Source organism: Nocardia sp. NPDC055029, assembly GCF_053608525.1.
On the sequence record NZ_JBSGVQ010000001.1, the window covers coordinates 230,046 to 287,716 of the forward strand.

Here is a 57,671-nt window from a genome sequence, read left to right on the forward strand (position 1 = left end):
CGGGTGTGCCTGGGCCGGGTCAGGTTCCGGGGTTGCCGGGTGTGCCTGGGCCGGGTCAGGTTCCGGGGTTGCCGGGTGTGCCTGGGCCGGGTCAGGTTCCGGGGTTGCCGGGTGTGCCTGGGCCGGGTCAGGGTCCGGGGTTGCCGGGTGTGCCTGGGCCGGGTCAGGTTCCGGGGTTGCCGGGTGTGCCTGGGCCGGGTCAGGTTCCGGGGCTGCCCGGTGCTCCTGGTCAGGTTCTGCCTCCGTATCAACCGGGTGGCAGCCAGGGAGAACTTCCGCAGCTGCCGCCGTGGCTGGCGCGACCGGAGGTGAACGGCGGATACCCGCCGTTCACCGGGAACGGCCCATGGCAGCAGCCCGGCGGTCCCGCGTTGCCGAATTGGCAGGGCGGCCCGCCCATCGCCGGACCGCCGGCGCCCGGCAACGGCCAATTCCCGCCTGCTTGGCACCAGCCGGGTAGTGCTGCGCCGCAACCATTCCCCAACGGGAACGCTCCGTCGTACCCGGACCAGTACGGTCCGTACGCCGGTCACCCGAGCCAGGAGTTCCAGGGCCGCCAACCGTCACCCGGTAACCAGCTCCCCCCGCACCCCGGCTGGCAGCACCAGGGACCCACGCCCCATCCATCTACTGGCTGGCAGCAACCCGACTACCCGACCCCATCGAACGGTGCGTCCCCCACACAGCCGGGTCTTGGCCCTACAGGCAACGGTGCAGGCGAGCCGCCGCAAGGGTGGCAGCAGCCCATGAACGGTGCGGTTCCCACGCAGCCGGGTCCGGTCGGTCCGATCGATGGGCAGCAGCCGGGACATGGTGTGGCGCAGTCGCCGCAGGGCTGGCAGCAGCCGGTGAACGGTTCGGCGCCGCCGTCCGGGTGGCAGCCGATGAACGGAGCCACTCAGCAGCCGTCGGACTGGCAGCAGCCCGGAAGCGGGGGGCAGGCGCCGATGGCTTGGCAGGAACCGGTGAACGGCATGACTCAGTCGTCACCGGGTTGGTCGTCGGTGAACGGTGCGCCGGAATCGGGGCCGGGCTGGCAGCAATCGGGTAACCCGATGCCGCAGCAGCATTTTGGTTCGCAGGAACCGGTAAACGGCGTAACTCAGTCGTCACCGGGTTGGTCGTCGGTGAACGGTGTGCCGGGGCCGGGGCCGGACTGGCAGCAATCGGCCAATCCGATGGCGCAGCAGTCTGCTGTCTGGCAGGCACCGCAGAACCCCGGGGCGCAACCGGGTACCGGCTGGCCCGAAAGCGCTGTCCCACAGCAGACGTGGCAGCAGGCGCCCGGTGGGCAGCCTGCGTGGCAACCGATGGGCGATGGCGCGCAGCAGGCGCCGGGCACGCAGCCCGGGTGGCAGCCGATGGCCGGCAGTGCGCAGCCTGGGTGGCAGCCATCCGGACCGGTGGCATCCGACTCTGCGTGGCACCAGCAATCGGGTAACCCGATGCCGCAGCAGTCTGGTGGCTGGCAGGCACCGCAGAACCCCGGGGCGCAACCGGGTACCGGCTGGCCCGAAGGCACTGTCCCGCAGCAGACGTGGCAGCAGGCGCCTGGCGGGCAGCCTGCGTGGCAACCGATGGGCGATGGCGCGCAGCAGGCGCCGGGTGCGCAGCCCGGGTGGCAGCCATCTGGGCCGATGGCATCCGACTCTGCGTGGCACCAGCAATCGGGTAACCCGATGCCGCAGCAGTCTGCTGGCTGGCAGGCGCCGCAGCACCCTGCAGCGCAACAGGGCACCGGCTGGCCCGAAGACGCTGTCCCGCAGCAGCTGTCGCAGCAGGCGCCGGGCCCGCAGCCCGGGTGGCAGCCGATCGCCGACAGTACGCAGCCTGGGTCGCAGCCACCTGGACCGGTAGCGCCCGGCTCCGCGTGGCACCAGCAATCAGGTGCCGCGCCGAACTCGGGGTGGCAGCAGTCGGGTGCTGCGCCGAACCCCGAGTGGCAATACACGAACGGTCCGGCGCCGGGGCAGTGGTCGCCCATGCCGGGTGGACCACAAATGCCTCCGCAACAAGACTTTTCGATGCCGGGGTCGCAGGGCGGGCCGTCCGCGGGTCAGCCGTACCCGGGGCAGGGCAGTCAGACCTATCCCGCCGGTGCATGGCAACCGATGGGACCCACGCAGCCGTCCACCGGCAGCGACCCGTATCTGGTCGGACCTGGACATTCCGGGGCACCGACCGGATCGACCGAGACCGACAGCCCCGGTTCGGATGCGGCGAACATGCGCAGCTCCGATGCCTACGGAACAGGGATTCGCGGCGGAAACAACCCTGTGGCGCAACCGGTTCAGCACCAGCCTGCACAGTGGAACAACGGACAGACATGGGCGCAGGGGCCGGGTGCCTACCCGGCGCCGCAGTGGCAGGCGAATCAGCCTGACGGCTGGAGCGGTCCCGACCCGAACGGCCCGTGGCGTCCGGCACCGACGTCGGTGGAGGCCCCATCCGCCGCGGTGACACACCCGGCCTCCGACCCCGGCGCCGCGATGAATGTCCGACCGGCCGCCGCGGACCCGAGCGTGCCGATCGACGACAACGCGCCCGCACCGGCCGCAGCTCAACAGCAGGCACAGCAGCAGCCCACCGCAGCGACCCCGCCGACACCACCATCGGCTCCGGACAGCGGCCGCAGGCCCGCCGAGCCGAGTCGTGGCCGTGACCTCATCGGCGGCGCCACGGAGAGCGGCGGTCCGGTCCTGGTACGGGCGTACGCGGGCTTCGGAACGACGGCCGAGTTCGACCCGGCGACCGGCACATTGCGGGCCGGAAACACCGTCGGCGCGGTCCCGGTGGGCGTCTATGGCCAGCTCGGCGACACGGTGGTGGTGTTCTACCGCAGCGGTACCCGGCTGGGATTGCGGATCGGCACCCAATCGATCGAACTCGACGGTCGGGTCGACATCGAGTGGCGGCAACCAGCCGAGCGGACGACCGGGCTCACCGTGCTGACGGACGGCGTGCAGACCTTCGCAGTGGAGTATCGCGCCCTGCCCGCCGACCTCGATCTGGGCAAACTGATCAGTGAGGTGTGGGCCGACCCGGACCGGCGCGCCCGCATCTTCACCCGATGATCGCTCCTCGGGCAGCGGTCCGCGCCGTGTGCCAGGATTGGCGGCATCGGTGTTCGAAGTGATGAGGAGAGCTGTGACCACACCGCGTGACGAGTCGGCGGACACCGGGAGTGGCGATCCGGCTGATCCTGTCGTGACACCGGACGGCGCGGACCCCGATGTCGGCTTCGCGACCGAATCGCCCGATCCGGTCGCGCGCGCCGAGGAATTGATCCGCGGCGTCGCCATCGGCCTGGCCGCTCTCGGCCCCGAGGGCTGGCACCAACTCGACGCGGCATTCGTGCTGGCCGGTCGGACACAGCTCGACTTCGTGGTGTTCCGTGACGACACGGGCCGCAGCAGGCAGATCCCGCCGACCGACGACGTCCGCGAGCTGGTGCGTCAACTGCGGGCAGTCTCGGCGGAACTCGGCGACGGCCCGTGGTGGCGGATGTTGCTGCGGCTCACCAGCCGCGGCGAGATGGAAGTCGACTACGACTACGGCGACGAGCCCTTCCCCCCGGAACACACCCTCGACGACGAGTCGTATCGCGTCGACCTCGAGCTGTTCCCCCGTTCGCGGGTACCGATCTGGCTGGCGGCCAAGCTCCGCGGTGGCGACGGCCAGCGGCGGCCTGCCGACCGCGCGGCGGGCCAGGCGCGCGATGACGTCGCCACCGGGCGGCGAGCCGACTTCTCCGACAACGACTTTCCCGCCCTGCCCGCGCTGTGGGCGCGCTGGGCGGTGCTCGCCGCGGCGTTCGTCGCGGTCGGATCGGCCTGGGGCCCGCGGATACTGCCCGCGCTCGGCTTCTTCGAGGGCAGCAGACACAGCGGATCGACGCTGTACCGGCTGCCGGGCGGCCGCGCCGTGCTCTCCGGCGGTGTCTGGAACGCACCGGAGCTGGACGCGGTCTACAACGAGGGCGCCCCGATGCCCGCGTACTACGCCGGCGCCCCCGCCTGGGTCGCCGACCAGGTACTCAACCCGCGCGCGGGCACCGGCTTGCTCACCTTCTGCTACTGGTGGGAGGGCGGCAGCTGGCATCGGGGCGTGTCGCCCCGCTCGGACGTGCTCGCCGAGGCGGTACCCGCGGTCTGGAACTCCGACACCGTCGTCGACGTGGTGGCCGGTCTGCTCGGTCCCGACACCAGCGAGCGCGCCAAGGCGAGGATCGCGACCCTGGTCTCGGCCGCCGAGATCGGGATCGTGACCAGGGAAACGCTGCTCGAGGTGTTCGGTGACGCCGATGCCTTCGATATCGACGGCGCCTTCCTGCAGCTCACCATGGCCGGGGTCGCGCTCACGCTGCCCGACCCACTGCCCGAGGCCGACGCCATCGCCGCGGTCCGCAGGCACGTCGAGGCGAGTGGCGCCGATACCACCGGGTACCCGCTCGACGAATTGCGCGCCGATCGGCTCAGCATCGGGTGGATGGTGTTCGTGCCGGTCGCCCCGGGGGAGATGGCGATCGGCCGGGCCATCTTCTACCTGGCCGACGACGGGGTACTGGAGCCGTCGACCTCCTCGGTCGCCCCGTCGGTCTACATTCCGGAATTCGAGCGGCGCTTCCATCGGCGTCACGGTGTGGAGGACTGAGGACATGGCGCGTGAGAGCCGGCCGACAGACGATGAGCTCCGGCTGAACTTCGAGGTCGAACTGGCGTCGGCGGTAGCCGGTGGCGGGCTTCGCACCGAAACCGGTCTGGACACCAGAACCGAGGACGCCCTGCTGAATATCGTGCAGGCGTTCCCGATCGTCTCGCAGCAGCTGATCGACGCCGCCCGCGCCGCTTTCGCCGGTCAGCTGGACGGATCGAACGCCGAGCAGTCGCGGGCGCTGCTGGCCAGGCTGATCGAGGAGCACAACCGCCGGGTCGCCGACGGCGGGGAATAGCGGGCGTGAGCTTTTGGTCACGCTGTGGCAGGTGATGATTCACGTTAAGGTGGTCGAATGTTCAGCAGACACATGGGAAGATCGTCTGCAGATCGGACTCGCCGATTCTGAGTCGTTGCTGCACTGGACTTCTCACTGGATCCGGTGTGGCGCTATGGGGATTACGCGAAGGCTCGATGTCGCGCGGTAGCGTGACCGGGCCGGGTAGGAGTTGACTGATGGCTGACGCGGACGCACCGTTCAAGCAGATGCTCGGTATGGCATCGGGCGGATCGACTCTCCAGATAGACAACGAGAAGATGGCGCGCCAGCTCACCGAAGCGGTCGGCAAGATGCTGTCGATGGTCGAACTGGTCGAGGCCAACACCTGGCAGGTCGCGGGCGAGGGGGCCGAGCACGCCGGTATGTTCGGCGGCCTGCTGTCGAGCCTGCAGTTGCAGGGCAAGGTCACCGGTACCGGCGATACCCTGCGCACACGGTTGTCCGAGCACAAGAAGATCCTGACCGCGATCGGTCACACCTTCGTCACCGCGGGCAAGCTGTACGAGGACAGCGACGAGTCGACCGAAGGCGCGTTCAACCGGATCAAGAAGTCGGTCTCGGGCAAGGCTCCCGACGGGTTCGAAGTGACGTCGGCGAAGCCGACGGTGGGTGCCACGTCGGCCCCGCTGTTCCTCAAGCCGGGCTTGACCAACACCCAGTCGGACAAGCTGGCGACGTACGACCCCGACAAGATGAACATCCCCGCGCCGATCCACCCGGGTGACGGCACGGAGGGCATGACGAAAATGCAGAAGAGCGACCAGCGCAACACCGCGCCCGTCGATCTCGAGGCGTCGAACAGTCTGGAATACGACGACTTCTACCGGATGAACAACAACCTCACCGCCTCCAAACAACGCGTGGTCGATATCGGGCGCGCGTGGACGTGGATGCACGGGCAGATGAACACGGACGCCACCGCCTTGCGCGATGCCGTCGACAAGGCGATCGCCGGTGGTATGTGGAGTTCGCCCGCCGCGCAGAAGGCACGCAACTCGATCGATGGCTATACCAATGATGTGGTCGGGCTGGCCGACAACACGAAGGTCATGGGCGGGGCCGTCGACTACACCGTCCGATGGCTGGACAATGTGCAGAGCTATCTGCCGACGAAGTCGTCAGCGGAGCTGACCGGTGACAAGGAAGACAAAGACGCCCAGATCAACAAGGCGACCGGGCTGGCCCGCGAGGCGTTCAGCAGGCTGTATTCGCCCGCGGTCGATACCGCGAGCAACTCGATCCCGCTGCTCTCGGAGGCGGTGAGCCCGGTGACCGGCGGACTGTCCGGTGAGGGCTCGGGCACCAACGGCTCCGGCGACGGTACCGGCACGAACGGTGGTTCCGGCACCGGTGGTTCCGGCTCGTCGGGCGGCTACGGCGGTGGTTTCGGCGGTGGGTCCGGTTCCGGCTTGCGTTCGGGCAGTGGTGGTTCCGGTACGGGATCGAACGGTTCCGGGCGGCAGGGGACCTCCGACGGTACGTCCGGGCTCGGCCGAAAAGACAACGGCGGCAGCACCGGCAGCAACGGCTCCGGCGGTGGTTCCGGCAGCGGCGGCAACGGGTCGGGGTCGGGATCGGGATCGTCGAGCGGTTCCGGGTCGGGCCTCGCCGAAGCGGCCAAGCAGATGGGCCTGGCGAGTTCGACCGGCGACAAGTCCACCGGCGCCGACAAATCCACCGCGGGTAAGGACGGTCTGTCCGCGCTGGAGAAGGCCAAGGAGGAAATGGCGAAGAACGCCGCGAAGGGCGGCGGCGGCGGTGGTGGTGTCGGCGGTGGCGGTGGCGGCCTCGGTGGGGCCGGACTGCCGAAGGACACCGCGGGTGCCGCCGCGTCCAAGCTGTTCCCCCGCGCCGCGGCGGCGGTGCCGACCGGCGCGCTGGGGCGGGCCGGACTCGCGGGTATGGCCTCGCCGGGTATGCCGGGTGGCATGGGTCCCGCTGGTGCGGGTGCCGGTGGTCAGCAGGGCGGCGGAAAGGAACACAAGCGGGCCGACTACCTCGATTCGGCCGACCATCTCGACGAGGCTCTCGGTGAGGCGCCCGTCGTCGCCAAGCCGGTGGTCGAAAGATGAACCGTCGCTGGAAATTCAGCGATCTCGAATTCGCGGCGATGTGGGCCGCGCTGGACGAGGAACACGTCCCGGCGCCGTTCATGTTCACCACCGACATCAAACTCGAGGTCGACTACCAGCGGGCCTGCAGGCTCGCGGTGGAGCGGCTGCGGATGGAACACGGCTTCGCCCTCGACACGATGTTCGCCGACATGCGTGACGCGGACATCCGGGTCGAGGTGAACGGATACGACGAGCGCGACGAGTTCGGCGCCGACGGAGTCGTCCGGGTGCTCGGTACCCGGCGTGGTGACACCGGTTACGTCGTCACCGCCGAGCCAGGGCGGTCCTACTTCACCAGCAGTTCGTTCATCGTCACCGAATGCGCGGCGCTCGAGCTGGCGACCGAGGTGGCCCGCGCCCTGCCCGACGTACCAGCGGGCAGCGGTGCCGATCTCGCGCTCGATACCGGTGACGAGCGCAGCGATCTGGACTACAGCTTCGGGCAGTCGGCAGTACACGACACGTTCGAGGAGACGGCCACGCAGCGCGCGGTCACCTTCCATGCCACGAAGGCCGCGTGCCGGGGCCGGATCGCGATCATCCAGGGGAAGTCCCGCTTCGGGCCGCGCGGTATCAGCCGCCATGTGCTGCGCTGGCGCGACTTCGCCGACGACGGACGGTACGTGATCGACGATCAGCATCCGCCGGTCGCGACCGGCGCCGACCGTAACCGGCTGGTCGGCATGATCAATGCCAGGATCGCCGAAGTGGTGCGGGCGATCAAGGACGAGCGAGCCTGAGAGGTGGCGACGATGGATACCGACGAACCGGCGAGCCCGTCCGAGTGGACCGCGACGACGCGGAACGGCGCGATTTCGGTGCGTACCACCGAACAGGGCCTGCCGCTGGGGATCTCGATCGACGCGGCTGAGCTGCGCCGTCCGCCGGACGAACTCGCGCAGGAGGTGTTGCGGCTGTGCCGCAGCGCGGCCAACCGTGCGGGCGTCGCGCGACGTGAGGCGCTGGCGGCCGCGGGCATGTCGCGGGAGTGGCTCGCGCTGACCGGACTGCCGACAACGGAAGAGGTTGCCGTGCAAGAGATCAGCGACGAGCAAGAGTACGATACCGAGCAGGAGAGCTGGCTCCGTCCGGTCTGATCGAGACGGAGGAACGGACAGATCATGTACGAGACCATGGACGAACTCGAGGCGAGTGTCCGGCGCAAGCTGTACCGGCTGCGCGACCTCGCCGACGACATGGCGGGCGTCAGCGCCACCGAGACCTCGCCGGACGGCGCGATCACGGCCACCGTGGACGGCAACGGCACCCTCGTGAATCTGGAGTTCACCCAGGAGATTTCGACGATGACACCGGCGGAGTTCGAGGCGGGACTCACCGAGACCGCGGCGATCGCGGTGCGGCGCGCCTTCGCACGACGCGCGGAGCTGGTGACGGCATTCAACGAAGAAGCCGTAGAATAGTTACCTTTTGTTCACGAGAAAAGTGCAAAGTTTCTGCAAGTAACCTACCTACCGACCCATCTCGGTAGGCAGAATTGTCTGCATCCAAACGCATGACAGGATCGGGGATTTCGATGAGCGACCTCGTAGCGACACCTGAAGTGGTCCGCCGATACGGCGACGCCGCGGTGGCCATGGCGACGAGCGTGGCCGCGGCGGGCGGGTTCGATCAAACGGCTACGGTGGCCGCCGCCGCACCGGTTTTCGGGCTGATCGGCCAGGACTTCCTGTTCTCCTTCGCCGGCGCGCAGTTCAACCACGCCTCCTCGGTGCTGGAGCTGGCCGGTGTGCACGCGGCGACCGCGATGACCGCTCATCAGGCCGCCGCCGCACTCGAAGCGACCGAAGCTGTTTCGGGTACCGCGCTGAGCACGGCGGTCAGCGGGCTCCGGTGAGTTCGCAGCCCGACCCGACGGTCCTCGAGCTGCTGCGCGGCAGCGCGCTGGCGCCGATGATCGATCAACCTGTTTCCACGATCCTGCAGGACATGGGCCTGCCCACGCTGCCACAGCTGCCCGCGCTGCCACCGCTGCCGGATATGCCTGCCATGCCCGTCATCGATCTGTCGGCGCTGCTCCGGCCGCTCACCGATCTGGCGAGCAGCTTCGGCACCGGCGCACTGGGCAACTCGGGCACCGGTGCCGACCCGACCGAGGTGCTTTCCGGCATCACCAGCGCCTTGCAGACCGCGATGCAGCTCGGTAGCACCGCGCTGCAGACCGCGACGTCGCTGTGGCAGGGCGCCGGTGCGACCGGTGCCGCGACGAAGGCCGGACAGGCGGCGACCAACGGCGCCGAACTGGCCACCCAGGGTGCGCAGGAGAAGGCGGTACTGGCCGGTGGCGCCACCTCGGTGGGCGTCGGGGCTGCCGAGATGAGCATTGTCATCTCGCGGTATCTGGCGATGGTCGCGGCCTCGGCGCCGTTCCTCGCCATGCCGGGCGGGCAGGTATTCCTGGCCTCGGCCACCGCGGAGTCCATCGCCGAGGGCCTGGCCGTGGTGGCCAAGACGCGGGCGGAACTGACCGTGCATACGGCTGAGATGACCGCGGCGGGCCGCAAGGTCGACGTGACCGACGCGCCGACCGGTGTCGACTCGATGCAGCAGGTGATGCAGATGCTGCAGCCGTTGCTGTCGCTGGCGACCACAGCGGTGCAGAGCGCGACCGATGTCGCCGAGCAGTTCACCTCGGCGACCGAGTCCGTCGAGCCGATCGCCGCCGTGGACGGCGATGTCGATCCGGTGGCGGCGACCGGTGCCGGCGGCGGGGCGGTCGGTGCGATCGGTGGCGTCGGCGGTGGGCTGGCCGCGGCCGCTGCCCCGCTGAGCCAATGGACCGGCACCAAGCTGACGGGCGGCACCTCGCTTCCAGGTGGTGCCGGAAATTCCTCGACCGCAACCGAATCCGATGCCACCGCCGTGCGCGCGACGTCGTCGCCGGGCGGAATGATGCCGATGGGCGGCATGGGCATGGCCGGTGCGCGGATGGCAGGCGACGCGGGCGACATGCCGACCTTCCTGGTCTCGGCCCAGCACGGCGACGAAGTCGTCGGTGAACTCGACGGAGCCTCGCTGCCGGTGGTCGGCGCGGCTGAACTCGTCTCGGAACCATCGCCCGACAAGCAACTGACTCTGTAGGAGATGGTGATGACCCGCAGTGGTGTGGACTTCGACGGTGTGCAGTTCGACGCGACAGCAGCGCGGTCGGCTGCGGCCCGGCTCGACGGGCTGGCCGACCGGCTCGAACAGGATCTGCTCGCCGGTGAGCGTCCGCTCGCGGTCGCGCCCGCCGGGATCGATGAGGTCTCGCTGCGTGCCGCGGAGACGATGACCGGTGCCGGTACCTCGTACCTGGACACCGGGCGCGCCGGCGTCTTCGAGCTGCGCAAGCTCGCCGCGCTGCTGCGCGACCAGGCGGCCGGCTTCGGCAAGTCCGAGACCCAAGGCGAGCAGGACTTCACCGCGCTCGTCGGTGGCGCTGCCTGATCCGGGCGGCACGGAGCAGCGACGATGATCGAACCGCCGAAACCCGGGTTCACCGGCGTGGTCTGGGAGGCGCGTGAGCCCGATCGGCTCGCCCGTGAGCTCGGTACCGGGCCCGGCGCGCTGCCGATGGCCGAGGCGGGGGTGGCCTGGGCTCGTCTGGCCACCGGCTTCGGCACCGCCGCGCTCGAATACGAGCAGATCCTCGGCGTGCTGCGGGGCGCGTGGCAGTCGACGAACAGCCAGGCGGTGCTGGATCGGATCACGGCGTTGCGCGACTGGTTGACCGAGGCGGCGACTGCCGCCGCGATCAACGCCTCGCGCGCGGAAACCCAGGCCGCCGCAGTCGAACTGGCGCGACTCGCGATGCCCGATGTCGCCGAGATCGCCGCCGTCACCCAGGCACAGCAGATGCTGGCCCAGGTCGGTGCCGCACTCGGTGCCCCGGTGGCCGCCATCGCGGCACACACCGACGGCGCGGCCGATGTCGCGAAAGCCGGTGCGTCGCGGGTGATGCGCGCGTACGAGGCGGCGACCGAGCCGCTGTCGACGCCGTGGCAGCACGAGGCGCCGCCGGTGCTCGCCACCGATGCCGCGCTGGCCGCCGAGCAATCGGGCGGTGCGGGGCCGGTGAGTGCGTCCGCGGCGGCTGCCGGACCGGTGCTGCCGGTCGGCTGGTCGGGTCCGCTCGGCGGGTTCGCGGCACTGCGGGAGAAGACCGCCTATCGCGCGCCTGTCCTGCTGCCATCCGACCCGGCCGAAGTCGTGGAAACGGTTGCTCCGCAGGTAGTTCCGCACGCCACCCCGGCGGGTTCGGTGCCGATGGTGCCGGGAGCCGTCGGATCGGCGTTCGCCGGCGAGGAGGAGCACGAGCCGGAGGAGTACCGGGCGGGGGACGCGGGCGCCGATGTGATCGGTGCCGACCTCGGCATCGTCTCCGCACCCGCGGTGCTCGGTGTGCCCGACCGCCCCGCCCCGGCCGCGCAGGCCACGACGGGAGGTGCCGCATGACCGTGATGACCAACGACGGCCTGCTGGTGGTGGCCGAGCGGCTGGGTGTCCAGACGCTGCCGCTCGTCCTCGCGGTCGGCCCGCAGCACGAGTCCTACTCCGAGTGGCAGGCCGCCCAGCAGCACGCCGCCGATAACCTCGTCGAGGCGGGCGTGCTCGACAGCTACGGAGACGTACTACCCGACCTGGCCGACGCCCTGTTCGTCCTGGCTCAGCCGGAGCGCGAACTCGTCGCACGTATCTACCACGAACAGCACGGACCGACCCGGATCTGCCTGGCCCGCCGAGGAGCTCAGCACGCGCTGGCTGTGCGCGCAGGCGACCGCTTCGAGATCACCACCGTGTGGGCCGACGAGCCGGGCGAGACGCTGCGCAGGCCGCTGTCCGCCGCGCTCGGTCCCTGCGAGCCTGCCGATGTCGCGCAGTTCAGCGCGCCGTCGGCCGAACTCGGTGACCGGCTGACCGCGGCCACGTCGTCGGCGGACTACGCCGACGCCGTGTACGCGCTCGGGGTCACCGGACGCGACGCCACCGAGTACGCGATGGCTTTCGAGTCCTGCCATGCCTACGCCGAGATCGTGGCCTGTGCCCACGTCGACGGCGTAACCACCCGGCCGCCCGGCGCGGTCGCGGTCTATGACACCGGGCGTGGGCGCATTGTCGCCGCGCCCGGCACCGCCCCGGATCAGCAGATCTGGTCCACCGTGACACCGGGTAGCGATCACCGGCTCGCGCAAGCGATCTCGGGCCTGATCGATATGTTGCCCGGGGGGAGGTGGCTACCCCGTTAGATCTCCGCAAGGGCGGTGACCCCGCCGGACTCGGAGACGGCATATCAGGTGCCGTCCACGAACATTCGCAACACATGAGAAGGGTTGGAAGATGAGCGTTTTCAATGACGGCGCAGCGGCAAGCGCGGCGCAGGGCGACATGGCCAATGCGGTCGAAGGCATGAAGTTCACGCTGAAGGCCATCACCGACGAGGTCACCGCGGCCAAGGGCTGGCAGGGTGCGGCCCGAGTGGCCTTCAACGATGCCGCCGACGCCTGGAACACCGAGGCGGTGAAGCTCAACGCGCTGCTCGACGCGATGGCCACGCACGTGGGTGAGGGCACCAAGGAATACACCCGGATGGACGGCGAGGGAGAAGACGCCTTCCGCTTCACCAGCCTCTGACCCCCCAATTCACGTCTTCTGACCGGAGGAAATCATGTCTGACATCATCCAATACGACTCGGGCGCAATGGTCACGCTTTTCAGCGACCTGGTGAACTTCCGCAAGGCGCTCACCGACTTCGCCGGCGACATGACCGACGCGGGCGGCAAGCTGGCCGTCGCATGGGAGGGCAACTCCGCCCATTCCGCCTTCGCCGACCTGCACAAGAAGTGGGACGGCGAGTTCGAGGACACCCTGCTCATCCTCGACCGGGTGGCCGCCGAGGTCGAGAACGCGCTGCACCGCGCCCTCGGCACCGACGGCAAGATCGGTGACGGTTTCGCCGACCTGGGCTGAACGAGCACCGCGAAAGCGCCGGCGGAGAATTCCGCCGGCCCTTTCGCTTGTCTGCCGATCAGCGTGCGGCGGCCAGGGATTCGCCGATGTAGCGCATCTCGTCCGGCGTGGTCACCATGTTGACGGTCCAGGTGTCGCTCGCGGTCCGGACCGTGATGAGGGTCGGCCGGTCCTGGTCCTGTATCAGCACCACATCCGCGGTGGGTGCGTCGCCCGGTTCGTGCGGTGACCGCACGTGCACGACCGTCGCGCCGCCGGTGAGTGCCGCGGGCGGCAGGCCGTCGAACACGACAACGGTGGTGGCCGGGAACAGGGCATCGGTCGGCGGTGCCGTCGGCGGTAGGTGCTGGGTGGCGCCCGCCGACCTCGGCGCGAGCGACAGCAGATGGGGCGCGTCGACATTGCCCACCATCGCCTGCCACGCATCCGGCCGTGTGGTGTGCACGACGGCCCGCGCGCCGAGGGCGAGTGCCCGCAGAATCACCTGCTGGGCCAAACCGAGACGCCCGATCACCTCCAGATGCCGGGTGCCGTCGCCGATCAGTGGAACGGCCAGGCCCTGGCCGTGATCGTCGGCGCCGATGAGCTGACCGCACCCGGCGGTCGGCACCACGATGCCGTCGAGTGCGCCGAGGGCACCGCGATAGTCGGAGGTGGTGTCCCTGCTGCTCGACGGGACCGGCAGCGTATCGAGCAGCGCCCGGAATTGCCTGCCAGGCATCGGCCGCAGCCCGGCAACAGGTGGTTCGGCCGGAGCGGACACGGTATCGAACCGGACCAGGGCGCCGACCGTGATCGATTCGGGGCCGACGCCCGCGGTGGCCGGGCGGTGCGCGCCGGGCCGCAGTCGCACGGTGACGGTCGTACTCATGCTCGGAGTCGCCCAGATATCGGCGAAGCCCTGGGTGCCGACCAGTTCGGGCCCGATCTCGTAGCTGGTCAGATGGATGCCATCGTGTGCAAGGCCCGTCGGCGTCTCGGTGAACTCGTCCAGCGCGATATTGCGGGTCAGCAGCCTGACCGCGGAGTTCATCTCCGTGGCGGTCAGCACGGATGCCGAGATATCGTGGGCGGCAAGCCGGTTGGCCACCCGCCTGGTGGCGATGATGGCGGTGCGCAGGGCGCCTTCCGCGCCGCCGCCGCGGTTGGCGACGGCGTCGGTGTTGGCCAGCGGATCCATGCGCAGCACCAGCCAGACCGTGCGATGCGCGATGGCGGGCAGCGGCCCGATGATCTGGTTGTAGAGCGCCGCCAAGGTGCCGGTGCCCGCGGTCCGCGCGCCGGTGCTGATGATGTCGATCGAGGACAACGCGATATCGAATTGATCGAGGCACTTGGCGATCTCGGCCAGCGGCAGGACCTGTTCGGTGCTCAGTGCCCCGCGGCGCAGCAGGGTCGCCGAGTCCGGTGGTGGATCGATGCGCAGCATCGTCACGAGCAGATCACCATCGGCGCGCACGCTGTAGCTGCCGCCCTCCGGCAGCGGGACGTCGAAGGGCTCGGCGCCGAGATGCCCCGGTCCCGGCCTGACCCGACGCCACCGGTAGGCCGCGACCCGCGCCAGCATGCCCGCCAGGTTGCGCGGGTAGCGACGGCGCACCGGGACGGCGCCGAGCGCGAATACGGCGGCGCCGATGGCAAGTACCGCCCACAGCCGCAGATCGGCGGCGAGCGCGATCCAGGCCGCGAGCGCGGCGCCGAGGCCGAGTGGGATCACCAGATGCAACGGCAGGTGCCGGAAAAGCCAGAATTCAGGATCGCGCAAAGTCTGGTTAACCGACCTGCCCGTTCGTGTTTCGTTTACGGCCTGATTCACCACAATCCCTGATTCACTTCGACCGGTTCGGACGAGATTCCGTCCTGGTTCGCCGCGCTCACAGTACCCGGCGGCGGCGTAGCGGGCCGCCTCGCGATTGACACGGAAGATTCTGTGGATACGGTAATTTCGTCGTCAAACGTTCTATGGAGATCATGTGCCGGCTCAGCTGACCACCCGGGCCCAGGTCAACGGGTATCGATTCCTGCTGCGCAGGCTCGATCACGCCCTGGTGCGCCGGGACGTGCGCATGTTGCACGACCCCATGCGCTCGCAGGCGCGCTCGCTGATGGTCGGCGCCGTCCTCGGCCTGCTCGGTGTCGCGGGTGCGGCGATCATGGCGTTCCTCAAGCCACAGGGTGCGATCGGCGACGCGCAGATCGTGATGGGCAAGGACAGCGGGGCGCTCTTCGTGGTGATCGCCGAGGAGAGCGGCGCCCAGCGGCTGCACCCGGTCCTGAACCTGGCCTCGGCCCGATTGATCAGCGGCAGTGCGGAATCACCCACCTCGGTGAAGGACGGCAAGCTGTCCTCGATGCCGCGCGGGCCGCTGCTCGGCATTCCCGGAGCGCCCGCCTCGCTGCCGGGTTCGGCCGTGGGGGACCGGTCGGACTGGTCGGTGTGTGAGACGGTGCAGCTGTCGAGTTCGGGCAGCGCGGTCGCGGCGTCGGGTGTGCACACCACGGTCCTGGCGACGGAACCGCTACTGGGCCAGCGCATTCGCCCGGCCGGCGCGAACGAGGCGGTGCTGGCTCGCCGCGGCGGCAAGACCTACCTCGTCTACGACGGCAAGCGCGCCGAGGTCGACCCGAACAACTCGGTGCTGGCCCGGGCGCTGCAACTATCCGGCCAGCGCCCGCGACCGGCAGGCCCCGCCCTCCTCGACGCCCCGACACCGGTACCGCCGCTGGCCGTGCCCGAGATTCCGCAGGCCGGCGTGGCAGGTCCGGGCAAACTGTCCGATGTGCCGGTGGGCGGGGTGATTTCGGTCGCTGCCAACGGCCGCTCCGACCGGCCCGAGCTCTATGTTGTGCTCGCCGACGGTGTGCAGCGGGTGGGTGATTTCGGGGCCGAGGTGATCCGGACGGCGAACTCACAGGGCATGCGCGAGATCAAGGCGGTGCCACCGGACTCGCTGACCGGGCTGCCGGTGCTGCACCAGCTGCCGATCGACCACTTTCCCGCCGTCGCCCCGACCTTCCTCGCCGCCGAGGACGTGCCGGTGACCTGCCTGTCGTGGACGAAACAGCGTAGCGGCAGCGCCGACGCCGTCGACGGGACCGCAGGCCGCGCTGCCATGACCATGCTGACCGGAACCCGGCTGCCGCTGCCCGACGCGGCGGTTCCCGTGGCACTCGCCACCGGTGACGGCACCGGCGACCGGGTCGACAATGCCTATCTGCGACCGTCTTCGGGCGAATTCGTCCAGGTCACCGGCACCGAGCCGGGCAGCCAGCGGCGCGGCAGCCTGTTCTACGTGGCAGACAACGGCATTCGCTACGGAATCCCCGATCTGGAGACCGCGCAGACCCTCGGCCTCGGCGGCAAGCCCAAGTTGGCGCCGTGGGCCGTGGTCGGCCAGCTCATCGCCGGCCCGACCCTCACCAAGCAGGACGCCCTGGTCAGCCGGGACGTCCTGACCGTGGCCGCGAACTAGGACACACCGAGCGAGGCGAGTACGCCCGTCAACGCGGCAGCCATGTCGGCTTCTTCGATCCGCATCAGCACGGACTCGTCGACCGCATCGAGATCCAGCGAGTCGTCGTTGGCCAGGCGGAACTCCCGCTCCTCCTCCGCGGACTCGATGACGTTGCGGATGAATCGGCCGTTGCCTGCCAGATCGATTCCCCGGCGCTGCTGTCCGCTCTGATCGACGCGCTCGGAGTTGTAGAGCCCGTCGCAGGCCTGTACCAGCTGCGCGAGCGCTCCCTCCGACAGCACCGAGTCCCGGCTCTTCGCGATCACCTCACCGATCCGGCCCAGCTCCTCGGCGGTGTAGGACGGAAACTGCAGGCGCTTGGCGAAACGGGAAGCGAGGCCGTCATTGGCGGCCAGCAACCGATCGATCTCGCCGTCGTACCCCGCGATGATGACGACAAGCCGGTCCCGGTCGTTCTCCATCCGCGCCAGCAGGGTGTCGACGGCCTCGCGGCCGAACGCGTCACCGCCGGACAGGCCGGTCTGGATCAGGGTGTAGGCCTCGTCGATGAACAGCACGCCGTCCATGGCCGAGTCGATCAGCTTGTCGGTCTTGATGGCCGTGCTACCCAGATGCTCGCCGACCATGTCCATGCGCTTGGCCTCGACCACCTTGTCGGTCTTGAGCAGGCCGACACCGCAATAGATTTTGGCGACCACCCGCGCGATGGTGGTCTTGCCGGTGCCGGGTGGGCCCGTGAAGGCCAGGTGGTTGCCGCGCGGCACCGAGGCCATGCCCTTCTCCGCGCGGATCTTGGCCAGCTGGGCCGTGGCCTGCAGCTTGGCGACCTGGGTCTTCACATTCGCCAGACCGATCTGGCGATCGAGCTCGGCGCGGGCGGCGGCCAGGATGATCTTGGCGCGGTCCTCGTGCTCGGCCTGCTGCAACTGCTCGACCGACGGTGCCGATGCCGGATCCCAGCGGTCGGTCCGCGACTCGATGGACTCGCGGGAGGTCACCGTGATCCGGTACGTGCGATCCCGCATCGCCTCGGTGTTGGCGGTGAAATCGGGGGATTGCGAATAGACCTGTTCGAACAGCTTTTGCGCCTGCTCCTCGGCGCCGGTCTCGCGCAGGCACAGACCGTGGCAGAACATCGCCGTGCTGCGGGCCGCCGGAATCGGCCCCGCCTCGGCGGCCTCCATCCGCCGGATCGCCTCGCCGAACAGGCCGAGCTGCGCACAGGCGGAGCCGACCATCACGTGCGCGCCCGCCGCCAGATAGGGGTCGTCCCACTCGGCCGACCCCTTCAGCACCGTCATCACATCCGGCCAGCGCTGTGTCGAATAGTGCAGGACACCACGGACATAAGCACTGATCCGGTCGTCGGCCACCGTGTCGGGGCCTGCGGGCTGGCTCGCGCGATGCGCGGCGAGCTCGTCGAGGACGCGTTCGGCGTCGTCGTAGTCCCGATCGGCGATCAGCTGCGCGGCGTAGGCCAGGCAGGCTTCGGTATGCCCGGCCAGCGGGTAGTCGATGTAGAGGCCGGACAGGAACCTGCCGGCGAGCGCCCGCGGCGCCAGCCCGAGCCTGCGCTGTTCGCGCATCAGTGTGCCGCCCGCGGTCCGGTAGAGGTTGTGCAGCACCTCCCTGGTGACCTCACCCGCGGCCGCCCGGCCCAGCCAGGCATCGGCCATGTCCGGATCCCACTGGGTGGCGCGCTGGAACGCCAGCGCGGCGTAATCGAGGTCACGGGTCGATTCCTGGCCGTCGATCGGCAAGCCGAGTGACAGAACCCCGGCGTCGAACGCGCGCTGTGCCTGGCGATTGTCGGTCATTGCTGGCGAAACCCCGAAATCTTCCTCGATGCGAATGCTTGCGTTCATCCGTCGTAAACCTGGAATGCGTTCAGTGGGCGGGATGTTCGCGTGCCGATTGGGTCGGCCGGGAGAACGAGCGGCTGTCGTGCAGCAATCGCGTCCTCCCGATCTGTCCGATAGATTATGTTTCGCCGCCGCCAGGTTGCAACGTGGTGGCCGAGCGTAATCCGAACCGGCAGCGTCGGTTCGACGAGCGGAAAGAACTGGGGTCGGCGCGCAATTGACCGAGTCATCGAGCAGTGGTTCGCGCGCTGCTGAAATCGATCTGTGCCGGGTGTCGGTCATCGGCGTCAATACCCAACTCGACGTCGCGCTTCCGGCGAACGTGCCGATCGCCACCTTCGTGCCGGAGCTGGTCGCGCTCATCGAGTCGCGTGACCCGGTCCAGGCCGATGGCGAGGACGGTCCAGGATTGCGGGAGCCGCGGCACTGGACGCTGGCCAAGCTCGGGCGCGAGGCGATCGCGCCGAGCCGCACCCTCGCCGAGGCCGATGTCTACGACGGCGAACTGCTGGTACTGCGCGCGGTGGGCGCCAAGGAATCTCCCGCGCTGTTCGACGACGTGATCGACGCGGTGTCGCGGCTCACGGCCGAGGGATTCCGCGGCTGGTCGCCCAGCTCCGCACGCAGTACCGGCCTGCTGGTCGCCGTGGTCGCCGCCGTGCTGGCCCTCCTGGTCTTCGCCGGGGGACGCGGCGCCGGCTTCGACCTCGCCGCGCCGTTCCTGGCGACCGGTGCCGCGCTCGGCGCCGCCGTCGCCGCGGCGATCGCGGCCCGCAAGTATGGCGACGAGTCCACCGCGACCTGGCTCGGTGCGACGTCGATCGCGCTGTTCGCCGGGGGCGCGGCGTTGTTCGTGCCCGGCGACCTCGGGAGCCCGCAACTGCTGCTCGGCTTCTCGGTGATGCTGGTCGCCGCGGTACTGCTGTACCGCGCGCTCGGCACCGCGGCGACCGTCTGCGCCGCCGCGATCACTATTGCCGTGTTCGGCGGTGTCGCCGCCGCGATCGCCCTGGTCTGGGACCCCGCCACCCTCAAGATCGCCGCGGGCCTGCTGGTCGCCGGCATCGCGCTGATCTCCACAGCGCCCCGCCTCGCCGCGGTGGCCGCGCGACTGCCGGTACCGCCGGTGCCCACCGCCGGTGGCGCGATCGACCCGGCCGACCACGAGCCACGGCCGACAATCGAAGGCATCGGCGCCATCGGCGCGACGGCACTGCCATCGGCCGCGGGTCTCGGCACCAGGGCGAAGGCGGCGAACAGCTACCAGACCGGCATGCTGTTCGGTTGTGCGACAGCGGCGATCGTCGGTGCGCTCGGGACGGCGCAACCGTGGGGCGACCCCGGCTGGCCAGGATGCTCGCTCGCCGTCATCGCCGCGATCATCCTCGCGTCGCGTGGGCGTTCGTTCGCCGATCTGACCCAGGCAGGCACGTTGATCGGCGCGGGCGCCACGATCGTGATCGGGCTGCTGGCCGGATTCGCCGTCGGTGGTGGCAGCCTCGTCCCCGGCGCACTGCTGCTCGGATTCGCGGCGCTGGTGGTGGTTTTCGGCGTCATCGGCCCGCATCTGGAGATCACTCCGGTGACAAGGCGGATGAGCGAGATCTTCGAGTACCTGCTCATCTGCGCGGTGATTCCGTTGGTGCTGTGGGTGATGGACGTGTACTCGATGGCCCGCAACCTATGATCTTGCCCGGCTTGCGCCGCGGGGCCGCCGTGCTGAGTGCGGCAGGCGTGCTCAGTGGCGCCATGCTCGTGTACGCACCGCCCGTGACGGCGCTGGCGCCCCCGGTGATCGACATGGGCGCGCTCGACGCCGCGCAGGGACTCAGTACCCGCCCGGCTCCGCTGGAGCCCACCGAGCATCGGGTGCTGTGTTCGGAGCCGACGCTCAGTGGGTCGCCGCCCGCCGAGGCGCCGATCGCGCAGCGCGTCCTGGATCTGCCGACCGCGTGGCAGTTCAGCCGGGGTGCCGGGCAGAAAGTGGCGGTGATCGATACCGGCGTCAACCGGCATCCCCGGCTTCCCGCGCTGCAACCCGGTGGCGACTACGTCTCGGATTCCGACGGCACCGCCGACTGCGACGGTCACGGCACCTTCGTCGCGGGCATCATCGCCGCCCAGCCAAGTCCGGACGACGGTTTCGCCGGTGTCGCGCCCGACGCCGAGATCTTGTCGATCCGGCAGCTCAGCCTGGCCTATTCGCCGAAGGACCGCGGCGCCAAGGACAGCGCGACCGGTGCGCTCACCGAGTCCGGCTACGGCAACGTGCTGACGCTGGCCGCGTCGGTGATCCGGGCCGTCGACTTGGGCGCCACGGTCATCAACATTTCCGAGGTGGCCTGTGCCGCAGCGGGTTCGGACACCGCCGACGCCGCGCTCGGCGCCGCGGTGCGCTACGCCTACGAGCGCAATGTGGTGGTCGTCGCCGCGGCGGGAAACCTGTCGAGTCAGGGTGCCTGCCAGCAGCAGAACGAACGTCCCGGCTGGAAGTCGGTCTCGACCGTCGCCAGCCCGGCCTGGTTCCAGCCCTATGTGCTCTCGGTCGCCTCGGTCGATCCCGACGGCACTCCGTCGGCGCTGTCGCTGCGCGGGCCGTGGGTGGGCGCGGCGGCGATCGGCCGGTCGATCGTGTCGCTGGACAGCAAGCCGGGCGGCACCGGCCTGGTCGACCGGGTGCAGACCTCCGAGGGCCCGGCGGCCATCGAAGGCACGAGTTTCGCCGCGCCCTATGTCGCCGGGCTCGCCGCACTGGTGCGCGCGCGTTTTCCGGAGCTCGACGCCGGACAGGTGATCGATCGGATCGTGCGGACCGCGCACCATCCGGGTGCGGGCCGCGACGACCAGGTCGGGGCAGGCCTGGTCAGCCCGGTCGCCGCGCTCACCGCGGAACTACCCGCCCCGACACCGGACGGTGACTCCGCCACCAGGGCCATCGCGGCCTCGGTGCATCCGCCGGGGCCGGACCCGCTGCCGCGCCGGATCGCGGTGATCGGTTCGATCACCTGCCTGACCCTGCTCGGTATCGGTGCGGCCGTGGCGATCCCGTTCCACAAGCGCCGCCACGACGAGCTACCCGATTTCGATTCGGATTCCGAGCTGTAGAGGACACATGGTCACCGAAGGTTTCGTGCGACGTCCCCGCATCGCCCCGCCGCGCGCGCCCGGCGGTGAGGTGGCGCTCAGCGCACCGCCGGAGATCCAGCGGCCGATGCCAGCGCCGCTGCTGATGAAGCTGATGCCGCTGGTCATGGTCGTCGCGGTGATCGGCATGATCGCCATGATGGCGATGATGGGTCGCAGCCTGCTCAGCAATCCGATGATGATGATGTTTCCGATGATGATGCTGATGTCGATGGTCGGCATGATGGTCGGGTTCCGTGGGCAGGGCCCCAAGAGCGCCGCCGAACTCAACGAGGAACGGAAAGACTACTTCCGCTATCTCGACCAGCTGCGCAAGGACGTCCGCCGCACCGGCGGCAAGCAGCTGGAGAGCCTGCGGTGGAGTCACCCCGACCCCATCGATCTCGATTCGATCGTCGGCACCCGCCGGATGTGGGAGCGGCGCCCCGCCGACCCCGACTTCGGGCATGTGCGGGTGGGGATCGGCAGTCATCGCCTCGCCACCAAACTGGCCAGGCCGGAAACCGGTCCGCTGGAGGACCTGGAACCGGTCTCGACAGTGGCGCTGCGCCGGTTCGTGCGTACGCACTCGGTGGTGCACAGGCTGCCGACCGCGGTCTCGCTGCGTTCGTTCCCCGCGATCAATATCGGCGGCGACCCGGAGCAGGCGCGCACGCTGGTGCGGGCGATGCTGCTCGAACTGGCCGCCTTCCACGGACCCGATCATGTCGCGGTCGCTATCGTCTGCGCCGACCCCGACGCACCCGCGTGGGCCTGGGCGAAATGGCTACCGCAACTGCAACACCCGACGCAGCGCGACGGGGTCGGCAGCGCCAGGATGATGTACGGGTCGCTCGGCGAACTGGAGACCGCGCTCGCCGACGAGCTGCTCGAGCGCGGCCGGTTCATGCGCAACCCGCAACCGACCCAGGGCAGGCTGCATCTGGTCGTCGTCATCGATGACGGTTACGTCAACGGCTCCGAACGACTGGTCAGCGAGTCCGGTCTCGACTCGGTGACGGTGCTCGACCTGACCGCGCCCGAGGGCGGGCTGGCCGCCCGGCGCGGCCTGCAGCTCGTCGTCGCCGACGGTGAGGTCAGCGCGCGCAGTGCGAGCGGCAACGAGAAGTTCGCCACCGCCGACGCGATCAGTATCCCCGAGGCCGACGCGATCGCGCGCAACCTGTCCAGGTACCGCATCGCCACCGCCGCCCAAATCGTGAGTCTCGGCGACGAGACCAGGGCCGACCCCGGCCTGATGTCGCTGCTGAAGATCCCCGACGCGGCCCAGATCGAACCGTCGCGGGTGTGGCGTCCTCGTTCGGCGCGGGAACGGCTGCGAGTGCCGATCGGCACAACGCCCGACGGCACCCTGGTCGAGATCGACATCAAGGAGTCGGCCGAGAACGGCATGGGCCCGCACGGGTTGTGTATCGGTGCGACGGGTTCGGGCAAGTCGGAGTTCCTGCGCACACTGGTGCTATCGCTGGTGGTGACGCATTCACCCGACGCGCTGAACCTGGTGCTGGTCGACTTCAAGGGTGGCGCAACCTTTCTCGGCCTGGAGTCGCTGCCGCACGTCGCCGCGGTGATCACCAACCTCGAAGAAGAACTCTCGATGGTCGACCGCATGAAGGACGCACTGGCCGGTGAGATGAATCGCCGCCAGGAGCTGCTTCGGTCGTCGGGCAACTACGCCAACGTCACCGACTACGAGAAGGCGCGTGCCGCGGGCGTGCCGCTCGATCCGCTACCCGCGTTGTTCGTCGTGGTCGACGAGTTCTCCGAGTTGCTCTCGCAGAAACCGGATTTCGCCGACCTGTTCGTGATGATCGGCCGCCTCGGCCGCTCGCTGCATGTGCACCTGCTGCTCGCCTCGCAGCGCTTGGAAGAGAACAAACTGCGCGGACTCGACTCCCACCTGTCCTACCGGATCGGTCTGCGTACCTTCTCGGCCAACGAGTCCCGGGCGGTGCTCGGGATCACCGACGCCTACCACCTGCCCGGTGTGCCCGGCTCCGGCTATCTCAAGAGTGATGCCGATGATCCGCTGCGCTTCAACGCTTCCTATGTCTCCGGTCCGTACGTCGCGCCGACCGGTAGCAGGCAGCGGGCGGGGGAGGACGTGGTCGGGGGCGCCTCGCCGATGGTGTTCACCGCGGCCCCCGTCGCCGTGCCGGAGCAGTCCGAACCCGCGATGCCGGCGGCCCCCGGCCTGCCGGACCTGCCGCCACCGCCGCCCGGCCTCGGCGCACCGGCCGCCGAGGAAGGCATCCCCGACACCCTGCTCGAGGTGGTGGTCAAGCGCCTGACCGGGCACGGCCGCCCCGCGCACGAGGTGTGGTTGCCCCCGCTCGACGAATCCCCGACCGTCGACATGCTGCTGCCCGACCCGGACTGGCGTTCCCCGATCAACCGGCACGGTCAGCTCTGGATGCCGATCGGCGTCATCGACAAGCCCTACGAGCAGCGCCGCGACGTGCTCACGGTGAATCTGGCCGGCGCGGCGGGCAATGTCGCGGTCGTCGGCGGTCCGCAGTCGGGCAAGTCGACGACCCTGCGCACCATCGTGCTGGCCGCGGCCGCCACCCACACGCCGGAGCAGGCGCAGTTCTACTGTCTCGACTTCGGTGGCGGCAGTCTGACCGGTCTGTCCGGTATCCCACACGTCGGTTCCGTCGCCGGCCGTCTCGACAGCGATCGGGTGCGCCGCACCGTCGCCGAGCTCACCTCGCTGATGCGGCAACGCGAGGAGCGATTCAGCGAGCTCGGCATCGAATCCATGGTGGAGTTCCGCAGGCGCAAGTTTGCCCAGCTCGAGGCCAGGCTGATCAACGGCACCAGCCCGGCGGACAGCACCGACCCGCTCGCCGCCGACCAGTTCGGCGACGTCTTCCTCGTCATCGATGGCTGGGCCGCCATGCGCGAGGAATTCGACACGCTCGAGGGCCAGGTCAATGCCATTGCCCAACAGGGTCTTTCCTACGGCATCCACCTGATCATGGCCGCTTCGCGCTGGGCCGAGATCCGTCCGGTGATCAAGGACCAGATCGGCACCCGCCTGGAACTGCGCCTCGGTGACCCGAGCGACTCGGAAATGGGTAGGCGGACAGCGGCTCTGGTGCCGATGGGCAGACCGGGCCGCGGACTGACCCCGGACGAGCTGCACATGCTGGTCGCCCTGCCGCGTCTGGACTCCGAGTCCGATCCGGCGACCATCTCCGACGGCGCACTCACCGCTCGCACGCAGCTCGCGCAACTGTGGGGCGCGCGCAAGGCGCCCGACGTGCGGATGCTGCCGTTGCAGATCAGCCGCGACGAGGTGCTCGCCGCCGCGGCGGCGCACGGTGTCGTCCAGGGGCCGACCAAGGTCGTCGTCGGTCTCACCGAGAGCGAATTGGACCCGTGGACGATCGATTTCGGGGTCGAGCCACACTTCATGGCCTTCGCCGACGTGGAGTGCGGCAAAACCACGCTGCTGCGCAACATCGTCATGGGGATCACCGAGAACTCCACGGCCGACGAGGCCAAGATCATCCTCATCGACTACCGGCGCACCATGCTCGGTGTCGTGGAAGGCCCGCAGCTGGCCGGCTATTCCACCTCGTCGCAGACCTGTGGCGGAATGATCAAGGAGGTCGCGGGGTTCCTCGCGAAACGAATTCCCGGCTCCGACATCACCCCGCAGCAGCTGCGCGATCGCAGCTGGTGGAGCGGCCCCGAGATCTACGTCGTTGTCGACGACTACGACATGGTCGCCTCGACCGCCAACCCGCTGCTGCCGCTGGTCGAATTCCTGCCACAGGCCCGTGACATCGGCATGCACCTGATCGTCACCCGTCGCGTCGGCGGCGCCTCGCGCGCCCTCTACGATCCCGTCGTCGGTGGCATGAAGAACATGTCGGTGGACGCGCTGGTGATGAGCGGCCCGCGCGACGAGGGCAAGCTCATCGGCGATGTCCGCCCGATGAAGCTCCCCCCGGGGCGCGGCATCCTGGTCTCGCGGACCCGGGGACAGGAGATGGTCCACATCGCCGAGCTACCGGAACTGTAGGCCGCTACAACAGCCGAGGAGCCGCGGCCGCAGAGAACGGACGCTGCGTGCCGATGACCCGGCTGGGATGCGACGGGCACCGGCTCGTCCGGCGTTCGAACAGGGCCCGGGAAGGTCCGGTGGCCGCCGGGCCCGCGATGCGGGTCATGGTGAAGCCGGCCCGGCGGTAGTAGTCGTGCAGTTCGGTGTTGGTGGTCCAGGCATCGAGCCGGACCCAGGGGCGCTGCTCGTATTCGGCCAGGTGGGCGGCGTGGGTGAGCATGTGGTGGCCGACCTGTCTGCCCGCGAAGCGCAGGTCGACGATCATGAAGTGCACGACCACGGCCTCTGCCAGCTCCCACGGCGACCACAGGCCGGGATCGGCACGGTGGTTGACGGTGATCGTCCCCGCCGGTTCACCGTCGATCTCGGCGATCCATGTTTCACCAGCGTCCAATGCCCGGCCGACCGCACCGGCGAAGATCTCGATCGGGCGACCCCGGCCCGCGACCGTCCACTGGTCGGAGCCGCGCGCGGTCAGCCAGGCGGTGCGTTGCACCCGCAGGCGGCAGATCAGCGGTAGGTCGCCCAGGGCGGCTTGGCGCATCCGCACGGTCATGGCAATGCGACGGCAGGTCCGGGTGCGATGCCGAGGGTGCGGTCGATGACGGCGGTGCCCGCCGTGTCGCCGAGTTGGTAGGCCAGCCGGTTGCGGCCCGCCAGACAACGATGCCGGGTCGCCCGGGTGACCCGTTCGTGGTTGGCGCCGATGCGCAGGTGGTCGAGCAGGACGGTGCCGGTGGCGACGCCGAGCACCGCCGCCTCTTCGGCGCTGGCCGGTCGTGCTGTCAAGGTGTCTCGATGGGCGGTCTCGCCGTAGCCGTGATCGGCCAGGCGACGGGTCGTGCCTTCGGGAATGTCATGGGGTGAGTCGATACTCGCCGCTTCGGCGAGATCGCGTGGGTAGAAACTCACCTCCCACGACCACGGTTCGTTGTCCAGGTACTGCACCACGGTGCGGGCCAGCACCCAGGAGTCGGTGGGGACGCCGAGCCACTGTGCGACCTGATCGTCGGCGGGCTCCATCCTGGTGCTGAACTCCTTGGCCGGTTCGCGGCTGGCCGCGCGCGCGATCTCCTCGAAGATGTCGTGCGCCGATCGCGGCCGATCTGGGCGAATATGGTCGGTGACCACGGATTCCAGCACTTCCTGGTTTCGCACGATGGTGCCGCGGGAAGTAGCTGTGTAGACAAGGTTTTCGGCGACGAGCACCTGGATCGCGTTGCGCGAGGTAGTGATCGAGACCTGCATCTGCTCGGCCAGTTCGGAATGGCTGGGCAGCCGGTCGCCCGGTTTCCACGTGCCCGCGCGGATCTCCTCGCGGAGGAGGTCTGCGATCCGGAGGTAGGTCGGACCGTCCGCCATCATGCTCCTCGGTAGGTCGTGCAGGTAACGAAGTGTACTCGTCAGGGTTACCTACGGCCGAGTAATGCTTGACAGGAAGCTTGCGAGGTTTATTGTAATGAACGTCCTGATCCGGTGCTGTGCGGCGACGACGGCGAGGCAACGTGGCTGGTTCGGAGAGTTCTACGGTTGTAATGGCTTTCCCCGACACATTGCGGTGTGTCGATACCGCCGGGCCGCCGGCGACTACCGGTCTGCTTCCCCTCTCCGACATTCTCGTCCGGGCGTGTCGCGGACATCGGGTGGTGGGTGGACCGCTGCTGTGGTTCGCGCGCGATCTGGCGGTGCTGCACGAGAAGCGGATCGTCGGGCGCGGCGGATTCGTCGACACCGATCCGGTGGTGATGCGTGAGATCGATTGCCGCCGAGCCGAACTGGTGCTCGCCATCGACGACTGGGTACACCGCGGCGTTCCGCAGCATCGCCTCGGCGCCACCCTGCACACCGAGACGATCGGCGCGGTCATCGACCGGCTGGCCGAGTCCTCGGTGCGCGCGCACCACGCCCTGATGACCCTGGCCGCCCAGGACGAGATGCTGCACTGCGCATGGCACCACCTCGCCGAGCTGGCCGACGCCTACGACGACCTGGTCCGCGATGTGATCGCCGGTCGTAGGCGATTGCCGGAGTGGTAGCAAACACGAAAGCCCTTGACTTGTAGGGACTTCGAGGGGCGGGGGAACTCGCCTCCGTGTTAGCCTCAGCGAGGCCATTGAGGCCGGTAGCTCTATGGGGGATGGTCGATGGGGGTTCGACGGCGTTGGATTCTGGCCGTCTGTTCGATGATGGCACTGTCGATCGCAGCTTGTTCGAGCACCACCGGCACAGCGGCTGACGAACCGCCGGTCGACCTCGGGCTACTCGATGTGGGTGCCTACCCCACGCAGCCGGTCGACTACGGGACGCAGAGCGCGGACCGGACGGTGCTGCACCGGGTGGGTGAGGCGCAACGACTGGCGGAATTCTTTCCGCTTCCAGCCGAAGTGGATCCGTCGCTGACGGTACTGGACGACTTATCCGACAATATCTTCCTGGACGAGAAGACGAACGGCTCACCGCGGATCCACAGCGACGTGAGCCTGAAACCGATCACGGGCGACGCGTTCACCTCGGCCGGGTTTGTCGCGGGATTCGCCACCTCAGGAGCATCATCGGAGGACAGCGTCTGGCTCGGCCAGACGCTGTCCTACGCCGGACTCGTATACCGTGACGCCGCCGCGGCAGCGATCGGCGCCGCGGCACTCGCCGACGCGGGCTTCAATACCGGTGAGGCTGAGCCCGTGCAGTTGGTGCGGTTTCCGGCGTCGCGGTCCGCATGGCAACCGAAGAAACAGGTCCAGGCGGCATGGCACGTGATCGGTTCGGTCGTCGTGATCGTGGTCGCGGAAAACCCCGAGAATCGGGCCCTCGGCATCACGGAACTGGCTCCGCTGACTTCCCTCGTCGAGGGATCGCTGCGAGTGCTGTCCGAGCGGCTGGCGGCGTTTCGGCCGACCCCGTTCGATCAGCTGGCCGCAATGCCGCTCGATACCGACGGGCTGCTGCGACGGACAGTGCCGGAAGCCACCGGCGACAAGGACGCGAACCAACGGGGTATCTACGACGCGCGCGCAGACCTCCACCTGCGCCGCTACCCGGAGCGCTACGCCGGTCTCTACGAGGAGAACGGAGTCGACCGGGTCGCCTATCGCGGAGCCAATCTGGTGCGTGCACGCGACGCGGACAGCGCGCGCCGATACCTGGCCGATATCGCGGTCGGTAAGTATTTGGCGCAGGAGGAACCGCCCGCCGCTTTGCCGCAGGCGCGATGCGCGCGCAACCGAAGTCTGCTTCAAGGCGATGGGACCGAAAAGTACACCTGCTCGGTCGCTTTCGGCCGCTACACGGCGACGGTGTATTCCGCGTGGTTGCGTGACGCGCAGCAGCGCATCAGCGCACAGTACGCAATCCTGGTCAACAGCAGGTGAGGTGAGCGATGAAACTCCTGCGCTATCGCCGTTCCGCCGCCGTCGCGGTAGTCGCGGCAGTGGCGGTGACCTGCGGTACGGCCGGGTTGTCCGCGTCGGTGCCGGGCACCGCGGTTGCCGGCGAGGTCGACGTGCGCCCGTTCGACATCGGCAACTATTCGGTGGAGCCGCTGGAGTTCCGCTCCGCCTACCGGCACAGCGTCGAGAACGGCACCGAGCTGGCAATCATGCGGCTGGCCGGACATATGGTGACAGGATACGAAGTGGACGCGAAGATCGCGTTCGGCACCGGATTCAAACCCATCGCGAAACCAGCCGACTACACCACCCGTGCGGCGCAGGCGGATCTCCAGGGGGTTCTCCAGCGCAATCAGCTTGCCTATGGCCTCCTGGCCAGCGCGAGCGCTTCCGACAAGGCCGATCTGGACACGGCTCGCGGCGCGGTCGGCTTCTCGATCGCAGTGTTCCAATTTCCCGATGCGACGGCGGCTGCCGCGGCAGCCGCCGAGTTCGAGGCGGTGGACTTCGGAGTCGCAGTCGGGGACAACACGCGCGTTCAGCTCGCCGGCTATCCGACTGCTCGGTCGCACTGGCGACCCGAGGTCAGGTCGTTGGGCACCCGGTTGGCGCACGGTGCGTACATGATCGACCTGACCGCGCAAGAATCCGCACCGGATCTCGCAGCGTTGACCACGTTGACCGAGCGGGTACTGGCAAAGCAGCTGCCGCTGCTGGATTCGTTGCCGCCGCTGTCCAGCCGGGACATCTACCGACTCGAGGACGACCCGTCCGGTCTATTGCGGCGCACGTTGAACGAGACAGGCTCGCGACTCCCGCGATTCCCCCGAGGCGATCGGCTCTACCTGGCGGTGCTGAATCGACGCGGCACCATCCTTGTCCAGCAGGATCAAGCGGCGAGGGGAAGGACGTACGACGAAGCAGGTGTCGATGGTGTGGCTTTCGTGGACGCCACGATTCTCGTGCGGGCGCGCGACGCCGCGGCAGCGCACACCCTGCAACGGAACCTGACCGAGGGCAAGCCTGGCGGCATCGCCGGTCCCGACGGCGTTCCCGACACCGTTTGTCGCCAAGTCGATCTTGTGCGCCAGAGCAAATATTCCTGCAACGTGCGGTACGGACGATATGTGGCGACCGTCGTCAGTGACCAGATCGCCGACGTGCGCCAGCGTGCCGCCGCCCAATACGCGTTGCTGACCAACAGTTGAGAGGAACACTGTGGCCGTACCGGGAACAGTGATCGCCGGATACCGCGTCGAACGGATGCTGGGAGAGGGCGGGATGGGCGCCGTCTACCTCGCCGCCCATCCTGCGCTACCTCGCCATGACGCGATCAAGGTCTTGTCCCGGCGCTTCACCGATGACCGGGAATTTCGTGCCCGATTCGAGCGCGAGGCGAATCTTGCGGCAGGACTGGATCATCCGAATATCGTCGCGGTCTACAACCGGGGCGAGGATCAGGGCCGGCTGTGGATCGCGATGCAGTATGTGTCAGGAGCCGATGCGGCACAGGCGATGTCGGCAGACCCGTCGTCGATGACCCCGGAGCGTGCCTTGCGCATCGTCACCGAGGTGGGCAAGGCCCTCGACTACGCGCACCAGTCCGGTCTGTTGCACCGGGACGTGAAGCCGGCCAACTTTCTGCTCTCGCCACGCCTTGGCGAGGAAGAACGGGTCTTGTTGACCGACTTCGGTATCGCGAAATCGATGAGCGACACCGAGGAACTCACCCAGGACGGCGATCTCCTGGCCACCGTTGCCTATGCCTCGCCGGAACAATTGCTAGGCGGCCCGGTGAATCATCGCGCCGATATCTACAGCCTTGCCTGCTCATTCTTCCGGCTCTTGACCGGCCGCAATCCGTTCGTCGGTACGGTGCCGACCGTGGTGTTGATGGGTCATCTGAACGAGCCGCCACCCCGGGCGACGGATTTACGGCGTGACCTGTCTCCTGCGGTCGACCAGGTGCTGGCCAGAGCAATGGCCAAGCAGCCCAACGAACGCTTCGGGACCTGCCGTGAGTTCACCGATGCGCTGCGCGCTGCCATGGCTGGTGTCGGGCCGACCGCTCCCGCGCGCACGTCTGCGCAGTCGCGATACCGCTGGCCGGTCGCCGTTGCCGGGTCGGTGCTGGCAGCCGCCGCAGTGGCCGGCGCGATAATCTTGCCGCAGTCGTCGACAACCGGGGCAGCATCGGCACCGCGCGCAACGACTGTCGGGCCCACCACCGCCGCTGCACCGAAACCGACCAGCGTCGGACAGGCCAAGACCGACAATCCGCAATTCTTCGGGCGGCAGATCGCCTTGGCCGAGTACGCCTCGTATGACCGCAGCACGGTGCACCTACATCCCAGTGGTCCGACGCAGTTCCTTGCCGACCTCGGGTTCCGGTACGACCCGCGCTACTCGAATGTCGATGCGGCCGAGCACAATAGAGCGGTCAGGGACTTGGCGAGCGAACTCGAGCCCAAGGGGTCGCCCGATGGTCTGGACTTCCTCGTTCTGCTGCGTAGCGATGACAAGGCGGGCGGTGGTGGCATTGCCGGTGTTTCGAGCAACCTGATCCGGCTGGACAGCACCATCATCGTGGTGGACGACCCCGCCGTCATCGAGGTCATCCGGAACTGGTCTCCCCAGGGGGAAGCCATCCTGCTCGACAAACTCTTGCCGCTCCTGCGACGAGAGGTGAAATAACCTACTCCGCTCAGCCGAAGCGGTGGTGATCGACGCCGAACTCGTCGGCCACCGTCGCCGCCAGCTCCACATACGCCCGCTTGGTTGTCTTGTGCAGGCGGTGCAGGTCGATCTCGGCGCCCTCGGACAGGTGCTCGTCGAACGGGATGATGTGTACCGCGCGGCAGCGTGAGAGGAAGTACTCACGCAGTTGCTGCACACCGACATTCGGGGAACCCTCACGCGGCAGGTTGATCACCACGACCGCGTTGCGGACCAGGTGGTCGTGCCCGTGCAACGAGAGCCAGTCCAACGTCGCCGCCGCGCTGCGCGCGCCGTCGATCGCGGCCGAGGAGATCAGCACCAGTGAGTGCGCCAGGTCGAGCACGCCGCTCATCGCCGAGTGCATCAGGCCGGTACCGCAGTCGGTGAGGATGATGTTGTAGAACCGCTGCAGGATCCGGGCCACCGCCCGGTACTCCTCGTCGTTGAACGACTCCGAGGCAGCCGGATCACGTTCGCTGGCAAGCACTTCCAGCCTGCTCGAACTCTGCGAGGTGTGCCTGCGGACATCGGAGTAGCGCTCGATCGACGGATCGAGGAGCAGGTCGCGCACGGTCGAACGGGTCTGTAGCGCCACTCGCTGCGACAGGGTGCCGAAGTCGGGGTTGGCGTCGACCGCGATCACCCGGTCGCCGCGGATCGAGGCGAAGATCGAACCGAGGCCGGTGGTGGTCGTCGTCTTGCCGACACCGCCCTTGAGCGAGAGCACCGCGATCCGGTAGTCGCCGCGCACGGGCTGGCGGATACGCGCCACCAGCTCCTGCAGGCGCCGTTCCTCGGCGGACATACCCGGGTTGATCGCACCACCCGAAACATGGTGCACCGCTTTACGCCAGCCACTGCCGGGCGCCTTCTTGACGCGCTTGACGGGCACGTTGTCCAGCGACGGCGGCTGGTAGCCCTGCTGCGGGTTGGCGCCCCAGCCGGGCTGCTGGTACTGGCCGGGCTGCCGGTATTGGCCCGGGGCCTGCTGCTGGTACGGCTGCGCGGTGGGGCCGCCCTGGAACTGCTGGGGCGCAACGTCACCGGGCTGGTACGGGGCGCCGTCGGGGCGCTGGTACTGCGGCGCGGGTGTGCCGTCGGGCAGGAACTGCGGCGCGGGGGAACCGTCCGGTTGGTACTGCGGGGGGAATTGTTGCGGTGCCGCGCCATCCGGTCGCTGGTGCGACTGGGCGGCAGCGCCATCGGCCTGGTGGTAGTGCCGCGTGGCTGCGCTGTCGGGACTCTGGTGCGGCGGCGCGGGCGAGCCGTCGGGCTGCGCATAGTGCTGCGGAGGTGTGCCGTCCGGGCGGGGGTACTCGCCCTGCTGGTACGGCGGCATCGTTGAGCCGTCCGGCTGGTGGTGGAACTGCTGCGCGGGGTCGCCCGGCTGGAACTGCGCCGGGGCCTGCTGATACGGCGGAACCGGAGTACCCGGCTGTGCGAATTCGCCCGAGCGGTAACCGGATTGCTGCGAGTACGGCTGCTGCTCGGGTGTGCTCTGCCAGGTCGGCTGCGCGGAATCGCCACCGGGGGCCTGGTTCCGAGCGGCCTGCACGCGCGGGTCGTCCGGCCGGAACATCTCGGTCTGCGCGTCCGGGGCGAACTGGGCGCCGGGGGAGGGATCGCCGGGGACCGAGTTGTATTGCGCCACATCGTACGTCGGCGTCTGCGGGACGTACGGCGAGTGGTCGGGACCTGGTGCGGGCTGCGGCGGTGCGACAGGCTCACCGGACCGGTAGGGCGAGGCCCCGCCGGTGGATCCCCCTGCGGTGTAGGCGGATCCGAAATCGGTGGACGGCTGTGAAGAAGCGGCGGACGTGGTCGCGGTATCCGGAGGGGTGCCGGCGATGAGATCCGTCGGCAGGGCCAAGCGTGTGGTCGCCTCGGCCGGAGCCTGGGCGGTGGGCGTGGCGTCGTCAGCAGACGGGACATAGGCGCCCGTGGAGACGGCGCTGTCGGAGGGCGCTTGCGGGACAGGCACGTTCGTCAGCGCGGCATCGTCGGCGGGCGACGGGATGTGCGCGGACGGTCCACTCGTCGGCACGCCGCTGTCGGCGGGCGACGGGATGTGCGTCGCAGTGCTCGACAGAGCGGTGTCGGAGGTGGACGGGTTGCTCAGGCGCGCAGGCGGTTCCGGCAGTCGCGGGGGAGTCGGCGTGGCGTCCGGGCGGGGGGCTTGGTCGCCGATGATCGCGGGGCCGGTCGCCGCAGGTGCTGCGGATTCGGGCTGATCGAGACTGTGGCGGCCGCCGGTGCCCGCTTGTTCGCGGGGCTCCGACGGGTCGGTTTCCCTCGGCGCTTGTGTCTCGGTAGCCGAGGCGGTGGCGCTGTCGGCCGGGTCCGGCAACCGCCGGGTGGCGCGGCCATCGGACGGGCGGGCTTCGGCGTCGGGAGAGCGCAGCTCGGCGGCTGCCTCGTCCGGCATCGACCACGCACCGGCCGACGAGCCGACGCCGATCGCCGGGGCATTCGCGCCGGTCGACAGATCCGCGCCCGCGGAAGCGGGACCGACAGTCGATGGCGCGGGCGGCTCGACAGTAGAGGTCGGTAGTGGACCGAGAAGCGGGTCCGGGGCGCTGATCGGCGATCCCGCACCGGTCGACGGTGCGGGCGAGTCGATGGTGGCGGTCGGGCCGAGGAGCGGGTCCGCGTGGCCGACCGGCGGCTCGGTCGGTGCCGTCAGGCGCGGCGGAGCTTCGGTTGGCCGGGGACGGGCGGGCGGATCCGGCAGCGGTGGGGGAGGCGGGAGGTCGGGGAGTTGGCGCTGGCCGGGGCCGAGCGGGGTGAATCCGGTCGACGGGGGCGCGGGCGTGCGGGTCGGCAGGGCCGGGCCCGAGCGGTCGTCACCCTGCGCGATGGTCGGGTCGGTGTAGGCGGCAGCGCCTTCGGTCTGGCCGACATGCGGTGACGCGCTGCTCGGACCGCCGTGCGAAGACGGAGTAGCGGTCGGGTCGGCGTAGGCGGCTTCGGGTGAGCCGGTGTGGCCGATGTGCGGCGACGCGCTGCTCGGACCGCCGTGCTGAGGTGGCGCGGTGTGCGTGAAAGAAGCGCCGGTCGGGCCCGTGTGGGTCGGCGCATAGGCGGACGGCCCTGGAGTGGGTGGCTGCGGGACCGCCGGAGGGCCCTCGCTGTACGGCGGCCTCTGCTCCTGCGGCCAGGGCGGTGTCATCCCGGGGCCCGCGGACGGTGCCTCGGGAGCCGCTGTGTTCGGGCCACCCTGCCACCCGGTATTCGGCTGCTCGCCGGGGTTCAGCGGATCGGTGCCCCAGCCGGACTGCTGCCGCTCGGCGGGTGGGCGCTGGTTCGCGCGCTCGGCGGTGGGTTCGGGCTGCCGCTGCGGTGCGGGCTGCTCGGGCTGCTGGTCCTCGCCCCTGCGGCGGCGGCCGCGCTTGTCCTTCTTGGCATCGTCGTTGCCGCCTCGGCTCATGAAGCGGCGGCGTTTGGGTGCCTCGTCGATCAGATCGTCCTGGGGCAGGTTCTCGACAGGTGCCTCGTAACCGACCTGTGTGACGTCGCTCTCCGACAGCCACGGCGGCAACATGGGGAGACTGTCGTTGTTGCGGCTCACCGGCGCGCCTCGCTCACCAGGGTCCCCCGATCTGCTCGACCCACATCTGGACGCCGGTGAGTTTACGCGACAACCCGGGAGTCATGGCGGGCGGTCTGGGCGGGCGGTACGCCGGTTCCGGGTGTACGGTTCGGGGCATTTTTGCCTCTGGACACCCGGCCCGGTAAGCTTGAGCGGCGGTGCACCTATGCGCCGACTGTTCGCATGCCAGCGAGCAGCTACGAGGCAATCCAAACTCAGGTTAGAAGCATAACCGGGATCGCGGAGGATATGGCGAAGAAAGACGGGGCCATCGAGGTCGAGGGTCGAGTTGTCGAGCCGCTGCCCAATGCGATGTTCCGGATCGAGCTCGAGAACGGTCACAAGGTTCTCGCGCACATCAGCGGAAAGATGCGGCAGCACTACATTCGCATCCTTCCGGAAGACCGCGTGGTCGTCGAGCTGTCGCCGTACGACCTCTCACGCGGCCGGATTGTCTACCGCTACAAGTGATGCCTGCCTGACGCCGCGAGCCTGACGGCACGCGGCGTCGCATGGTGTTCCGGCCGAGGCCGGAGCGCGCTACAAGACTTCCCCAGTCGTCGGCTGGGGAAAAACTGTGTTCACAGACCCTTGTGGACCAAGGAAAGATTGGACGGACGTGAAGGTTCAGCCGAGCGTCAAGAAGATCTGCGAGAAGTGCAAGGTGATCCGCCGTCACGGCCGGGTCATGGTGATCTGCGACAACCTGCGCCACAAGCAGCGCCAGGGCTGATCCAGCAGCACCGCCGGGCACCGATCGTCTGATCGGACTGACCGAAAAGAAGAACTCCCAGCTCCAGCACGCACGCACGTGTGCGCGCCAACCACCGGTACGGAGGCCGGTGCCCCCACTGCGAAGACGGGGGGACGGACAGGGAGCAGACCTCCGCAACCATTAAGGAACCTGCCACATGGCACGTCTGATGGGCGTCGATCTCCCGCGCGAAAAGCGCATGGAGATCGCGCTGACCTACATTTTCGGAATCGGGCGCACCCGCGCCACCGAGATCCTGGCTCAGACCGGCGTCAGCCCGGACCTGCGCTCGAAGGATCTCAGCGACGACGACCTGACCAAGCTCCGCGACTACATCGAAGCCTCGGAGTTCAAGGTCGAAGGTGACCTGCGCCGCGAGGTTCAGGCCGATATTCGCCGCAAGATCGAGATCGGCTGCTACCAGGGCATCCGCCACCGTCGTGGCCTGCCCGTTCGTGGTCAGCGCACCAAGACCAACGCGCGTACGCGCAAGGGTCCGAAGAAGACCGTCGCCGGCAAGAAGAAGTAGGGATAGCGTATGCCTCCGAAGAGCCGGGCCGCTGGCCCGAAGAAGACTCAGAAGTCGCGTCGCCGGGATAAGAAGAACATCCCGCACGGCCACGCGCACATCAAGAGCACGTTCAACAACACGATCGTCTCGATCACCGACCCCGAGGGCAATGTCATCTCGTGGGCGTCGTCGGGCCACGTCGGCTTCAAGGGTTCGCGTAAGAGCACCCCGTTCGCCGCGCAGCTCGCCGCCGAGAACGCTGCCCGCAAGGCGCAGGAGAACGGCGTCAAGAAGGTCGACGTGTTCGTGAAGGGCCCGGGTTCGGGCCGCGAGACCGCGATCCGTTCGCTTCAGGCCGCTGGCCTCGAGGTCGGCTCGATCTCCGATGTCACCCCTCAGCCGCACAACGGCTGCCGGCCGCCCAAGCGCCGTCGCGTCTAGCGGGAAAGGAAACAGCTAAAAAATGGCTCGTTATACAGGCCCCATCACCCGCAAGTCGCGTCGTCTGCGCGTCGACCTCGTCGGAGGCGACCAGGCGTTCGAGCGTCGTCCTTACCCGCCCGGCCAGCACGGCCGCGCGCGGATCAAGGAATCCGAGTACCTGATGCAGCTGCAGGAGAAGCAGAAGGCTCGCTTCTCCTACGGCGTCATGGAGAAGCAGTTCCGTCGCTACTACGAAGAGGCCAACCGCCTCAAGGGTAAGACCGGCGACAACCTGCTCCGTCTGCTCGAGTCGCGTCTGGACAACGTCGTGTACCGCGCCGGTCTGGCGCGCACCCGTCGCCAGGCTCGTCAGCTGGTCAGCCACGGTCACTTCACCGTCAACGGTGTCAAGGTGAACGTGCCCAGCTACCAGGTCTCCCAGTACGACATCATCGATGTCAAGGAGAAGTCGCTGCCGACGCTGCCGTTCCAGGTGGCGCGCGAGACCGTCGGCGACCGTCCGGTCCCGGGTTGGCTGCAGGTCGTCCCCGGCCGTCTGCGCATCCTGGTGCACCAGCTGCCCGAGCGCGCGCAGATCGATGTGCCGCTGCAGGAACAGCTCATCGTCGAGTACTACTCGAAGTAAGCGCTTTTGGTGGGGGCCGTTTAGACGGCGGCCCCCGCAATCACTGATTAGGCGTCAAATAGCGGACGCCCTGACAGGAAGTAGATCCTCATGCTGATTTCCCAGCGTCCGACACTGACCGAAGAGGTTGTGGCGGAGAACCGCTCGAAGTTCACCATCGAACCCCTCGAGCCGGGCTTCGGTTACACCCTCGGCAACTCGCTGCGTCGTACCCTGCTGTCCTCCATCCCGGGGGCCGCGGTCACGAGCATCCGCATCGACGGTGTCCTGCACGAGTTCACCACCGTTCCCGGCGTGAAGGAAGATGTCACCGACATCATCCTGAACCTCAAGGGTCTGGTCGTGTCCTCCGAAGAGGACGAGCCGGTCACCATGTACGTGCGTAAGCAGGGCCCCGGCACCGTCACCGCTGGTGACATCGTCCCGCCGGCTGGTGTTGTCGTGCACAACCCGGACATGCACATCGCCACCCTGAACGACAAGGGCAAGCTCGAGATCGAGCTCGTCGTCGAGCGGGGCCGCGGTTACGTGCCCGCCGTGCAGAACAAGGCGACCGGTGCGGAAATCGGCCGGATCCCGGTGGATTCGATCTACTCCCCGGTGCTCAAGGTGACCTACAAGGTCGAGGCCACCCGTGTCGAGCAGCGCACCGACTTCGACCGTCTCATCCTCGACGTGGAGACCAAGAACTCCATCACGGCGCGGGACGCGCTCGCTTCGGCGGGTAAGACCCTGGTCGAGCTCTTCGGCCTGGCCCGTGAGCTCAACGTCGAAGCCGAGGGCATCGAGATCGGCCCCAGCCCGGCCGAGGCGGATCACATCGCCTCCTTCGGTCTGCCGATCGAGGACCTGGACCTCACCGTCCGGTCCTACAACTGCCTCAAGCGCGAGGGTGTGCACACGGTGGGCGAGCTTGTCGCCCGTACCGAGTCGGACCTGCTCGACATCCGCAACTTCGGCCAGAAGTCCATCGACGAGGTCAAGGTCAAGCTGCACGCGCTCGGCCTCTCGCTGAAGGACTCGCCCGCCTCGTTCGACCCGTCCTCCGTGGTGGGTTACGACGCGAGCACCGGCACCTGGAGCGATTCCGGCACCTTCAGTGACACCGACGGCGGCGAGCAGGACTACGCCGAGACCGAACAGCTCTAGATCTTCGGGGGGCACCCCGGACGATCTTTCCCAAGGAGAATCCAATGCCTAAGCCCAAGAAGGGTGCCCGCTTCGGCGGGTCGGCGTCGCACCAGAAGGCGATCTTCGCCAACCTGGCCACGGCGCTTTTCGAGCACGGTCGTATCACGACCACCGAGTCGAAGGCCAAGGCGGTTCGCCCCTACGCCGAGAAGCTCATCACCAAGGCGAAGGGCGGCACGCTCGCCGACCGTCGCGAGGTCATGAAGGTCATCCGCAACAAGGACATCGTGCACGCGCTGTTCGCGGAGATCGGCCCCTCGTTCGAGGGTCGCGAGGGTGGCTACACCCGCATCACCAAGGCGCTGCCGCGCAAGGGTGACAACGCGCCGATGGCCGTCATCGAGCTGGTCCGCGAGAAGACCGTGACCAACGAGGCCGACCGGGCCCGTCGCGTCGCCGCTTCGCAGAAGGCCGAGGCGCCCGCCGCCGAGGAGACCACCGAAGAGGTTGTCGCCGAGGCTCCGGCCGCCGACGAGGCCGCCGAGGACAAGAAGGACGCCTGATTCTCAGGAGTTCGGCCGAGCCCGTCACCCTTCGTGGGTGACGGGCTCGTTCTTTTGCCAGTGACATCAGGTGCGGAGGAAGCGATGGACGACACCGAGCGGAGATCGATCCGGGTACGGCTCGGGATCAGCTACGACGGCACCGATTTCACCGGCTGGGCGCGTCAGCCCGGCTTGCGCACGGTGCAGGGCACGCTGGAGGAATCGCTGTCGAAGGTGTTCCGTGAGCCGATCCAGCTCACCGTCGCCGGTCGCACCGATGCCGGGGTGCACGCCGAAGGGCAGGTCGCGCACTTCGACACCACCGGCGAACTCGACGCCGACAAGCTGCTGTACCGGATGGCGCGGTTCCTGCCCAAGGACGTGCGCATCACCGAGGTGGCCCCCGCGCCTGCGGATTTCGATGCCCGCTTCTCCGCGATCCGCCGCCACTACCTCTACCGGCTGACCACCGCGCGCTACGGCGCCGAGCCGCTGCACGCCCGCAGCGTGGTCGCCGCCAAGCCGGGGCTCGACCTCGACGCGATGCGCGCCGCCTCGGCGACACTGCTCGGCCTGCACGATTTCGCGGCCTTCTGCCGTCGCCGCGAAGGCGCGACGACCGTGCGTGAGCTGCAACGATTCGACTGGGAACGCGACGGCGAACTGCTCAACGCCGCTGTCAGCGCCGACGCGTTCTGCTGGTCGATGGTGCGCAGTCTGGTCGGCGCTATCCTCGCCGTCGGTGAGGGCCGCCGGACACCCGAGTGGGTCGCGAGCCTGCTCACCGAGACGGAGCGCTCGAGTTCGGTGACGGTCGCGCCCGCCCACGGCCTGAGCCTGGTCGCCGTCGACTACCCGGCCGACGCCGACCTCGCCGCGCGCAACGCCCAGACCAGGGAGGCCAGGACCCTGCCCGCCGCGGGAGGCTGCTGCGGCGATTAGTCGCTGCGTGGTTGCGGCCGCTGCCGCCTTGGCGGGGATACGATAGCCCGACTCGACGTCAGCGAGAAAGCCGGGCAGATGACAGGTGATTCTGGTGGCCGGGTTCGCCCTTTCCGGCGGATAGCCGTTGTCTTGCTGGTGGTCGTCACCGGGCTGTTCGCGCTGACCGCCGTCGTCGCCGGTTATCTGCGCGCCGAAGTCCTCGATACCGATCACTATGTCGAGACGATGGCGCCGCTGGCCGACGATCCGGTGGTCCAGAATGCCGTCGCCGACGCGTTGACCAGGACCGTCATGGCCAGGATCGATGTCGAGAGCGCGACGTCGGATCTGCTCGAGTCCGTCGGCGACGCCGAGGACCGTGGCCCGCTCGCCGCGGCGCTGGTGCGTAGCCTGCCCTCGATGCTGGCTGCCCGATCCGAGGAGCTGGTCAGGGACGCGGCGACCGCCCTCGTGCGCAGCGACGCCTTTCCGCGACTGTGGAACGCGGCGAACCGGCAGGCGCACCGCGCGCTGGTCACGGCGTTGACCGGAAAGGACTCCGGTGTCGTTCAGGTGGGCGCCGGCGGCGTCGTGACGATCTCCCTTGACCAGATGCTGGACGAGGTCGGCGACGAACTGGACAGTCGCGGATTCGCCCTGGCGGACCGGGTCGTCGATCTGCGGTCCGAATTCGTGATCGCCGAATCCGACGCGCTGGCCAAGGCCCAGCAGGCCGTGCGCCTGCTCGATCGGGGGGCGATCGTGCTCGCGGTGGCCGCGCTCGCCTGCGCGATCGGTGCGGTCCTGGTGGCGGGCACCGGCTTTCGGCGGCGCGCGATTCTCGGTGTCGGCGCGAGCGTGCTGGTGGCCATGGTCGTGCTCGCGGTGGCGCTGATGCTCGCGCGCGGTGTGTATCTGGATCATGTTTCGGCGCACGTCGTCTCGGAGGAGGTCGCGCGCACCGTCTTCGACACCCTGTTGCATCCGTTGCGGGTCAGCATGCGGGTGCTGGCGGTGCTCGGTGCGCTCGCCGCGCTCGCCGCCTTCCTGGCTGGGCCGTCGGCGCCTGCCACCTGGGTGCGCACGACCGCCGACCGGGTGCTGGACCGGCTCCGCCGGGGCGAGCGCGGCCCGGTGTCCGGCTTCGTCTCGGCGAACATCGGCTGGTTGCGGTACGCGGTGCTGATCGTCGCCGCGACGGTGCTCGTGTTCTGGGACTACCCGACCGTGCGGGTGGCCGTGCTGATCGCGGTGGTCGCGGGCGTGGGATTGCTGGTTCTGGAGATCGTCGCCGGGCGACGGCGGATACCGTCACCGGATCGCTGACTTTGCAAGCTGCACAAGGTAGTCAGGCATGTCAGTTCTATCGCGTGTTCCGGGAAGCGACGGGCATGACGCCGGGGGAATACCGGATGGTTGCCCGGCGGCGGTCCGTCGCACTCTGAGCGCGACACGACGCGTATCGGGCATGCGTGATAAGCATCACAAACCGGCCGTACACGACCGAATGGTCCGGCCCGTATCTCCTGCAAAGGCCGGGGTCGGTTGAATATTTGATGAACGATAAATATTCCATTCTGAATCGTACGGTGGCGACACATCCGTGAATCTGGCAGGCTCTGACATCACGCGACGGGTGATTCATTGTGACGCCCGCGGTTTGCTGGTCGGTGGGCAAGAGAGCGGGGTGGGTGGCGTGGAGTCGTCGGAGCCTCTCGTCGAGCTGCGACTGAACGACGGTCCGGAATTGCAGGCGGGCGAGGCCTTCGCGCGGTGGGAGGCATCGCTGTCGGAAAGCTATGTACCGCTGGCGGTCGACCCCGTACGCGATCAGGCATTCCACGGGTGGATCGTGCGCGGCGCCATGCCCGGCTTCGAATTGTCGACTGTCGGTGCCAGTGGCCAGCGCGTCCGGCGTACCAAGAGCGGCATCGCCCATACCGACGGCGAGTTCCTGTTCGTCAGCATTCTCACCGCGGGTTTCGGCAGGATGCACCAGGACGGGCGCATCGCGGTGGTGCGACCGGGGGACATGGTCTTCTACGACACCACCCGGCCCTATCACTGGGACCTGGACGGCTCGTGGGCGCAGGTCGTGGCCAGGGTGCCGTTGGCCTTGCTCGGCGAACACGTCCCCGCCGATCGCAGCGCGCTGCCCACCGCCGTGACCGTGCAGGCCGACAGCCCCGGCGGTGTCGTGACCGGTTTCTTCCGCGACCTGGCCCGTATCCAGCAGAGCGCACCCGAGCAGGCCGCGGTGCTGGCCGCGAACGGGGTGAAGCTACTGGCCTCGGCGATCACACTCGCCGGTGGCTCGGTCCCGTCGGGGGCGTCGGCGCAGGCGCTGTCGCGGGAGCAGGTGCTGTCGTTCATGCGCGCGCGGTGTACCGACGCGGGCCTGACCGTCGACGAGATCGCCCGCGCGTGCCTGGTGTCGCGGCGCAGCCTGTACCGGCTGTTCGACGAGACCGGCGAGGGGTTGAGTACGGTGCTGCGACGCATGCGCGTCGAGTGCGCGCAGGTCCTGCTGATCCGCGATGCCGGCCGGTCGACGGCGTCGATCGCGCAGGCCTCCGGCTTCGCCTCCGAACGCCATTTCTTCCGTGCTTTCCGGGTGGAGACCGGGATGACGCCCGGGGAGTACCGGCTGGTCACCGCACCCGTTTCCGGTCGCGGCGCAGAAGGCCGCCACACCGCGTGAGCCGATTGCGCATGGGTGATATGTCCGAATTTGTGTGGCATGCTGTCCGCACGCGGGCTGGCTGGCGATCAAGGGAGGGCGCGGGGTGGTGCTGAATCGACGGACGACGGTCAGCGTTCGGACCGGACTCGATCAGCCTGCTCACCGCGTAATCGAGCGCTGGGAATCGCTGATGAGCGAGACCTACATCCCGCTCGCGGTGACGCCACACACCACCGAGCGCTTCGGCGGCCGGATCGCCGCCACGGAGTTCGACGGGCTGCTGGTCACCTCGGTCCAGGCGGGCGCGCAGACGGTCCGGCGGACGCCGCGGCTGATCGGCGCGGCCGAGGATCGCTACATCCTGGCCAGCATCTACCTGGGCGGGCGCGGTGTCATGCAGCAGGACGGCAGGACCGCGCACGTCGAGGCGGGCAGCATGGTGTTCTACGACAGCGCCAGGCCCTACCGCTGGGAGATCGACGAGGAGTTCGACAAGGTCGTCGTGCAGGTGCCGGTCTCCGCTCTCGACACCGTCGGCGCCCCGCTCGGCACGGTGCCCTCGGCGATCGCGCTCGGACCCGACCATCCGGCATCGGCGGTCGGCGCGTATTTCCGCGGTCTGGCGCGGGTGCAGCACAGCGACCCCGAGGTGGCCGCCGAACTGGCCAGGCACGGCGTCGGGATGATGGCGTCGGCGCTGGCGCTCGCCGCCGGTTCGATGCCGCGCGGGCCGTCGGCCACCGAACTCACCAGGGCCAGGGTCATCGCGTTCATGCGGCGCCGGTTCGCCGATGCCGACCTCACCGTCGACGCGGTCGCGCATCGCTTCGCCATTTCCCGCCGCACCCTTTACCGCCTGTTCGAAGGCGAGGAGAGTCCGGCCCGCCGCTTGCTGCGGATGCGACTCGAATATGCCTGCGAACTGTTGTGCGACGGGCGGATGCGCTCGATCGAGGAGATCGCCGCGGCCGCCGGATTCGCCGCGGAACGGCACTTCTATCGCGTATTCCATGCGGAATTCGGCATGGCTCCCGGCGAATACCGCGCCGGTTACCGACTTTGTTCCGGCCTGTGACGGCGCAGAATTGAGGATGTCCCTTTTCGGACCACTGTTACCGGTGCGCGGTTCGGCGTGCGTGTGGAATGCTTAGTGCGGGACACGACTTGATGCTCTCGAGAAATCGGGTCTACCGGCCTCGAGACGGGAAAACAGGCCGGACTTCCGGGCGGATTCGCCGGTTTGGCACGGACGGTCAGTCGAGTGGCACGCTATGACAGTTTATGTCGCCTCCATCTGCGAGAGAGTGAATCGAACACCTTTCACGGATTGAGCGACAGGGGTCACGATGTTTGGTCGGGTACGCGTGGCTGCGGTGCAAGCCGAGCCGAAGTGGTTGAACTTGTCCGCCGGAGTCGAACAGGCTATCGAGCTGATCGACGAGGCCGCCGATGGTGGTGCGCGGCTGGTCGCGTTCCCCGAGACCTTCCTGCCCGGGTTCCCGTGGTGGATGTGGCTCAATTCGGTCGACTGGGGCGAGGAGTTCATCGCGCGCTACCTGGCCAACGCGCTGACCGCCGAAGGGCCGGAGCTGCGGGCGCTCGCTTACGCCGCGCGTCGCAAGGGCATTCACGTCTCGATCGGTTTCGCCGAGCGCGCGGGCCGCGAGGTGTTCATGTCCCAGGCGCTCATCGACGTGAAAGGCGAGATCGCGATTGCCCGCAAGGCGGAGCCGACCGGGCTGGAGCGCACCGTCTTCGGCGCCGCCGACAGCAAGCTGCTGGTCCGTGACACCGAACTCGGCCGGATCGGTGTCCTCGGCGGGGCCGACCACATGCGTCCCGCGGTGCGCTCCCGGATGCACGACGAGCGCGAGCAGATCCACATCGCCGCGTGGTCGGGCTTCACCGTGTACTACGGCGAGGGCAAGGAGTGGGGGCCGGAACTCAACACCGCGGCCAGCGTCCGCTATGCGATGGACGGCCCGGCCTATGTGATCGCGCCGGTCGCCGTGGTGCCGGTCGCGGGCTGGGAAGTCGTCGACGCCCGCCTGCCGGGTCGCCGCCTGTTGCGTGGCGGCGGTGGCGTCTCCCGGATCTTCGGCCCCGGCGGCCTCGAGCTGGCGCCGCCGCTGGTCGAGGGGGAGGAAGGTCTGCTGTTCGCCGATCTGGACATCACCCGTGCGGTGCGGCCGGTCGCGCACAGTGAGTGCACCGAGAACTTCCGGGTGCCCAGCGGCCGGGTCGCGCGGCGGGAGCCGGTGCGAGCCGAACTCGCGGGCGCCTGAGGATCGGGCCGACTGGTCAGGAGCGGACCAGTCGCGCGATCGCGTCGGTCGCCTCTTTGATCTTGGCTTCGGCCTCGGGTCCACCGGCCACCGCCGCGTCGACGACGCAGTGCGAGATGTGGTCCTCGAGCAGGCCCATCGCGACCGCCTGCAGTGCCTTGGTCATCGCGGAGACCTGCGTCAGGATGTCGATGCAGTACTTCTCCTCCTCGACCATCCGCTGCAGGCCGCGGGCCTGGCCCTCGATGCGGCGCAGCCGCTTGAGGTAGTCGTCCTTGGCGGTGATGTAGCCGTGGCCGTGGCCCGCGTGCTCGCCGCCGGTAGCGGTGTCGGGGGTGGGTGCAGTCACCGAAGGTCTCCTCGCCGGCCGGGATGCTCGCCTGCGCGAGCTGATACCCCCCTAGGGTACAGTTTCCGGCCGGAATTGTCAGATAGGGCCGTCTGCGCGATCCCGGTGATGCGCGCGACCTGCCCAGACGGGAGAATCACCGGTATGAGTTCGCTTCCCCGGCCCGCCCTCGCCGTCATCGGCGGCAGCGGTTTCTATGACTTCTTCGACAACGACGCCACCCACGTCGAGGTCGACACACCGTACGGCGCGCCGAGCGCGCCCGTCGCGGTCGGCGAGGTCGACGGTCGTGCCGTCGCGTTCCTGCCGCGCCACGGCAAGCAGCACGAGTTCGCGCCGCACACCCTGCCGTACCAGGCCAACATGTGGGCACTGCGCTCGCTCGGCGTGCGCCGGGTGCTCGCGCCGTGTGCCGTCGGCAGCCTGCGCGCCGACTGGGGTCCCGGCACCGTGGCCGTGCCCGACCAGCTCGTCGACCGGACCTCGGGCCGCCCGCAGACCTACTTCGACGGCGGCGGCATCCACGTCTCCTTCGCCGACCCCTACTGCGACGACCTGCGCACCGCCGCGGTGAAGTCCGCGATCGCCACCGAGCTGCGCGTCGAGGACTCGGGCACGATGGTCGTCGTGCAGGGCCCGCGCTTCTCCACCAGGGCCGAGAGCCGCTGGTTCGCCGGACAGGGCTGGGACCTGGTCAACATGACCGGCCACCCCGAAGCGGTGCTCGCCCGCGAACTCGAGATGTGCTACGCCGCAGTCGCTCTCGTCACCGACCTGGACGCGGGTCTCGAGGAGGGCGACGGCGTGCACGCGGTGGACGTGTTCGCCGAGTTCAAGAAGAACCTCGGCCCGTTCAAGGAGCTCATGCGCCGCGCGGTCGCCGCGGTCGACAGCGAGGACACCTGCGAGCGCTGCCGCGTGCACGCCGGGGTATCGCTGCCCTTCGAACTGCCCTGATCACGCGGGCGGCGCGGTGACCTGTAGCTGAGCGAGCACGAAGACAGGCCCCGCGCCGTCGCCCGCGGGCAACGGCGACACCTCGATATCCGCGACGAGCCACCCATCCGGCTCGGCGGCCAGCCGCACCCCGGTCAGCGCGGCACTGGCGGCACCGGCCAGGATCTGCGCGCGAGCGGCGGCGATCTTGGCCCGGTCCTCGGGATGCGGGATCAGCCGTTCGTCGATTCCGCGCCAGCGCAGCCCGGGCACCGGTTCGGTGACCCACCGAACCTGGCGGACCTGCGCGGTATCGAGGATGCACAGATACAGGCCGGGCTGGGTGTTCCTGAGCAGCTCGAGGGTCGCCGCCTCGAACGACTTGTGTTGCGGGGCAACGCTGTCGGTGACGTCCACCGACAGGCCACGCCAGGAAAACCGCTGCGCCTGCGCTCCGTTGCGCGCGGCAACCAGCAGCGACCGGGGACCCGCCGCCGAGTGCACGGTCGCCACCCCGGACCACCGGCCGCCCGGCTCGGAACGCGTCAGGTCGGCGACGATATCCAGTGCGCGATCGAAGCGCTCGATCCGCTGGAACGGCTCGGCGCCGCGGTATTCGACCGGAGCAGATCCGAAATGCGGGCCGAGACCGGCGGGCCGGGACCACAAGATCCTGGCGCGCGCGTCGATCTGGAACGGCGCGACCCGAAGCTCCTCGGCAGGGGCCTGCGCACCCACCCACACCTTCACCGCGTGCGCGCGCGACCCCGGCCACACCACGGGCTCGGCCCGCAATCGCATCTCCGACCACGGATTCCGGGATTTCGGCAGCACCCGCTCGACCGGTGCGCCGGAGTCGTGGGCGGCGACGATCAGCGGTTGCAGCGCGGCCGGAATCGCCCGCTGATACGACGCCCAGTCCCGCGGGGTGGTGCCCGCGGTCAACATCGACCACGTGTCCGGCGCGCCGAGCGTCTCCACCAGCTGCCACCGCCCGATGATCACGTCTGCCCCTTCCGTGCGACTGTGCCATCGTGCCCGATCCATCGTGCGCCGCTGGTGGGGGGTCTGGTCGGCATCGATAAGCTCGGGGGATGGACACACCGCTGCGGTTGGAGGTCGTCGTCGCCAGTACCCGCCCCGAGCGGTTCGCGCCCGTGGTGGCCGACTGGTTTCTCGGGATGGTCGCCGAGCGGCCGGAATTCGAGGTCGGCGTGCTCGACCTGCGCGACATCGCGTTGCCCGTCGACCTCACCGAGACACCCGAGGTCGACGCGTTCCGGGCCAGGCTGGCCGCCGCCGACGCGTTCGCGGTCGTCACCTCCGAGTACAACCACGGCTACCCGGCGTCTCTGAAAACGGCACTCGACAGCGCCAAACGCGAATGGCGGGCCAAGCCGATCGGTTTCGTCTCCTACGGCGGGCTCTCGGGCGGCTTGCGCGCGGTCGAACAGCTGCGGCAGGTGGTCGCCGAACTGCACATGGTCTCGGTGCGCGAGTCGGTGAGCTTCGCCCAGGCCAAACGCCGATTCGACGCACAGGGCGTGACCGACGACCGTGCCGCCATCGACGCGAGTGCCAGGATGCTCGGCCAATTGGCTTGGTGGGGGCGGACTCTACGCGCTGCCAGAGCCGCGGACCCTTATCCCGGCTGAGCGCTCAGCTGTCTGCTAATGCGGCCCGCGCGAGCAGTCCCTCCGGTCGCTCGACACGGCATTTTCGTGCAATCCGGTCGCTGCCGGTCAGTTTTCTGACTCCACGGCGGCGAATTGCACGAAAATGCCGACCGGTCAGGCGTTCGCCATCGAGCGCTGACCGCGCGGCTGGCCGATGTAGGTCGCCTCACGCGGGATCGACACCAGGGTGAGGTTGACCCTGGTCGTTCCGGTCCGCAGCACCACCCGGTTGCCGATCGCGCCCGGCTGGTAGATCTCCAGATCGGGACGGGAAGCGGGCCAGCCGTTGGGATCGCCGGTCAGATAGATCGTGGTGACACCGGCGTGCGGAGCGGGCGCCAGCACTCCGTCGACGACGGTGGCGGTGAAACCCGCGTCGGACTGGTGTGTTTCGACCGCGATCGTCAGCCGCTCCGGGTTACCGACGGTGCTCACCAGTTGCTCCCAGGCCTGCGCCCGGTCGGTCCGCACGAGCACCCGCTCGCCGACCGCGAGCGCGCGGAACACCAGCTGCTGGGCCAGATACAGCTCGCCCGCCACATAGACCGAGGAGATACCGGCACCGATGATCCTGGCGGCGACACCGTTGCCCTCGTCGTCGGAACCGAGCAGCTGACCGCAGCCCGCCGACGGCAAGTGCAGCGCCCCGATGACATCGATCGGATACTCGGTGGTCGGCACGGTGTCGTCCACGCCGGGCACCGCGATCGGCAGATGCGCGAGCAGCGCGTCCCGGTGCCTGCCGTTCATCGACACCATGCCCTTGCTCGACGACTTCTCCGGCAGCTCACGGGCGGTCAATCGCCAAGCGGCGCCGACGCTCACCGATTCGGCGTCGCTACCGGGACGCAGCCGCACGGCGACGGTGGTGCCGCGCGAGGGCGCGACCCACAGCTGCGCGAGCAGATCCGAACCGAGCTGCTTGGGGTCGACCGCGCCGCCGATATTGACCGTGTTGCCGATCTCGGCGTACTTCCACCGCTGGGTGAGCGTGCGGGGATCGAGGCCCGCGGTGATCTGCTGCACGGCCTTGCGGATTTCGGGCGCGGTGAGAATACGGGCGCTGCAGTCGGCGTCCTCGAGCGTGCGCATGATGCGCTGAGTCGCGATGGTGACCGCGCGCGAAGCGCCGTCGGTGCCGCCGCCGCGCCGGGCCGTCGCATCGGGGCAGGCCACCGCGTCGAAGCTGATCGCGAGCCAGACCGTGCGATGCGCGGTGGCGGGCAACGGGCCGAGCAGCGATTCGTAGATCGCGCCCGCGGGCGTGCCGGAGCGGCTGCGGTGGCCGTGGCTGATGATATCGATGCCGCTGAGCAGGATGTCGTGCTGGTTGAGGCAGGCGGCCAGCTCGGGCAGGGGGAGCAGGTGGGAGGCGTGCACGGCGTTGCGGGCGATCCTGGTCAGCCCGCCCTTGGGCGGCAGCACCTCGACCACGGTGACCACGCGACTGCCGTCCCAATACAGGCCGAGCGAACGGCCGTCGGTGTCACGGAAGTCGACGGTGTCGCCGAGGGTGTAGTCGCGCTTGCTCGTATAGCGGCGGATGGTGCTCAGCCAGTCGAGGAGAGTCCGCTTGCCGATCGGGATCAGCGGCACCAGCGCGACGACGACGGCGATGCCGAGCGCGGGGAAGGGACCGAGGCCGCACACCAGCGTGAGGAGTCCTGCGGTCAAGCCGAGCACCTGCGCGATGAGCAGGTGCGGCAACGTGATGCGACCGAACAGTGGACGCGGACCCGCACCAGTGAACTCGGCCATTGGTTCCTCCCCCGAATGTGAACAAGTGCTGCCGGGAACTGTACTGTGTTGCCCGGACGAGAGCACTGTTCGGGGGAGGAACCATGCCTTCAAAACCCACTACACGCTGGCAGGTCAGCGGTTACCGCTTCCTGGTGCGGCGGATGGAGCACGCCCTGGTGCGCCGGGACGTGCGCATGCTGCACGATCCGATGCGTGCCCAGACCCGTGCGTACGCGGTCGGTTTGGTGCTCGGCCTGGTCGTCCTTGCCGGTTGCGGCATCCTCGCGCTGTTGCGTCCGCAGGACAAGATCGGCGACAGCAAGATCCTGATCGGCAAGGAATCCGGCGGCGTCTATGTCGTCATCGAGAACGTCGTGCACCCCGCGCTCAACCTGGCCTCGGCCCGGCTCGCCGCCGGTGAGGCGTCGAAGGCCGTGATCGTCAAGGAATCCGAGCTCGGCAAGAAGCCGCGCGGTCAGCTGATCGGTATCCCGGGTGCGCCGTCGTCGATCATGTACGACAAGGACGGCAAGGGCAGGCAGTGGTCGGTATGCGACCAGCTCAAGGCCGACGGCAGCAAGGACCTGACCACCTCGGTCCTGGCCGGTTCGCCCGATCTCGGCTCGAAGGCTTCGGTGCTGGACGTCAGCAAGGCGCTGCTGGTGCAGGGCAAGGACTCCGCATACCTTGTCTACGAGGGCAAACGCGCCAGGGTGAACCTGACCGATCCCGCCGTCACCAAGGCACTCGGAATCGTCGGCGAGACACCGCGACCGATCGGTGAGGGCCTGCTCAACGCGATCCCCGAAGTGCTGCCGATCATCTCGCCGACCATCGACAACCCCGGCGGCACCCCGTCCTACAGCGTCAGCGGGCACAAGATCGGTGACGTCGTCCAGGTGTTCAACTCGGCGAACCAGGACTATGTGGTGTTGCAGGACGGACTCCAGCCGGTCACCGCGCTGACCGCGCAGATCATCCGGAACTCGTACAACACCAACATGACTGGAACGACCATCCAGTCGACCGAGCACACCTACGCGAACGTCTCGAGCGCGCTGAAGGTGGGGTCGTACCCGAAGGACCGGCCGACCCTGGTGACCGCCAAGGACCAGCCCGTCAGCTGCCTGACCTGGAAGCCGATCGCGGGCGCCACCGACAACGCCGACGGCACCGCCCGCGCCGAACTCTCCGTGCTCACCGGTATCGCGCTGCCCATCCCGGACAATGCCAAGCTGGTCAACCTGGCCCAGGCCGACGGGTCCAAGGCCAACGCCGACTCCGTCTACATCCCGCCCGCCACCGGCGCCTACGTCCAGACCACCGGGATCGAACCCGACAGCCGTCGCAAGGACAGCCTGTTCTACATCGCCGACACCGGCGTCCGTTTCGGCATCAAGAACGCCGACGCGGCCAAGGCACTCGGGCTGGAGAAGGTGAAGGCCGAACCAGCGCCGTGGCCGATCGTCGGTCTGCTCGCGGGTGGTCCGAGCCTCGGCCGCGAGGACGCCATGGTCGCGCACGACGGCATCGCGCCCGACCCGTCGCCGGCCAAGCAGCCGGTCGCGACGGTCAACCCCGCCGCCAACTAGCCGGGCGGAGCCTGCGACCGCTCGCGGAGTTCGGCCACCTCGGTGCGCAGCGAGCGGACCTCGGCGACCAGTTCGGCGAGGGTCCGCTCGGCGCGATCGGCCGTGTCGTCGACCGTCTTGAGCTGTTCGACGACCCAGCTGGTCATCGTGCCGATGGCGAACGAGATCAGGCCGATGCCGAGGGTCATCAAAACCAGCGACACCAGCCTGCCCTCGGTGGTCACCGGGTAGACGTCGCCGTAGCCGACGGTCGTCACCGAGACCGCCGACCACCACAGGGCATCGCCGAAGGTCTTGATCTTGCTCTCGGGTGCGCCGTACTCGGCGTCGAAGAACGCCAGGCTCGACAGCAGCAGGATCAGCAGCGAACTGGTGGCGACGAAAGTGACCAGCCGCGTACGTGGTTTCGTCGCCCGGTTGAGGGTGTCGAGCAGCAGCAGCGCGGCGCGCACCAGACGCAGCGGGCGAAACGGCGGCACCAACACGACGAGCAGGTCCAGCGGATGCTTGCGGACGAACCGCGCGCGATTCGTGGACAAGCGCAGCCGGACCGCGAAGTCCACCGCGAAGACCGCCCAGATGCCGATATCGGCCCACAGCAGACCGGAATCCAGCGTCGGCGAGGCATCGGTGTCGAGCACCCGCCAGGCGTACAGCAGCAGGAACAGCACGGCCAGCACCATCAGCGGCAGATTGGTCGCGCGTTCCCACCGCTGCCTGTGGGTCGGCGGGCGGTCAGTGGTCAACGGATCCATGCGGCTACCTGGTTCGACGGGTGTGTACCCGAGGACGGTACCGCGTCCGCCGCCCCGCGAACTCAGGTGTCTTCGCGTACTCCGAACCGGCGGCGGATCGGGTAGGACGCGAGCATGCCGAGCACGAACAGCAGGCCGACGGTGCCCGCGCCGATCAACCCCACATTCCGGGCGGTGTTGTCCGGAACGGGCGCCGGTGCGGGCACCGCGAGCTGCACCTGCTTGGAAGGCGACGGCCGCTTCGGCGGCAGCGATCCGGTGACCTCGGCGGTGAGCGCGGCGATCGGATCTACGCTGCCGTAGCCGATGTACTGATTCCAGCCCTCGGCAGGCGCGTGCGCTGTCGCCTGGACCCGCTTCATCACCTCTTTGGCGCTGAGTTCGGGGAAACGCGCGCGGACAAGCGCGACCACCCCGGACACCAGCGGCGTCGCGAAACTGGTTCCGCTGATCGCGGCGGTCGCGCCCTGCTGATTGACCGTCCCGGTCGCGGTCCCGGCGCCACGCGGGCTCAGTGAGGTCATGTTCTCGCCTGGCGCCGCGACACTGAGCCACGGTCCGGCGACCGTGAACTTCGACGGCGCGCCGTTCGCGTCGATCGAGCCGACGGCGAGCACATAGTCGTCCCAGCGGGCCGGGCTGACCATCATCGCGGTCTTCGTCCACGGGTCCGCGTTCGGTTCGAGCGGGTCGATCACGGTGTTCGCGGTCTTGCAGGTATCCGAATTACCCGCGGCGACAACAGGAACCGCGTTCTTCACCTCGACCGCGTACTGCAACGCCGCCCCGACGGCACTGTCGTTGACGCCCTTGTTGGTGCCGCACCACACCTCGGAGACATTGATGACGCTCGCGCCCATATCGGCGGCGCGCCGGATGGCCGAGGCCATGGTGTTCAGGTTGCCGTAGCCGTCGGGCATCTCCTCGGGAGCCTTGTTCCGGTTGGCCCCCTCCTTCTGATACATCTTGCTGGTCTGCCGGATGGTGAGGATGCGTGCCTCGGGCGCGACCCCGGCGAAACCCTGTCCGGGGATCTGCGTCGCCGCGATCAACCCGGCCACGAAGGTGCCGTGCGCATCGCAATCCTCGGCGCCGTCACCGGAATTGGCGACGTAGTCACCGCCGGCGATCATGTCGGGCAGCCGGTCGTGCCTGCTCACCCCGGTGTCGATCACCGCGATCAATTGGCCTGCGCCGCGGGAGAACTCCCAGGCACGGGTCAGATCGAGCGAGCGTTGCGCATCCGGCACGGCGGCGCCGTCGCCGCCGGTCGCCACGGTGGTGCACACCGCGTTCGACCCGACTTCGGTTTTCTCGGGCGGCGCGGCCGGATCACCGGCGGGCAGGTTCGCTGGATCGGCCGCGGGCGGACGCTCGGCCGAAGCCGGTGCGGCCCCGAGCCCGAACGACGCGCCGACACCGAGCGCCACGGCCGCCGCCGCGAGGCGCAGGCTCGCGTTCACAGCCCGCGGACGAGGGAGTAGAGCTCGGCGACCCAGAACACCAGCGGCAGCACCGCGGCGACGAACGCGTACTCGAGCAGTTCGACGGCCCGGCGCATCGGCGGTGTCGCCGACTGGTTCGGCACGATCAGGCCGATCACCAGCGCGGCGATCAGGATGGCCAGCGCGGCACCGAAAACGACCAGCGGCTGGCGCATTTCGAGCGAGACGCCGATCAGCATGATCAGCACGATCGCCGCGCCGCCCGCGATCAGCACGATCGCCTGCTCGGCGCCCGCGTAGGTGCGGCTGCGGAACATCAGCACGGCCGCGCAGACCAGCGCGAGCGCGATACCGGGCCAGTAGGCGTCGTCGGCGCCGGCGTCGATCGCGAGCAGCGCGCCGACGACGGTGACCAGCGTGGTCGCGGTGACCAGGCCGGCGAGGTAGTTGCGGGCCCGCTCCGACCTGGCGCGCAGCGCGTCGAGGGTCGGCAGGGCGCGGTGGTCGTCCGGGTCGTCCTCGGTCGGGTCGATCGGGGTGCCGGGGGAGGGCACCGGTGGCAGCGGCAGCTTCGCCAGCAGCATGGACACGCGCGGCGACAGCGACAGCCCGGCCAGCGCGACCGCGGCGACGACCGCGCCGATGGCCTTGACCGGCTGATCGGTGAGCAACCCGACGATCGCCGCGGGAATGACGAACACCGATACCGTTGCGGCGCCGATGAACAGGGCGAGACCGACGCCGGTGACGCGCCAGGCCAGCACCGCGGTCGCGCCGAACAGCGTCGAACCGAGCAGCAGATGGGCCCAGCCGTAATGGTCGGGGACCAGCAGCATCCCGCCGGTGAACGCGGTCGGCAGCGCGCAGCCGCCGAGGACCAGCGCGGCGGAGGTGTCGCCGTACATGCGGCTGAGCACCGTGCCCGCGACGACACACAGGATGGCGACGAACAGCGCGAGCGAGCCGGTCACCCAGAACGGCAACGCGTCCGGCGCGGCGAGCAGGCCGAAGCAGCCGACCAGCATCGTGATCGCGGCGAGCACAGAACCGGTGATGCGCGCCGTCTTCGGCGTCCAGCTCCGGTAGTGCTCGGCGTCGGCGATCGCGACGTTGTACATGATGTCGTCGAACAGCGGCGTCGGCGCGGTGTGCGAGGCGCTCTCCAGCATGAGGAGTTCGCCGTCACGGACGCCGTGCTCACCGAGGCTGAGGGAGTTCGAGAACGGGGGGTGGCCGATCCGGGCGAGCACCCATTCGGCGGGCTCGTAGCGCTCGCCGTCGTTGTCGAAATCATTGGACCGGCTGTGCTGAGCGACCATGTCGACCACGCTCGGAATGACGAGCGCGACCGGCACATCGACCGGAATCGCCATGTCGACCTGCGTGTGCTTGGCCAGAATCGTCACCCGGGCCAGGTCCGGTGCGCGAACGATGCCGCGCGCGGAATCCTCTTCAAGATGATCGAGTCGCGCGTGCGTCAAAACTCCCCCAACTCCGTCTCTACCTCGTGTTTCCGCTCGACCGCTCAGACGATCGACAGTTTGCGGAACTCACCGTTCGGACAGCAGAATGCCTGACGAACCATACGACATGTCGGCCGCGACCTCTACACTGAGCCCGTCGCGAGGACAGGCAGCGAGTAGTCAAGCAGGGGGAGTCTTCGACCATGAGCACAGTCAGGTTCCAGCGCCGTGCGCGGCGCGAAATGCCGCGCACGCCAGGTGGCGAGGTCACGCTGCAGCCGCCGCCCGAGATCCCCCGGATCACCCCGGGCAACCTGCTGATGAAGCTGATGCCCGTCGTCATGGTGGTCGGCATGGTCGGCATGATGGCGCTGATGTTCACGCAGGGTGGCGACATGATGCGCAACCCGATGTCGATGATGTTCCCGCTGATGATGATCATGTCGATGGTCACCATGTTCGGCCAGGGAAGCGGCAAGGGCGCCAAGGCCGCCGAGGCCAACGAGGACCGCAAGGACTACCTGCGCTACCTCGACCAGGTCCGCAAAGATGTCGACGAAACCGCCAAACAGCAACGCGCCGCCGTCGAGTGGAGCCACCCCGAGCCCGGCCTGATCTGGATGCTCGCGGGCACCAGCCGCATGTGGGAGCGCCGCTCCGGCGACAAGGACTTCTGCCACGCCCGCATCGGTCTCGGCGGTCAGCGCCTGGCCACCCGGCTGGTCGCCCCCGAGACCGGCCCGGTCGAGGAACTGGAACCGATCGCCGCCGTCTCGCTGCGCCGCTTCGTCCGCGCGCATTCGACGGTTCCCGACCTGCCCACCGCCATCGCGGTGAAGGGTTTCGGCACCATCGCCCTCGACGGCGACCGCGCCCAGGCACGCGACATGACCCGCGCGATGCTGTTGCAGCTGTGCATGTTCCAGGCCCCCGACCAGGTGCTCGTCGCCGTTGTCTGCGGCCCCGACACCGCGCGCGAGTGGGAGTGGACCAAGTGGCTCCCGCACACCCAGCACCCCGAGGTCTCCGACGGCATCGGCACCCAGCGCATGTTCTACGGCTCCATCCGCGAAGCGCTGAGCAGCCTGCACCCGCTGCTCGGCAACCGCGTGCGCTACTCGCGTAACCAGCCGAACAACCCGAACCTGGTGCACGTCGTGATCGTCGTCGACGGCGGCCTGCTCGAAGCCGAGGACGATCAGCTCCGCGAATCCGGCTTCGAGGGCGTCACCATCATCGACCTGTGCAATTACGCACCCCGCCTTGCTGTTTCGCGCGGCATCAAGATGGTCGTCGAGGACGGCGAATGCCTCGGCCGCGGCGCCACGGGCAACCAGGAACGCTTCGCCACCATCGACCGCGTCAGCGCCGAGCAGGCCCAGCAGGCCGCCCGCCGCCTGGCCCCCTACCGCGCCGCCACCCAGCGCAGCAGCGATGTCGAGACCGACGACAACGAGACCATCTCCACCTGGTCGCAGCTGATGAGCCTCGGCGACATCGGCAACTTCAACCCCGCCAGTGCCTGGCGTCCGCGCTACGGTCGCGAACGACTGCGCGTCGCGTTCGGTGTCGGTGCCGACGGCAACCCGGTCGAACTCGACATCAAGGAAGCCGCCGAGAACGGCATGGGCCCGCACGGCCTGTGCATCGGCGCAACCGGTTCCGGTAAATCCGAGTTCCTGCGCACCCTCGTGCTCAGCCTGCTCGCCACCCACTCGCCCGACCAGCTCAACCTGGTCCTGGTCGACTTCAAGGGTGGTGCGACCTTCCTCGGCCTCGACGGCGTCCCGCACGTCGCCGCGGTCATCACCAACCTCGAAGACGAGGCCGACCTCGTCGACCGTATGAAGGACGCGCTGGCAGGCGAGATGAACCGCCGCCAGGAAGTCCTGCGCCAGGCAGGCAATTTCGCCAACGTCTCCGAATACGAGAAGGCCCGCGCCGCCGGCGCCGACCTCGACCCGCTCCCCGCGCTGTTCGTCGTGCTCGACGAGTTCTCCGAACTCCTCACCCAGCACCCCGATTTCGCCGAACTGTTCGTGATGATCGGCCGCCTCGGCCGCTCGCTGCACGTCCACCTCCTGCTCGCCTCGCAGCGCCTGGAAGAGGGCAAGCTCAAGGGCCTCGAATCCCACCTGTCCTACCGCATCGGCCTGAAGACCTTCTCCGCCAACGAGTCCCGCCAGGTCCTCGGCGTCCCCGACGCCTACAACCTCCCGAACTCCCCCGGCGGCGGCTACCTCAAGGCCGACTCCGGCGAGATTCAGCGCTTCCAGGCCTCCTACGTCTCCGGCCCCTACGTCGGCGGCGGCCCCCAGCGCGAGGTCACCAGCGCAGGCATCGTCGGCGGCGAAATCGACGTCAACGCCCGCCCGTTCAGCGCCAACCACGTCGGCTTCCGCACCGCCGACCGCGTCCCGGTCCCGGTCGAATCGACCTACGAGCCCGAGTCCCCCAGCGACGACGGCGACCAGATGTCGAACCTGAA

49 protein-coding genes (1 of these 49 only partly in view) are annotated in these 57,671 nt (G+C 68.8%); 38 read left to right on the forward strand and 11 right to left on the reverse strand.

Annotated features, from left to right (window positions below):
- The first annotated feature begins 2,489 nt into the window (after nucleotides 1-2,489).
- The 14 genes from ACWF9G_RS00775 (at nucleotide 2,490) to ACWF9G_RS00840 (ending at nucleotide 13,075) form a co-directional block, all read left to right on the forward strand.
- Nucleotides 2,490-3,074: a hypothetical protein gene (locus tag ACWF9G_RS00775; protein WP_452512624.1), complete on the forward strand. Its 585-nt coding sequence runs from the start codon at nucleotides 2,490-2,492 to the stop codon at nucleotides 3,072-3,074.
- A gap of 73 nt (nucleotides 3,075-3,147) precedes the next feature.
- On the forward strand, nucleotides 3,148-4,653 hold the full coding sequence (locus ACWF9G_RS00780) for a hypothetical protein (protein WP_452512626.1): 1,506 nt from the start codon (nucleotides 3,148-3,150) through the stop codon (nucleotides 4,651-4,653).
- 4 nt (nucleotides 4,654-4,657) lie between these two features.
- Nucleotides 4,658-4,951 carry a hypothetical protein gene (locus tag ACWF9G_RS00785; protein WP_452512627.1) on the forward strand — a complete coding sequence of 98 codons (294 nt, stop codon included), beginning with the start codon at nucleotides 4,658-4,660 and terminating at the stop codon, nucleotides 4,949-4,951.
- A gap of 218 nt (nucleotides 4,952-5,169) precedes the next feature.
- The gene (locus tag ACWF9G_RS00790) at nucleotides 5,170-7,065 is read left to right on the forward strand and encodes a hypothetical protein (RefSeq protein WP_452512629.1); all 1,896 of its coding nucleotides are present in this window, start codon (nucleotides 5,170-5,172) and stop codon (nucleotides 7,063-7,065) included.
- Nucleotides 7,062-7,847, forward strand: a complete 786-nt coding sequence (locus tag ACWF9G_RS00795; RefSeq protein ID WP_452512631.1) for an ESX secretion-associated protein EspG — start codon at nucleotides 7,062-7,064, stop codon at nucleotides 7,845-7,847. The genes ACWF9G_RS00790 and ACWF9G_RS00795 overlap by 4 nt, the downstream gene beginning before the upstream one ends.
- A 12-nt stretch (nucleotides 7,848-7,859) precedes the next feature.
- Entirely contained in the window at nucleotides 7,860-8,204 is a 345-nt protein-coding gene (locus ACWF9G_RS00800; protein ID WP_452512633.1) for a hypothetical protein, read from the forward strand.
- A 24-nt stretch (nucleotides 8,205-8,228) separates the two neighbouring features.
- Entirely contained in the window at nucleotides 8,229-8,528 is a 300-nt protein-coding gene (locus ACWF9G_RS00805) for a YbaB/EbfC family nucleoid-associated protein (protein WP_452512635.1), read from the forward strand.
- A 113-nt stretch (nucleotides 8,529-8,641) separates the two neighbouring features.
- The gene (locus ACWF9G_RS00810) at nucleotides 8,642-8,962 is read left to right on the forward strand and encodes a hypothetical protein (RefSeq protein ID WP_452512637.1); all 321 of its coding nucleotides are present in this window, start codon (nucleotides 8,642-8,644) and stop codon (nucleotides 8,960-8,962) included.
- Entirely contained in the window at nucleotides 8,959-10,206 is a 1,248-nt protein-coding gene (locus tag ACWF9G_RS00815) for a hypothetical protein (protein ID WP_452512639.1), read from the forward strand. Before ACWF9G_RS00810 ends, ACWF9G_RS00815 begins: the two co-directional genes overlap by 4 nt.
- Before the next feature lie 9 nt (nucleotides 10,207-10,215).
- On the forward strand, nucleotides 10,216-10,554 hold the full coding sequence (locus ACWF9G_RS00820; protein ID WP_452512641.1) for a PE family protein: 339 nt from the start codon (nucleotides 10,216-10,218) through the stop codon (nucleotides 10,552-10,554).
- Nucleotides 10,555-10,578: 24 nt separating this feature from the next.
- On the forward strand, nucleotides 10,579-11,562 hold the full coding sequence (locus ACWF9G_RS00825) for a PPE domain-containing protein (protein WP_452512643.1): 984 nt from the start codon (nucleotides 10,579-10,581) through the stop codon (nucleotides 11,560-11,562).
- A complete protein-coding gene (locus ACWF9G_RS00830; protein ID WP_452512645.1) occupies nucleotides 11,559-12,353 on the forward strand; it encodes an ESX secretion-associated protein EspG in 795 nt (264 codons plus the stop codon). Before ACWF9G_RS00825 ends, ACWF9G_RS00830 begins: the two co-directional genes overlap by 4 nt.
- Nucleotides 12,354-12,444: 91 nt before the next feature.
- A complete protein-coding gene (locus ACWF9G_RS00835) occupies nucleotides 12,445-12,738 on the forward strand; it encodes a WXG100 family type VII secretion target (protein ID WP_452512647.1) in 294 nt (97 codons plus the stop codon).
- Between the two features lie 34 nt (nucleotides 12,739-12,772).
- On the forward strand, nucleotides 12,773-13,075 hold the full coding sequence (locus ACWF9G_RS00840) for a WXG100 family type VII secretion target (protein WP_452512648.1): 303 nt from the start codon (nucleotides 12,773-12,775) through the stop codon (nucleotides 13,073-13,075).
- Nucleotides 13,076-13,133: 58 nt separating this feature from the next.
- Here ACWF9G_RS00840 and eccE (ACWF9G_RS00845) read toward each other — a convergent pair whose 3' ends face one another.
- Nucleotides 13,134-14,840, reverse strand: coding sequence for a type VII secretion protein EccE (gene eccE, locus ACWF9G_RS00845; RefSeq protein ID WP_452512650.1), 1,707 nt, complete (start codon nucleotides 14,838-14,840; stop codon nucleotides 13,134-13,136).
- Nucleotides 14,841-15,048: 208 nt separating this feature from the next.
- On the opposite strand from eccE (ACWF9G_RS00845), the gene eccB (ACWF9G_RS00850) reads away from it, so the two are divergent.
- Nucleotides 15,049-16,548, forward strand: coding sequence for a type VII secretion protein EccB (eccB, locus tag ACWF9G_RS00850; protein ID WP_452512651.1), 1,500 nt, complete (start codon nucleotides 15,049-15,051; stop codon nucleotides 16,546-16,548).
- Here eccB (ACWF9G_RS00850) and eccA read toward each other — a convergent pair.
- Entirely contained in the window at nucleotides 16,545-18,368 is a 1,824-nt protein-coding gene (eccA, locus tag ACWF9G_RS00855; protein WP_452512653.1) for a type VII secretion AAA-ATPase EccA, read from the reverse strand. The genes eccB (ACWF9G_RS00850) and eccA overlap by 4 nt on opposite strands.
- Before the next feature lie 262 nt (nucleotides 18,369-18,630).
- Here eccA and eccD (ACWF9G_RS00860) point away from each other — a divergent pair, with 262 nt between their 5' ends.
- Genes eccD (ACWF9G_RS00860) through eccCa (ACWF9G_RS00870) form a run of 3 tightly spaced genes read left to right on the forward strand, consistent with a single transcriptional unit; the run spans nucleotide 18,631 to nucleotide 25,590 of the window.
- The gene (eccD, locus tag ACWF9G_RS00860) at nucleotides 18,631-20,100 is read left to right on the forward strand and encodes a type VII secretion integral membrane protein EccD (protein WP_452512655.1); all 1,470 of its coding nucleotides are present in this window, start codon (nucleotides 18,631-18,633) and stop codon (nucleotides 20,098-20,100) included.
- Nucleotides 20,101-20,102: 2 nt separating this feature from the next.
- Nucleotides 20,103-21,518 carry a type VII secretion-associated serine protease mycosin gene (gene mycP, locus ACWF9G_RS00865; RefSeq protein ID WP_452512657.1) on the forward strand — a complete coding sequence of 472 codons (1,416 nt, stop codon included), beginning with the start codon at nucleotides 20,103-20,105 and terminating at the stop codon, nucleotides 21,516-21,518.
- Nucleotides 21,519-21,525: 7 nt separating this feature from the next.
- A complete protein-coding gene (eccCa, locus tag ACWF9G_RS00870) occupies nucleotides 21,526-25,590 on the forward strand; it encodes a type VII secretion protein EccCa (protein WP_452512659.1) in 4,065 nt (1,354 codons plus the stop codon).
- 4 nt (nucleotides 25,591-25,594) lie between these two features.
- On the opposite strand, the gene ACWF9G_RS00875 is transcribed toward eccCa (ACWF9G_RS00870), so the two are convergent.
- Both ACWF9G_RS00875 and ACWF9G_RS00880 read right to left on the reverse strand, forming a co-directional pair.
- On the reverse strand, nucleotides 25,595-26,188 hold the full coding sequence (locus ACWF9G_RS00875) for a GNAT family N-acetyltransferase (protein ID WP_452512661.1): 594 nt from the start codon (nucleotides 26,186-26,188) through the stop codon (nucleotides 25,595-25,597).
- Nucleotides 26,185-26,994, reverse strand: a complete 810-nt coding sequence (locus ACWF9G_RS00880; protein ID WP_379307982.1) for a GntR family transcriptional regulator — start codon at nucleotides 26,992-26,994, stop codon at nucleotides 26,185-26,187. Before ACWF9G_RS00880 ends, ACWF9G_RS00875 begins: the two co-directional genes overlap by 4 nt.
- A 281-nt stretch (nucleotides 26,995-27,275) precedes the next feature.
- Here ACWF9G_RS00880 and ACWF9G_RS00885 point away from each other — a divergent pair, with 281 nt between their 5' ends.
- The 4 genes from ACWF9G_RS00885 to ACWF9G_RS00900 all read left to right on the forward strand — a co-directional run bounded on the left by ACWF9G_RS00885 (nucleotide 27,276) and on the right by ACWF9G_RS00900 (nucleotide 31,712).
- Nucleotides 27,276-27,668 (forward strand): DUF4254 domain-containing protein, encoded by a 393-nt coding sequence (locus tag ACWF9G_RS00885; RefSeq protein ID WP_452512664.1) that lies wholly within the window; start codon nucleotides 27,276-27,278, stop codon nucleotides 27,666-27,668.
- Between the two features lie 147 nt (nucleotides 27,669-27,815).
- On the forward strand, nucleotides 27,816-29,000 hold the full coding sequence (locus ACWF9G_RS00890; protein WP_452512666.1) for a DUF7373 family lipoprotein: 1,185 nt from the start codon (nucleotides 27,816-27,818) through the stop codon (nucleotides 28,998-29,000).
- 8 nt (nucleotides 29,001-29,008) lie between these two features.
- Nucleotides 29,009-30,226, forward strand: a complete 1,218-nt coding sequence (locus tag ACWF9G_RS00895; RefSeq protein ID WP_452512668.1) for a DUF7373 family lipoprotein — start codon at nucleotides 29,009-29,011, stop codon at nucleotides 30,224-30,226.
- Nucleotides 30,227-30,236: 10 nt separating this feature from the next.
- Nucleotides 30,237-31,712: a serine/threonine-protein kinase gene (locus tag ACWF9G_RS00900; RefSeq protein ID WP_452512670.1), complete on the forward strand. Its 1,476-nt coding sequence runs from the start codon at nucleotides 30,237-30,239 to the stop codon at nucleotides 31,710-31,712.
- A gap of 10 nt (nucleotides 31,713-31,722) precedes the next feature.
- Here ACWF9G_RS00900 and ACWF9G_RS00905 read toward each other — a convergent pair whose 3' ends face one another.
- Nucleotides 31,723-35,304 (reverse strand): nucleotide-binding protein, encoded by a 3,582-nt coding sequence (locus ACWF9G_RS00905; RefSeq protein WP_452512672.1) that lies wholly within the window; start codon nucleotides 35,302-35,304, stop codon nucleotides 31,723-31,725.
- A 270-nt stretch (nucleotides 35,305-35,574) separates the two neighbouring features.
- On the opposite strand from ACWF9G_RS00905, the gene infA reads away from it, so the two are divergent.
- From infA to ACWF9G_RS00965, 12 genes are all read left to right on the forward strand, one after another.
- Complete coding sequence (infA, locus tag ACWF9G_RS00910) at nucleotides 35,575-35,796, forward strand: translation initiation factor IF-1 (RefSeq protein WP_003418601.1); 222 nt, start codon at nucleotides 35,575-35,577, stop codon at nucleotides 35,794-35,796.
- Nucleotides 35,797-35,944: 148 nt separating this feature from the next.
- A complete protein-coding gene (rpmJ, locus tag ACWF9G_RS00915; RefSeq protein WP_011207363.1) occupies nucleotides 35,945-36,058 on the forward strand; it encodes a 50S ribosomal protein L36 in 114 nt (37 codons plus the stop codon).
- Nucleotides 36,059-36,236: 178 nt separating this feature from the next.
- The gene (gene rpsM, locus ACWF9G_RS00920; protein WP_019045109.1) at nucleotides 36,237-36,608 is read left to right on the forward strand and encodes a 30S ribosomal protein S13; all 372 of its coding nucleotides are present in this window, start codon (nucleotides 36,237-36,239) and stop codon (nucleotides 36,606-36,608) included.
- 9 nt (nucleotides 36,609-36,617) lie between these two features.
- The gene (gene rpsK / locus ACWF9G_RS00925) at nucleotides 36,618-37,031 is read left to right on the forward strand and encodes a 30S ribosomal protein S11 (RefSeq protein WP_019045110.1); all 414 of its coding nucleotides are present in this window, start codon (nucleotides 36,618-36,620) and stop codon (nucleotides 37,029-37,031) included.
- Nucleotides 37,032-37,053: 22 nt separating this feature from the next.
- On the forward strand, nucleotides 37,054-37,659 hold the full coding sequence (gene rpsD, locus ACWF9G_RS00930; RefSeq protein ID WP_378845530.1) for a 30S ribosomal protein S4: 606 nt from the start codon (nucleotides 37,054-37,056) through the stop codon (nucleotides 37,657-37,659).
- Between the two features lie 90 nt (nucleotides 37,660-37,749).
- Nucleotides 37,750-38,808, forward strand: coding sequence for a DNA-directed RNA polymerase subunit alpha (locus ACWF9G_RS00935; RefSeq protein ID WP_022567324.1), 1,059 nt, complete (start codon nucleotides 37,750-37,752; stop codon nucleotides 38,806-38,808).
- Between the two features lie 44 nt (nucleotides 38,809-38,852).
- Nucleotides 38,853-39,353 (forward strand): 50S ribosomal protein L17, encoded by a 501-nt coding sequence (gene rplQ / locus ACWF9G_RS00940; RefSeq protein WP_378845528.1) that lies wholly within the window; start codon nucleotides 38,853-38,855, stop codon nucleotides 39,351-39,353.
- A gap of 84 nt (nucleotides 39,354-39,437) precedes the next feature.
- A complete protein-coding gene (gene truA, locus ACWF9G_RS00945; protein ID WP_452512674.1) occupies nucleotides 39,438-40,277 on the forward strand; it encodes a tRNA pseudouridine(38-40) synthase TruA in 840 nt (279 codons plus the stop codon).
- Nucleotides 40,278-40,355: 78 nt separating this feature from the next.
- On the forward strand, nucleotides 40,356-41,585 hold the full coding sequence (locus ACWF9G_RS00950) for a hypothetical protein (protein WP_452512676.1): 1,230 nt from the start codon (nucleotides 40,356-40,358) through the stop codon (nucleotides 41,583-41,585).
- Nucleotides 41,586-41,955: 370 nt separating this feature from the next.
- Nucleotides 41,956-42,960, forward strand: a complete 1,005-nt coding sequence (locus ACWF9G_RS00955; RefSeq protein WP_452512678.1) for a helix-turn-helix domain-containing protein — start codon at nucleotides 41,956-41,958, stop codon at nucleotides 42,958-42,960.
- Between the two features lie 172 nt (nucleotides 42,961-43,132).
- Nucleotides 43,133-44,017, forward strand: coding sequence for an AraC-like ligand-binding domain-containing protein (locus tag ACWF9G_RS00960; protein ID WP_452512680.1), 885 nt, complete (start codon nucleotides 43,133-43,135; stop codon nucleotides 44,015-44,017).
- Between the two features lie 289 nt (nucleotides 44,018-44,306).
- Entirely contained in the window at nucleotides 44,307-45,227 is a 921-nt protein-coding gene (locus ACWF9G_RS00965) for a nitrilase-related carbon-nitrogen hydrolase (protein WP_379307976.1), read from the forward strand.
- Between the two features lie 16 nt (nucleotides 45,228-45,243).
- Here ACWF9G_RS00965 and ACWF9G_RS00970 read toward each other — a convergent pair whose 3' ends face one another.
- Complete coding sequence (locus ACWF9G_RS00970; protein ID WP_379081090.1) at nucleotides 45,244-45,576, reverse strand: metal-sensitive transcriptional regulator; 333 nt, start codon at nucleotides 45,574-45,576, stop codon at nucleotides 45,244-45,246.
- Between the two features lie 144 nt (nucleotides 45,577-45,720).
- Between ACWF9G_RS00970 and ACWF9G_RS00975 the strand changes: the two genes are divergently transcribed.
- Nucleotides 45,721-46,533 carry an S-methyl-5'-thioadenosine phosphorylase gene (locus tag ACWF9G_RS00975; RefSeq protein ID WP_379307975.1) on the forward strand — a complete coding sequence of 271 codons (813 nt, stop codon included), beginning with the start codon at nucleotides 45,721-45,723 and terminating at the stop codon, nucleotides 46,531-46,533.
- Here the strand turns inward: ACWF9G_RS00975 and ACWF9G_RS00980 are convergent, their stop codons facing one another.
- A complete protein-coding gene (locus tag ACWF9G_RS00980) occupies nucleotides 46,534-47,517 on the reverse strand; it encodes a GAF domain-containing protein (RefSeq protein ID WP_452512682.1) in 984 nt (327 codons plus the stop codon).
- Nucleotides 47,518-47,606: 89 nt separating this feature from the next.
- Here ACWF9G_RS00980 and ACWF9G_RS00985 point away from each other — a divergent pair, with 89 nt between their 5' ends.
- Nucleotides 47,607-48,167, forward strand: coding sequence for an NADPH-dependent FMN reductase (locus ACWF9G_RS00985; protein WP_452512684.1), 561 nt, complete (start codon nucleotides 47,607-47,609; stop codon nucleotides 48,165-48,167).
- 135 nt (nucleotides 48,168-48,302) lie between these two features.
- On the opposite strand, the gene eccE (ACWF9G_RS00990) is transcribed toward ACWF9G_RS00985, so the two are convergent.
- Nucleotides 48,303-49,946, reverse strand: a complete 1,644-nt coding sequence (gene eccE, locus ACWF9G_RS00990; RefSeq protein WP_379307972.1) for a type VII secretion protein EccE — start codon at nucleotides 49,944-49,946, stop codon at nucleotides 48,303-48,305.
- 83 nt (nucleotides 49,947-50,029) lie between these two features.
- Here eccE (ACWF9G_RS00990) and eccB (ACWF9G_RS00995) point away from each other — a divergent pair, with 83 nt between their 5' ends.
- Nucleotides 50,030-51,520 carry a type VII secretion protein EccB gene (gene eccB / locus ACWF9G_RS00995; RefSeq protein ID WP_452512686.1) on the forward strand — a complete coding sequence of 497 codons (1,491 nt, stop codon included), beginning with the start codon at nucleotides 50,030-50,032 and terminating at the stop codon, nucleotides 51,518-51,520.
- Here eccB (ACWF9G_RS00995) and ACWF9G_RS01000 read toward each other — a convergent pair.
- The 3 genes from ACWF9G_RS01000 to eccD (ACWF9G_RS01010) all read right to left on the reverse strand — a co-directional run bounded on the left by ACWF9G_RS01000 (nucleotide 51,517) and on the right by eccD (ACWF9G_RS01010) (nucleotide 55,201).
- Entirely contained in the window at nucleotides 51,517-52,275 is a 759-nt protein-coding gene (locus tag ACWF9G_RS01000; RefSeq protein WP_452512688.1) for a potassium channel family protein, read from the reverse strand. The genes eccB (ACWF9G_RS00995) and ACWF9G_RS01000 overlap by 4 nt on opposite strands.
- Before the next feature lie 62 nt (nucleotides 52,276-52,337).
- Nucleotides 52,338-53,738: a type VII secretion-associated serine protease mycosin gene (gene mycP, locus ACWF9G_RS01005; RefSeq protein WP_452512690.1), complete on the reverse strand. Its 1,401-nt coding sequence runs from the start codon at nucleotides 53,736-53,738 to the stop codon at nucleotides 52,338-52,340.
- On the reverse strand, nucleotides 53,735-55,201 hold the full coding sequence (gene eccD / locus ACWF9G_RS01010) for a type VII secretion integral membrane protein EccD (protein ID WP_452512692.1): 1,467 nt from the start codon (nucleotides 55,199-55,201) through the stop codon (nucleotides 53,735-53,737). The genes mycP (ACWF9G_RS01005) and eccD (ACWF9G_RS01010) overlap by 4 nt, the downstream gene beginning before the upstream one ends.
- Before the next feature lie 185 nt (nucleotides 55,202-55,386).
- On the opposite strand from eccD (ACWF9G_RS01010), the gene eccCa (ACWF9G_RS01015) reads away from it, so the two are divergent.
- Nucleotides 55,387-57,671, forward strand: partial view of a type VII secretion protein EccCa gene (gene eccCa, locus ACWF9G_RS01015; RefSeq protein WP_452512694.1) — the 5' portion only. It continues 1,750 nt past the right edge of the window; only the first 2,285 of its 4,035 coding nucleotides appear in the window; it begins with the start codon at nucleotides 55,387-55,389; its stop codon lies off the right edge, out of view.

Excerpts from the sequence above, each read along its gene's own strand:
- ACWF9G_RS00820 (WP_452512641.1), top strand. The coding sequence starts at position 10,216 with ATGACCCGCAGTGGTGTGGACTTCGACGGTGTGCAGTTCGACGCGACA.
- rpsM (WP_019045109.1), top strand. The coding sequence starts at position 36,237 with ATGGCACGTCTGATGGGCGTCGATCTCCCGCGCGAAAAGCGCATGGAG.
- ACWF9G_RS00800 (WP_452512633.1), top strand. The coding sequence starts at position 7,860 with ATGGATACCGACGAACCGGCGAGCCCGTCCGAGTGGACCGCGACGACG.
- ACWF9G_RS00810 (WP_452512637.1), top strand. The coding sequence starts at position 8,642 with ATGAGCGACCTCGTAGCGACACCTGAAGTGGTCCGCCGATACGGCGAC.
- eccB (WP_452512686.1), top strand. The coding sequence starts at position 50,030 with ATGCCTTCAAAACCCACTACACGCTGGCAGGTCAGCGGTTACCGCTTC.
- ACWF9G_RS00795 (WP_452512631.1), top strand. The coding sequence starts at position 7,062 with ATGAACCGTCGCTGGAAATTCAGCGATCTCGAATTCGCGGCGATGTGG.
- eccE (WP_379307972.1), bottom strand. The coding sequence starts at position 49,946 with ATGGCCGAGTTCACTGGTGCGGGTCCGCGTCCACTGTTCGGTCGCATC.
- ACWF9G_RS00830 (WP_452512645.1), top strand. The coding sequence starts at position 11,559 with ATGACCGTGATGACCAACGACGGCCTGCTGGTGGTGGCCGAGCGGCTG.
- ACWF9G_RS00835 (WP_452512647.1), top strand. The coding sequence starts at position 12,445 with ATGAGCGTTTTCAATGACGGCGCAGCGGCAAGCGCGGCGCAGGGCGAC.
- ACWF9G_RS00875 (WP_452512661.1), bottom strand. The coding sequence starts at position 26,188 with ATGACCGTGCGGATGCGCCAAGCCGCCCTGGGCGACCTACCGCTGATC.
- ACWF9G_RS00985 (WP_452512684.1), top strand. The coding sequence starts at position 47,607 with ATGGACACACCGCTGCGGTTGGAGGTCGTCGTCGCCAGTACCCGCCCC.
- ACWF9G_RS00790 (WP_452512629.1), top strand. The coding sequence starts at position 5,170 with ATGGCTGACGCGGACGCACCGTTCAAGCAGATGCTCGGTATGGCATCG.
- eccA (WP_452512653.1), bottom strand. The coding sequence starts at position 18,368 with ATGACCGACAATCGCCAGGCACAGCGCGCGTTCGACGCCGGGGTTCTG.
- ACWF9G_RS00775 (WP_452512624.1), top strand. The coding sequence starts at position 2,490 with ATGAATGTCCGACCGGCCGCCGCGGACCCGAGCGTGCCGATCGACGAC.
- infA (WP_003418601.1), top strand. The coding sequence starts at position 35,575 with ATGGCGAAGAAAGACGGGGCCATCGAGGTCGAGGGTCGAGTTGTCGAG.
- ACWF9G_RS00960 (WP_452512680.1), top strand. The coding sequence starts at position 43,133 with ATGAGCGAGACCTACATCCCGCTCGCGGTGACGCCACACACCACCGAG.
- rplQ (WP_378845528.1), top strand. The coding sequence starts at position 38,853 with ATGCCTAAGCCCAAGAAGGGTGCCCGCTTCGGCGGGTCGGCGTCGCAC.
- ACWF9G_RS00890 (WP_452512666.1), top strand. The coding sequence starts at position 27,816 with ATGATGGCACTGTCGATCGCAGCTTGTTCGAGCACCACCGGCACAGCG.
- ACWF9G_RS00880 (WP_379307982.1), bottom strand. The coding sequence starts at position 26,994 with ATGGCGGACGGTCCGACCTACCTCCGGATCGCAGACCTCCTCCGCGAG.
- ACWF9G_RS00895 (WP_452512668.1), top strand. The coding sequence starts at position 29,009 with ATGAAACTCCTGCGCTATCGCCGTTCCGCCGCCGTCGCGGTAGTCGCG.
- ACWF9G_RS00840 (WP_452512648.1), top strand. The coding sequence starts at position 12,773 with ATGTCTGACATCATCCAATACGACTCGGGCGCAATGGTCACGCTTTTC.
- ACWF9G_RS00825 (WP_452512643.1), top strand. The coding sequence starts at position 10,579 with ATGATCGAACCGCCGAAACCCGGGTTCACCGGCGTGGTCTGGGAGGCG.
- truA (WP_452512674.1), top strand. The coding sequence starts at position 39,438 with ATGGACGACACCGAGCGGAGATCGATCCGGGTACGGCTCGGGATCAGC.
- eccCa (WP_452512659.1), top strand. The coding sequence starts at position 21,526 with ATGGTCACCGAAGGTTTCGTGCGACGTCCCCGCATCGCCCCGCCGCGC.
- rpsK (WP_019045110.1), top strand. The coding sequence starts at position 36,618 with ATGCCTCCGAAGAGCCGGGCCGCTGGCCCGAAGAAGACTCAGAAGTCG.
- rpsD (WP_378845530.1), top strand. The coding sequence starts at position 37,054 with ATGGCTCGTTATACAGGCCCCATCACCCGCAAGTCGCGTCGTCTGCGC.
- ACWF9G_RS00785 (WP_452512627.1), top strand. The coding sequence starts at position 4,658 with ATGGCGCGTGAGAGCCGGCCGACAGACGATGAGCTCCGGCTGAACTTC.
- ACWF9G_RS00935 (WP_022567324.1), top strand. The coding sequence starts at position 37,750 with ATGCTGATTTCCCAGCGTCCGACACTGACCGAAGAGGTTGTGGCGGAG.
- ACWF9G_RS00950 (WP_452512676.1), top strand. The coding sequence starts at position 40,356 with ATGACAGGTGATTCTGGTGGCCGGGTTCGCCCTTTCCGGCGGATAGCC.
- ACWF9G_RS01000 (WP_452512688.1), bottom strand. The coding sequence starts at position 52,275 with ATGGATCCGTTGACCACTGACCGCCCGCCGACCCACAGGCAGCGGTGG.
- ACWF9G_RS00805 (WP_452512635.1), top strand. The coding sequence starts at position 8,229 with ATGTACGAGACCATGGACGAACTCGAGGCGAGTGTCCGGCGCAAGCTG.
- ACWF9G_RS00975 (WP_379307975.1), top strand. The coding sequence starts at position 45,721 with ATGAGTTCGCTTCCCCGGCCCGCCCTCGCCGTCATCGGCGGCAGCGGT.